This is a genomic window from Pseudoxanthomonas sp. GW835-FHT14C01 (assembly GCF_058793715.1).
Genome location: NZ_JBXAGB010000004.1, coordinates 278,723 through 326,214, shown reverse-complemented (window position 1 = coordinate 326,214; position 47,492 = coordinate 278,723). Strand labels below are relative to the sequence as shown.

34 protein-coding genes and 1 pseudogene (1 of these 35 cut by a window edge) are annotated in these 47,492 nt (G+C 66.0%); 20 read left to right on the top strand and 15 right to left on the bottom strand.

Features of this window, described 5'->3' with window-relative positions; translation table 11 throughout:
• The 9 genes from AC1Q5B_RS19315 to AC1Q5B_RS19275 form a co-directional block, all read right to left on the bottom strand.
• Positions 1 to 77 (bottom strand): serine dehydratase beta chain (locus AC1Q5B_RS19315; RefSeq protein ID WP_492632792.1); only part of this gene is annotated, 77 nt, incomplete at its 3' end.
• Positions 78 to 117: 40 nt separating this feature from the next.
• A complete protein-coding gene (locus AC1Q5B_RS19310) occupies positions 118 to 717 on the bottom strand; it encodes a cytochrome b (protein ID WP_492633062.1) in 600 nt (199 codons plus the stop codon).
• On the bottom strand, positions 717 to 2,057 hold the full coding sequence (locus tag AC1Q5B_RS19305) for a DUF3100 domain-containing protein (protein ID WP_492633061.1): 1,341 nt from the start codon (positions 2,055 to 2,057) through the stop codon (positions 717 to 719). The genes AC1Q5B_RS19310 and AC1Q5B_RS19305 overlap by 1 nt, the downstream gene beginning before the upstream one ends.
• A gap of 63 nt (positions 2,058 to 2,120) precedes the next feature.
• Positions 2,121 to 2,318: a tautomerase family protein gene (locus AC1Q5B_RS19300; RefSeq protein WP_492633060.1), complete on the bottom strand. Its 198-nt coding sequence runs from the start codon at positions 2,316 to 2,318 to the stop codon at positions 2,121 to 2,123.
• A gap of 3 nt (positions 2,319 to 2,321) precedes the next feature.
• Positions 2,322 to 3,089 carry a 2-keto-4-pentenoate hydratase gene (locus AC1Q5B_RS19295; protein ID WP_492633059.1) on the bottom strand — a complete coding sequence of 256 codons (768 nt, stop codon included), beginning with the start codon at positions 3,087 to 3,089 and terminating at the stop codon, positions 2,322 to 2,324.
• Complete coding sequence (gene dmpG, locus AC1Q5B_RS19290) at positions 3,086 to 4,129, bottom strand: 4-hydroxy-2-oxovalerate aldolase (protein WP_492633058.1); 1,044 nt, start codon at positions 4,127 to 4,129, stop codon at positions 3,086 to 3,088. The genes AC1Q5B_RS19295 and dmpG overlap by 4 nt, the downstream gene beginning before the upstream one ends.
• The gene (locus AC1Q5B_RS19285; protein WP_492633057.1) at positions 4,129 to 5,070 is read right to left on the bottom strand and encodes an acetaldehyde dehydrogenase (acetylating); all 942 of its coding nucleotides are present in this window, start codon (positions 5,068 to 5,070) and stop codon (positions 4,129 to 4,131) included. The genes dmpG and AC1Q5B_RS19285 overlap by 1 nt, the downstream gene beginning before the upstream one ends.
• A 4-nt stretch (positions 5,071 to 5,074) precedes the next feature.
• Positions 5,075 to 5,872 carry a 2-keto-4-pentenoate hydratase gene (locus AC1Q5B_RS19280; protein ID WP_492633056.1) on the bottom strand — a complete coding sequence of 266 codons (798 nt, stop codon included), beginning with the start codon at positions 5,870 to 5,872 and terminating at the stop codon, positions 5,075 to 5,077.
• A complete protein-coding gene (locus AC1Q5B_RS19275) occupies positions 5,853 to 7,346 on the bottom strand; it encodes a 2-hydroxymuconic semialdehyde dehydrogenase (protein ID WP_492633055.1) in 1,494 nt (497 codons plus the stop codon). Before AC1Q5B_RS19275 ends, AC1Q5B_RS19280 begins: the two co-directional genes overlap by 20 nt.
• Before the next feature lie 241 nt (positions 7,347 to 7,587).
• Here AC1Q5B_RS19275 and AC1Q5B_RS19270 point away from each other — a divergent pair, with 241 nt between their 5' ends.
• Genes AC1Q5B_RS19270 through AC1Q5B_RS19250 form a run of 5 tightly spaced genes read left to right on the top strand, consistent with a single transcriptional unit; the run spans position 7,588 to position 11,918 of the window.
• The gene (locus AC1Q5B_RS19270; protein ID WP_492633054.1) at positions 7,588 to 8,742 is read left to right on the top strand and encodes an amidohydrolase; all 1,155 of its coding nucleotides are present in this window, start codon (positions 7,588 to 7,590) and stop codon (positions 8,740 to 8,742) included.
• 59 nt (positions 8,743 to 8,801) lie between these two features.
• Positions 8,802 to 9,707, top strand: a complete 906-nt coding sequence (locus AC1Q5B_RS19265; protein WP_492633053.1) for a VOC family protein — start codon at positions 8,802 to 8,804, stop codon at positions 9,705 to 9,707.
• Positions 9,704 to 10,561: a VOC family protein gene (locus tag AC1Q5B_RS19260; protein WP_492633052.1), complete on the top strand. Its 858-nt coding sequence runs from the start codon at positions 9,704 to 9,706 to the stop codon at positions 10,559 to 10,561. Before AC1Q5B_RS19265 ends, AC1Q5B_RS19260 begins: the two co-directional genes overlap by 4 nt.
• On the top strand, positions 10,558 to 11,238 hold the full coding sequence (locus AC1Q5B_RS19255; protein WP_492633051.1) for a class II aldolase/adducin family protein: 681 nt from the start codon (positions 10,558 to 10,560) through the stop codon (positions 11,236 to 11,238). The genes AC1Q5B_RS19260 and AC1Q5B_RS19255 overlap by 4 nt, the downstream gene beginning before the upstream one ends.
• Before the next feature lie 38 nt (positions 11,239 to 11,276).
• Complete coding sequence (locus AC1Q5B_RS19250; RefSeq protein WP_492633050.1) at positions 11,277 to 11,918, top strand: ChuX/HutX family heme-like substrate-binding protein; 642 nt, start codon at positions 11,277 to 11,279, stop codon at positions 11,916 to 11,918.
• A 12-nt stretch (positions 11,919 to 11,930) separates the two neighbouring features.
• Here the strand turns inward: AC1Q5B_RS19250 and AC1Q5B_RS19245 are convergent, their stop codons facing one another.
• Complete coding sequence (locus AC1Q5B_RS19245) at positions 11,931 to 12,635, bottom strand: GntR family transcriptional regulator (protein ID WP_492633049.1); 705 nt, start codon at positions 12,633 to 12,635, stop codon at positions 11,931 to 11,933.
• 435 nt (positions 12,636 to 13,070) lie between these two features.
• Between AC1Q5B_RS19245 and AC1Q5B_RS19240 the strand changes: the two genes are divergently transcribed.
• From AC1Q5B_RS19240 to AC1Q5B_RS19210, 7 genes are all read left to right on the top strand, one after another.
• Positions 13,071 to 15,989: a TonB-dependent receptor plug domain-containing protein gene (locus tag AC1Q5B_RS19240; RefSeq protein ID WP_492633048.1), complete on the top strand. Its 2,919-nt coding sequence runs from the start codon at positions 13,071 to 13,073 to the stop codon at positions 15,987 to 15,989.
• A 64-nt stretch (positions 15,990 to 16,053) separates the two neighbouring features.
• Positions 16,054 to 17,190: an alpha/beta hydrolase gene (locus tag AC1Q5B_RS19235; RefSeq protein WP_492633047.1), complete on the top strand. Its 1,137-nt coding sequence runs from the start codon at positions 16,054 to 16,056 to the stop codon at positions 17,188 to 17,190.
• 295 nt (positions 17,191 to 17,485) lie between these two features.
• Complete coding sequence (locus AC1Q5B_RS19230; protein WP_492633046.1) at positions 17,486 to 18,100, top strand: RNA polymerase sigma factor; 615 nt, start codon at positions 17,486 to 17,488, stop codon at positions 18,098 to 18,100.
• Positions 18,093 to 19,244 (top strand): FecR family protein, encoded by a 1,152-nt coding sequence (locus AC1Q5B_RS19225; RefSeq protein WP_492633045.1) that lies wholly within the window; start codon positions 18,093 to 18,095, stop codon positions 19,242 to 19,244. The genes AC1Q5B_RS19230 and AC1Q5B_RS19225 overlap by 8 nt, the downstream gene beginning before the upstream one ends.
• A gap of 17 nt (positions 19,245 to 19,261) precedes the next feature.
• Entirely contained in the window at positions 19,262 to 21,625 is a 2,364-nt protein-coding gene (locus AC1Q5B_RS19220) for a TonB-dependent receptor (protein WP_492633044.1), read from the top strand.
• A gap of 134 nt (positions 21,626 to 21,759) precedes the next feature.
• On the top strand, positions 21,760 to 23,880 hold the full coding sequence (locus AC1Q5B_RS19215) for a TonB-dependent receptor (RefSeq protein ID WP_492633043.1): 2,121 nt from the start codon (positions 21,760 to 21,762) through the stop codon (positions 23,878 to 23,880).
• A 60-nt stretch (positions 23,881 to 23,940) separates the two neighbouring features.
• On the top strand, positions 23,941 to 26,094 hold the full coding sequence (locus tag AC1Q5B_RS19210; RefSeq protein WP_492633042.1) for a prolyl oligopeptidase family serine peptidase: 2,154 nt from the start codon (positions 23,941 to 23,943) through the stop codon (positions 26,092 to 26,094).
• Positions 26,095 to 26,390: 296 nt separating this feature from the next.
• On the opposite strand, the pseudogene AC1Q5B_RS19205 reads toward AC1Q5B_RS19210, so the two are convergent.
• The 4 genes and pseudogenes from AC1Q5B_RS19205 to AC1Q5B_RS19190 all read right to left on the bottom strand — a co-directional run.
• Positions 26,391 to 26,549: pseudogene (locus AC1Q5B_RS19205) on the bottom strand (IS30 family transposase); the annotation flags it as partial.
• A gap of 288 nt (positions 26,550 to 26,837) precedes the next feature.
• A complete protein-coding gene (locus tag AC1Q5B_RS19200) occupies positions 26,838 to 27,050 on the bottom strand; it encodes a substrate-binding domain-containing protein (RefSeq protein ID WP_492633072.1) in 213 nt (70 codons plus the stop codon).
• Positions 27,051 to 27,559: 509 nt separating this feature from the next.
• Positions 27,560 to 31,348 (bottom strand): S8 family serine peptidase, encoded by a 3,789-nt coding sequence (locus tag AC1Q5B_RS19195; RefSeq protein ID WP_492633041.1) that lies wholly within the window; start codon positions 31,346 to 31,348, stop codon positions 27,560 to 27,562.
• A gap of 577 nt (positions 31,349 to 31,925) precedes the next feature.
• The gene (locus tag AC1Q5B_RS19190) at positions 31,926 to 34,121 is read right to left on the bottom strand and encodes a S9 family peptidase (protein ID WP_492633040.1); all 2,196 of its coding nucleotides are present in this window, start codon (positions 34,119 to 34,121) and stop codon (positions 31,926 to 31,928) included.
• 214 nt (positions 34,122 to 34,335) lie between these two features.
• Here AC1Q5B_RS19190 and AC1Q5B_RS19185 point away from each other — a divergent pair, with 214 nt between their 5' ends.
• The 7 genes from AC1Q5B_RS19185 (at position 34,336) to AC1Q5B_RS19155 (ending at position 46,973) form a co-directional block, all read left to right on the top strand.
• Positions 34,336 to 37,458 (top strand): TonB-dependent receptor domain-containing protein, encoded by a 3,123-nt coding sequence (locus AC1Q5B_RS19185; RefSeq protein WP_492633039.1) that lies wholly within the window; start codon positions 34,336 to 34,338, stop codon positions 37,456 to 37,458.
• 314 nt (positions 37,459 to 37,772) lie between these two features.
• Positions 37,773 to 40,355 carry a S9 family peptidase gene (locus AC1Q5B_RS19180; protein WP_492633038.1) on the top strand — a complete coding sequence of 861 codons (2,583 nt, stop codon included), beginning with the start codon at positions 37,773 to 37,775 and terminating at the stop codon, positions 40,353 to 40,355.
• Between the two features lie 96 nt (positions 40,356 to 40,451).
• Positions 40,452 to 41,024, top strand: coding sequence for an RNA polymerase sigma factor (locus AC1Q5B_RS19175; protein ID WP_492633037.1), 573 nt, complete (start codon positions 40,452 to 40,454; stop codon positions 41,022 to 41,024).
• Positions 41,021 to 42,082 (top strand): FecR family protein, encoded by a 1,062-nt coding sequence (locus AC1Q5B_RS19170; RefSeq protein WP_492633036.1) that lies wholly within the window; start codon positions 41,021 to 41,023, stop codon positions 42,080 to 42,082. Before AC1Q5B_RS19175 ends, AC1Q5B_RS19170 begins: the two co-directional genes overlap by 4 nt.
• Before the next feature lie 238 nt (positions 42,083 to 42,320).
• The gene (locus tag AC1Q5B_RS19165) at positions 42,321 to 42,905 is read left to right on the top strand and encodes an RNA polymerase sigma factor (RefSeq protein WP_492633035.1); all 585 of its coding nucleotides are present in this window, start codon (positions 42,321 to 42,323) and stop codon (positions 42,903 to 42,905) included.
• A gap of 18 nt (positions 42,906 to 42,923) precedes the next feature.
• A complete protein-coding gene (locus tag AC1Q5B_RS19160) occupies positions 42,924 to 43,955 on the top strand; it encodes a FecR family protein (protein WP_492633034.1) in 1,032 nt (343 codons plus the stop codon).
• A gap of 135 nt (positions 43,956 to 44,090) precedes the next feature.
• Positions 44,091 to 46,973, top strand: a complete 2,883-nt coding sequence (locus tag AC1Q5B_RS19155; RefSeq protein WP_492633033.1) for a TonB-dependent receptor domain-containing protein — start codon at positions 44,091 to 44,093, stop codon at positions 46,971 to 46,973.
• A gap of 65 nt (positions 46,974 to 47,038) precedes the next feature.
• Here AC1Q5B_RS19155 and AC1Q5B_RS19150 read toward each other — a convergent pair whose 3' ends face one another.
• The gene (locus AC1Q5B_RS19150; RefSeq protein ID WP_492633032.1) at positions 47,039 to 47,161 is read right to left on the bottom strand and encodes a hypothetical protein; all 123 of its coding nucleotides are present in this window, start codon (positions 47,159 to 47,161) and stop codon (positions 47,039 to 47,041) included.
• 16 nt (positions 47,162 to 47,177) lie between these two features.
• On the opposite strand from AC1Q5B_RS19150, the gene AC1Q5B_RS19145 reads away from it, so the two are divergent.
• Positions 47,178 to 47,492, top strand: the beginning of a protein-coding gene (locus AC1Q5B_RS19145) for a S9 family peptidase (RefSeq protein ID WP_492633031.1). The gene runs 1,770 nt beyond the window's last position; 315 of the gene's 2,085 nt are visible here — the first part of the coding sequence; its start codon is at positions 47,178 to 47,180; its stop codon lies off the right edge, out of view.

The following is a 47,492-nucleotide window of genomic DNA, read 5'->3' as shown; positions in this document are numbered from 1 at the left end:
GCCCGCATCGGTCCGACCGTATGCGAAGAGCTCGGACCGATGCCGATCTTGAACAGGTCGAACGTGCTGACTGCCATTCAACGGATCCGCGTATCGCGCAGCACCGGGGCCGGCAGTCTATGCACGATCACGCGCCTCCGCTTCGCAGAAACGGGCGCGCCGCGACGGCCACATCCTCGACATCAGGCCATCCCGGCGGACGACCTGGTGGTGGATCGTCGCCAGCAGATGCACGACGACCAGCACGACCAGCGTCCAGAACAGCACGACATGGGCGGTGTCGACCGGCTTGCGCAGGTCGGCGTTCTTCGCCGCCAGGGCCGGCAGGTCCACCAGTCCGAACCAGGGCAGCGGCTGTCCTGCAACGGAGTTGAGCAGCCAGCCCGACAGCGGGATCGCGCAGAGCAGCGTGTAGAGCAGGACATGACTGATGCGGGCCGCACGCAGCTGCCAGGCCGGTCCCGCGAGGGGATCCGGCGCACGCGTCATGGCGCGCACGGCGATGCGTACAACGGCGAGCGCGAGGACGGTGATGCCGAGCGACTTGTGCAGTCCGTACATCGTCTTGCGCAGGTCGGTGCCGCGTTCGAGGTCGCCCATCACCAGGCCGATCGACGCTACCGCCACGATCAGCAGCACGCCCAGCCAATGCAGCAGCCGCACCGCGCGCGCCCACTCGGCCGGTGCTGGCGCCGCCGGTGTCCGCATCGACGACATCAGTGGAACAGCTCGGCGATGACGGCCGAGCCGAGGAACGCACCGGTGGCCGCGATCAGCGACACCACCACGATGCGCCACCCGAGCCGGCGGAACATGGGCAGCTTGCGCGCCACGGCGAAGCCGGCGAGGGCGAGCACGGTGGTGGTGATGCTCATGAACTGCACCTGGTTGATCAACTCCGCCGCGCGGCCGGCGAGTGGCCAGCCACCGGGCAGGGTCACCAGCGTCGCGCCGATCGCGAGGAACAGCATCAGCGGCAGCTTGCGCACGACCTGCTTGAGCAGCAGGCCCACCAGCACGATGCCGACCATGATCGCCACGCCTGGCAGCGTCTGCAGTGGCGCCACGCCGTACCCGATCCCGTTGCTGATCGTGATGCCGACGGCCATCAGCGCCAGCGCCAGCAGGCTGTCGCGCAGCGCGGGTCGGTCGTCCTCGCCTTCGAGCGCGGCGGCCACGTCGAGGTCGCTGGTGGACGGCGCGCTGCGTGCGAGCGCGGTGCGCCCGAGTACGGGCTCGAGCCGCGCGTACAGCCAGCTGCAGGCCGGCAGCGTGATGTAGGCGGCGAAGTAGAAACCCACCACGCCCGCGATCAGGTTGGCCGCACCGGCGATGGCGGTCAGCTCGCGCACGAACTCCGGCGACTGTCCGTGCGTGATCGGGCCGAGCGCGGCGGCCATCATGCTGCCGGAGCCGATGCCCGCCGCCATCGCCAGCGAGCGGATGTCGAAGAGGCCGGTCGCGGCGACGACGCTCGCCAGCAGCGACAGGTACACCGCGCCAAGCACGGTGCCGGTGATGTACTCGGCGAGCACGCCGCGTCCTTCGGCCGATTGCAGGCCGTACCGCTGGCCGATGATCACCATCGCGGTTTCGCGGCCGATGGAGAACGTGGCGCCGACCGCCTCGCGCTTGATGCCGAGTAGCAATGCGAGCGGCAGCGCCAGCACCATCGTGCCGAAGGCGTGCCCGAGCTCCTGGAAGGCCAGGGCCCAGCCCACCTTGCGCAGGGCCTCGATGTTGTAGCCGGCCATCAGGCCGAGCTTGACGATGAACAGCAGCAGCGCGGTGCCGAGCAGCTTGTCGGCGTAGTGCTGCAGCGGCAGCCCGAGTTGCAGCGCCGCCGGAAAACGCGCGTGCCACGCGGCGAGCGCGGTGGTCGCGAACAGCGTCATCAGCATCGGCAGGATCACGATGCTGGCCGGGCCGAGCGGGATGTTGATCGCCCCGATCCACTCCGCCACCGCCGTCGCCACCAGGACCACCAGCACCAGCCGCCACAGCTTCGGCGGAAACGCCGTGGGCACAGCGGACGAGGAGGTCGATGCGTCGGACATGGGCGGCGGCTCGTGTTCGGAGAGTCGGAGGATCGCGGAACGTCGTCGATGACGGCTGCAGCGTCAGCCGGCGCCGGGCGGTGGCCCCTTCGGTTCGCCGGCGGTGTACCACTGCGCCGGCGGAATCTCGTGGATCAGCACGCGCACGGCGGTGGCGGGGACGCCGAGATGCGTGGTGGCGGCCTCGGTCACGGCGCGGGCGAAGGCCTGCTGCTGTTCCTGCGTACGGCCGGCGAGGATGTGGGCATGGAGGATGGGCATGGATTACGCCTCGACGTTGAAGCCGCAGCGGCCGAGCGATTCGACCTCCAGCGACACATGGATGCCGGCCAGCAAGGCGCTGGCGGCGGTGGCGCCACCGGCCAGCACGATATCGCCCGGCTGCAGGGTTTCGCCCGCCTCCGCCACCACGCGCGCGGCGGCGACCAGGGAGCGCAGCGGGTGGCCGAGGATGGCGGCGGTGGAACCGAAGGCCTGCGGACGTCCGTCGAAGGCCATCACCAGGCCGAGATTGTCCAGATCCGTCGCGGCCGCATGCCACGGTCCGACGACGAACCCGGACGAAGAACTGTTGTCGGCGACGACATCGGTCAGCGAGAAGCGGAAATCCTGGTAGCGCGAATCGATGATCTCCAGCGCAGGCGCCACCGCGTCCACCGCGGCGAGCGCCTGCGGGGCGGTCACGCGGCCGGACAGCGGGCGACCGATCAGGAAGGCGACCTCCGGTTCGACGCGCGGATGCACGTAGTCGCGCAGGCGGATGCTGCCGCCGTCCTCGACCAGCATGCCCGAGGTCAGCCGGCCCCAGATCATGTCCGAGACGCCCATCTGCACCATTTTCGCGCGGCTGGTGAAGCCCATCTTCATGCCGATCCGGCGTTCGCCACGCTGCAGGCGGCGCTGGATGCTCAGGCGCTGGATGGCGTACGCCTGTTCCAGCGTCAGCGCTTCCTCCAGCTGCGGCGTGGCGGTGGCGGCGTGCGCGGCACCGTCGAGGCGTTCGGCGAGCGAGGCGAGGTCGTACTGCATCATGCGGCTTCCACCCGGGTGTTCTTGCGCGCCAGCAGATCCAGCGCGACGTCGACGATCATGTCTTCCTGCCCACCGACCATGCGGCGTTCGCCCAGTTCGATCAGGATCGAGCGCACGTCCAGTCCGTAGTCGGCCGCGGCTTTTTCCGCATGGCGCAGGAAACTCGAATACACGCCCGCATAACCGAGGCTCAATGTCTCGCGATCGACGCGGACCGGCCGGTCCTGCAGCGGACGTACCAGGTCTTCGGCCGCATCCATCAGCGTGAACAGGTCGCAGCCGTGCTTCCAGCCCATGCGTTCGGCGGTGGCGATGAAGACTTCCAGTGGCGCGTTGCCCGCGCCGGCGCCCATGCCGGCGAGCGACGCGTCGACGCGGGTGACGCCATGCTCGACCGCGACGACCGAATTGGCCACGCCCAGCGAGAGGTTGTGGTGGGCATGGATGCCGAGTTGCGTTTCCGGCTTCAGCGCATCGCGCAACGCCCGCACGCGGTCGCGGGTGGCGTCCATCGTCAACGCGCCGCCGGAGTCGGTCACGTACACGCAGTAAGCGCCGTAGCTCTCCATCTTCTTCGCCTGTTCGGCCAGTGCGTCGGGCGACGTCATGTGGCTCATCATCAGGAAGCCGGCGACGTCGATGTCCAGCCGGCGCGCTTCCTCGATGTGCTGGCGGGCGACATCGGCCTCGGTGCAGTGGGTGGCGACGCGCACCGAGCGCACGCCCGCCTTCACCGCCGCGCGCAGGTCGTGCACCGTGCCGATGCCCGGCAGCAGCAGCGTCGTCAGTCTGGCCTGCTTCACGCTGTCGGCGACGGCTTCGATCCATTCCAGGTCGCTGTGGCGGCCGAACCCGTAGTTGAAGCTGGAGCCGGCCAGGCCATCGCCATGCGCGACTTCGATCGCGGCGACGCCGGCGGCATCCAGTGCGCGCGCGATCGCGCGCACATGGCCCAGGCCGTACTGGTGGCGGATGGCGTGCATGCCGTCGCGCAGGGTGACGTCCTGGATGTACAGGGTCCCGTCATTCGGAGCAGCCATCACGCGACCTCCTGGCAGTGGGCGAGTTCGGCGATGCGCTCGGCTGCGGCCAGCGCGGCCGACGTCATGATGTCGAGGTTGCCGGCGTAGGCGGGCAGGTAGTGGCCGGCACCTTCCACTTCCAGGAAGACGGAAACCTTGAAGCCTGCCGCAGCCGCCGGATGGCGCAGGATCGCGGCACAGGTCGCCGCGTCCAGCCTCTCGAACTGCACGTCCTGCTTGAGCCGGTAGCCCGGCACGTAAGCGGCCACGGCGGCGACCATCGACTGGATGGAATCCCGGATCACCGTCTCGTCACCGCCTTCGGTCAGGCAGTACACGGTGTCGCGCATCATCAGCGGCGGCTCGGCGGGATTGAGCACGATGATGGCCTTGCCCTTGTCCGCGTGGCCGACCGTTTCGATCGCGCGCGAGGTGGTCTCGGTGAACTCGTCGATGTTCGCGCGCGTGCCCGGGCCGGCCGACTTGCTGGCGATGCTGGCGACGATCTCGGCGTAGCGTACCGACGCGACGCGCGACACCGCAGCGACGATCGGGATCGTCGCCTGGCCGCCGCAGGTCACCATGTTGAGGTTGCCGGCGTCGATGTGTTCGTCGAGATTGACCGCCGGCACCGCGTAGGGACCGACGGCTGCGGGCGTCAGGTCGACGGCGCGCTTGCCGTCGGCCTTCAGCCGTTCGGCATGGCGCAGATGCGCGCCGGCCGAGGTGGCATCGAACACCAGCGCGATGTCGCGGTACTCAGGCATCGCGCGCAGTCCTTCCAGTCCTTCGTGCGTGGTGGCGATGCCGAGGCGGCGTGCGCGCGCCAGGCCATCCGATTCCGGATCCACGCCGACCATCGCGACGATCTCCACGTTCCGCCCCTGCCGCAGCAGCTTGATCATCAGGTCGGTGCCGATGTTGCCCGACCCGATGATGGCGACCTTCATCTTGCCCATCGCATCACTCCCGCGAAAAGGTGGCGGACACCCGGCCCAGGCCGGAGATGCGCGCTTCGAAGACATCGCCGGCATTCACCGGCACCATGGGACCCAGTGCGCCGGACAGCACCACGTCGCCGGCGCGCAACGGTCGGCCGGTCCGCGCGGCAGTGCGCGCCAGCCACAGCACGGCGTTGAGCGGATTGCCCAGGCACGCGGCGCCGCAGCCGACCGAGACCGGTTCGCCGGCTTTTTCCAGGCTCATGCCGCACAGGCGCAGGTCGAACGCGTCGACCTTCTTCGGCGTGCCGCCGAGCACGTACAGTCCTGACGACGCGTTGTCGGCGATGGTGTCGAAGATGCTGATCTTCCAGTCGCGCACGCGGCTGTCGACGATCTCGATGGCCGGCAGCACGTAGCCGACGGCGTTGAGCACGTGGCCCAGCGTGGGCTGTTCGACCTCCAGGTCGCGTTCGAACACGAACGCAATCTCGGCTTCGACCTTGGGCTGGATCAGGCGCGACAGCGGCACTTCCTGGCCATCGCCATAGCCCATGTCGTCGAACAGCATGCCGTAATCGGGCTGGTCCACGCCGAGCTGCTTCTGCACGGCGACCGAGGTCAGGCCGACCTTGCGGCCGACGATGCGGCGGCCCGTGGCTTCGGCCGCTCGGGTCAGCAACGCCTGTACGGCGTACGCGGCGTCGATGCCGTCCGCTTCGATCAGCGGCTTCACCGGGTCGCACGGCGTGCGCGCATCGAGCGCGTGGCCGAGCAGGTCCGCCGCCTGGCGGACGGCGTCAGAGCTTGATGCAGACATTGCGCAACTCCGTGTAGAACTCGAGGCCGTGCACGCCGCCTTCGCGGCCGATGCCCGACTGCTTGGCGCCACCGAACGCAGTGCGCAGGTCGCGCAGGAACCAGCTGTTGACCCAGGCGATGCCGACCTCGATCGACGCCGCCACGCGGTGCGCGCGCGACACATCACGCGTCCAGATCGACGTCGCCAGGCCGTACGGCGTGTCGTTGGCCGCGGCGATGGCGTCTTCTTCGCGATCAAACGGGGTGATGTGGCAGCACGGCCCGAAAATCTCTTCGGTCAGCACGGTCGAGTCGGCCGGCAGCCCGGTCCAGATGGTGGGCTCCACCCACCAGCCGCCGGAGAGTGCGGACGGCAGTTGCGGCACGCCGCCGCCGGTCACGACGGTGGCGCCTTCGTTGCGCGCACGCGCGTAGTAGGAGAGCACCTTGTCGCGATGCTGCTGGCTGATCAGCGGACCGAAGCTGGTGTCCTCGTCCCAGGGATCGCCGGGATTCAGTGCCTCGGCCGCCGCTTTCAGCCTGAGGACGAACGCGTCGAAGATCGGGCGTTCGACATAGATGCGCTCGGTGCCCAGGCAGACCTGGCCGGAATTCAGGAAGGCCGAGCGCGTCACGCCCGCGACGGCGGCATCCAGGTCGCAGTCGGCGAACACCAGCGCCGCGTTCTTGCCGCCCAGTTCGAAGGACACTGGACGCACGCCGACCGCGGCCGCCTTCATGATCGCGGTGCCGGTGCGCGTCTCGCCGGTGAAGGTGATGCCGTTCACGCCGGGATGCTCGGTGAGGTACTGGCCCGCGCTGTCGGGGCCGAACCCGTGCACCACGTTGAACACGCCCGGCGGCACGCCGGCCTCGTTCATGACTTCGGCCAGCAAGGTGGTGGTGCTGGGCGTTTCTTCCGACGGTTTCACCACCACGGTGTTGCCGGACGCCAGCGCCGGCGCGACCTTCCAGGTCATCAGCAGCAGCGGGAGGTTCCAGGGACAGATCACCGCGATCACGCCGCGCGGCGTGCGCAGGCCGTAGTTGATCGCGGTGCCGCCATCGGGTGTCGGCGAGCGGAACGCTTCCGTGGCCGACTGCGCGATCTGGTCGGCGAACACGTCGAAGTTGGCGGCGCCGCGCGGAATGTCGAGATGGCTGGCCAGGTCGACCGGCTTGCCGGTGTCGCGGACCTCGGCGGCGAGGAATTCGTCGAAACGCGCGCGGATACCGTCGGCGACCTTGCGCAGCACGGCGGCGCGCTGGCCATCGGTGAATTTGCCCCACGGCCCCCGCAGGGCGGCGCGGGCGGCCTGCACCGCGCGGTCGACGGTGTCGGCATCGGCTTCGTGCACGTGGCTGACGGCCTGGCCGGTGGCCGGGTCGATGTTGGCGAACGGGGGCCGGGACGAGGTCACCGGCTGGCCGCCGATGTAATGCGTCACGACGGGAAGCGTGGCGGAATGAGGCTGTGCGGCAGGGTTGGTCATGGGGGGGCCGTGATGGATTCCATTCGGATTTACGAAATTCCCGAGGTGTGCCACGACGCTGCGTAGCGGCTCTGGGCGGTGAAGCTAAGTCAAAAAGTCGAAATTCGTCAATCGATCGAGGCGGATCATGCACGAATTCTGGACGGTTGTCGCGTAAATATCGAAATTATGTTTGACAAGCCCGGGGAGACTCTGGTCTGATCGCCTCATCCGGACCTTAAGTAGTGGAGTTCCCGCCCGCATGGCCGCCGTGCTCGATCCCCTGATTGCCCTCGCGCCCCGCATGACCGAATGGCGCCACCGCATCCATGCCTGGCCCGAACTGGGCTTCGAGGAGGAGCGGACCTCCGCCCTGGTGGCGGAGGTCCTGACGGGTCTCGGTCTGGACGTGCATACCGGCCTGGGCGGCACCGGCGTTGTCGCGGTCATCGACAGCGGCAAGCCGGGCATGTCGATCGGCCTGCGCGCCGACATGGACGCGCTGCCGATGGACGAACAGAGCGACCTGCCGTTCCGGTCGCAGCGCCCGGGCGTGGCCCACACCTGCGGCCATGACGGCCATACCTCGGCCCTGCTGGGCACGGCGCAGTACCTGGTGGCCCATCCGCCGGCCACGGGCCGCGTGGTGCTGATCTTCCAGCCGGCCGAAGAAGGCGGTCGCGGTGCGATCAAGATGGTCGAGGACGGCCTGTTCACGCGCTGGCCCTGCGACGAGGTCTACGCCTTCCACAACATGCCCGCGCTCAAGGGGGGCGAGGCCAGCGTGCGCACCGGCGCGACGCTGCAGTCGCTGGCGGTGTTCGAGATCGAGATCGAAGGCGTCGGCGGGCATGCCGCCGCCCCGCACCGTGCCAACGATCCACTGCAGGTCGCGGCGCGCCTGGCCGTCGAGATCAGCGCCATCGTCGGGCGCCACATCGACCCGATGGAAGCGGCGCTGATCAACGTCGGCAAGCTGCAGGCGGGCACCACGCACAACATCATTCCGTCCACGGCGTCGCTGAGCGGCACGATGCGCTCGCTGTCCAAGGACGTGCACGAAGAACTGCTCAAGCGCCTGCGCGCCCTGTGCGAAGGCTACGCGCAGATGTCCGGCTGCAGGATCGATCTGCAGATCCCGCATTCCTGTCCGCCCTGCATCAACTCGCCCGAACAGGCGGCGCTGGCGGCCCAGGCGATCGCCGACGTGCTGGGTGCGGACAACGTGAAGACCGACATGCGCGCGTACCCGTTCTCCGACGATTTCTCGTACATGCTGGAACAGTGGCCGGGCGCCTATCTGTTCCTGGGCATGGACAGCGCCATGTGCCACCACCCGACGTTCCGCTTCGACGACCAACTGTTGCCGGTCGCCGCCAGCGTGTTCGCCCGCATCGTGCAGCGCCGCTTGGGTTGATCGCGCCGCCGCGGGCATGATGAGGACTCCACCGGTCAACCTTTCCAGCAGGTAGCGCCATGCCGATCGCCATCGAACAACTGCGTTATGTCGTCCTCGGGACGCGCGATCCGGAGGCGGCGCGTCGTTTCGCCGTCGCCGAGCTGGGACTGCAGGTGGTGAACGAGAGCGCGGACGAGATTGCGCTGCGCTCGGACGAGCGGCAGTACAGCGTGGTGCTTTCGAAGGACGAGGCGCGACGCCAGGCGGTCGGCCTGGAAGTACGCGACGACGCGACGCTGGCCGCTGCGGCCGCCGCACTGGAAGCACGGGGCATCGCGCTGGTACGCGATCCGGCGCTGGCCTCGCGACGCAACGTGCGCGCGCTCGCCGCGTTCACCACACCGGGCGGGGTGCGCATCGAACTGGTCGTGCGTCCACAGAACCAGGCCTGGCGTTTCTTTCCCGCGCGCGATGCGGGCATTACCGGCCTGGTCGCCGCCTCGCTGCGCAGCACCGATGTCGCTGCGGACGAAGCGCTGCTGACCGACGTGTTCGGCCTGCGCGTCGCCGACTGGGTGGGCGACGCGGCCTACCTCGGTTTCGACAGCGCCCATCATCGCCTGGCGCTGCATCCCGCGGCGCGCGCCGGCGTGCTGGCGGTCGAGTTCGGCGTGGAAGGCATCAACCAGGTGATGCAGCAGTTCTACCGGTTGCGGCCGGAACCCGACGCCATCGTGCATGGCCCGGGTCGCCGCCCGGTGTCCGCGCAGGTGTTCCTGACGTTCCAGGGACCGGACGACGTGCTGTACGCCTTCGTCGCCGAGGGCACGCCGGTCGATCCCGCCGCGCCGCCGCGTCCGCGCCAGTTCGCCGACGGTCCCGCGTCGCATTGCGCGTGGGGCAGCGAATGCCGCGTGCCCGAACTCGACGGTCGCGCCGTCGCTCCCGCGCGTCCGGCGCTGCGCGGAGTGCCGCGCCCGTGATCCACCTGCGCGATGTCAGCTACGTCCGGCTGGGCACGCGCGACCTGGAAGGCGCGACGCGCTACGCCACCGCGATCCTCGGCCTGGAAATCAGCGAGCGCAGCCGCGGCGCCGTCTACTTCAAGTCCGACCAGCGCGAACACACGCTGTGCTATTTCGAGGGCGATCCCGCCGATCAGGGGGTGGCCTTCGAAGTCGACAGCCGGGCCGAACTCGATGCGGCCGGCGCCGAACTCGAGCGTCTGGGTCATCCGGTGCACCGCGGCACCGGGGACGAAGCGGCGCAGCGCAAGGTGCGCGACTTCGTCGCGTTCCGCGACCCCACCGGCAACCGCATCGAACTGGTGTGGCGTCCGCAGATGGAATCGCGCCGCTATCACGGCGAGCGCGACGCCGGCATCACCGGTTTCAGCCATGTCGGCCTGTGTACGACGGATGCCGTGCGCGACGAGGCGTTCTGGACCACGGTCTGCAATGCGCGTGTCAGCGACCGCATCGGCGATGCGCCGCTGCTGCGCATCGACGAGGTCCACCACAAGATCGCGCTGTTTCCGACCCATCGTGCCGGCATCCAGCACATCAACCACCAGGTCGAGACGTCCGACGACGTGCAGCGCTCGTTCCACTATCTCCGCGAGCAGGGCATTCCGGTCGTGTTCGGTCCGGGCCGGCATCCGACCTCGTCGGCGCGCTTCCTGTATTTCGAAGGACCGGATGGCATGGTCTACGAGTATTCGTCCGGCGTGCGCTCCATCGCCGACGAACTGATGTACCGCGAGCGGCAGTTCGAGTTCGCGCCGCCCGGTTTCTGCGAGTGGGGCGCCAAGCCCGAAATCAAGGAATTCAAGTCGTGAGCGGATCGCTGGATGCGCTGTCGCGCACCGTCCGCATCGCCTCCCGCGCGTTGGGCCGGCATGGCCTGGTCCATGCCTATGGGCACTGCAGCGCACGCATCGATGCGGACACGTTCCTCGTCGCGCCGTCGGGGCCGCTGGGCCTGGTGACGCCGGAGGATGCGTGCAGCGTGGTGCCGCTCGAGGGGCCGCTGCCCGAGGGCGTGTTGCCGGAGGTGCGGATCCATCGCGAGATCTATCGCCTGCGTCCCGAGGTCGGCGGCGTGGCGCGCGTGCAGCCGCCGAAGACAATGAGCCTCAGCGTGCTCGGTCGCACGCCGGTCGCGCGGCACGGATTCGGCAGCTACTTCCATCCGCAGCCGCCGCTGTGGGACGACCCGCTGCTGTTGCGATCCGACGAACAGGCGGCACGGCTGGCCGCGGAACTTGGCGACGCGCGCGCCATCGTGATGCGCGGCAACGGCGCGGTGACCGCGGGCGAATCGCTGCAGGCGGCCGTGGTGCTTGCGTGGTATCTGGAAGACGCATCGCGCGTCGAACTGGATTGCCTGTCGACGTCGCTGGAACCCACCCGTTTCACCGACACGCAATCGCAGGTGCGCGCCACCTGGAACGGACGCCTGCTCGAACGCATGTGGGATTACCTCACGGCCGGTGATCCCGAATCGACCGACTGACGCCACCCGTCTTCCTCCTCCAACGGAACCGCCACCGCATGAAGAACCTGCTCCTGACGGCGTCGCTGCTCGCGACGCTGGGCCTCGCCGGCCACGCCCACGCCTTCGATACCTGCGCTTCGGCCGACGACGCCAAGGTGATCCAGCACTACTACGCGCAGACGCGCCCGGGCGCGCCGCCGCCGCCGGTCAGCCGCCTGTTCCGCATGAAGGAAGCGACGGTGGTCAGTGCGCTCGACCAGAAGCAGGCCTACGGCATCCGCTCCAACCGCCTGTTCTTCGACCAGGTTTGGAAATCGGTCGACGCCTGGGGTGCCGATACGAAGATCGGCATCGTGTTCACCTCCGGTGGCATGCACGCGTGGAATTTTCCCAGCACCGTGCCGCAGACGCAGGCCAGCAGCAGCCTGATCTGGTACGACATGTACGCCGATGAGGGAGCCGGCGTGCATGGCCACATCACGCCGCAGGAGGTCGACCAGATCTGGGCGATGAAACTGCCGACCAAGGACGCCGACAAGTTCACCCGCATCCTGGCGTTCTACGGCAAGGAGGGCGACCTGATCGTCGGGCTGTACGCCTCCGAGGGCGTCAAGGCATTCGATCCGAAGGCCGTGGCCGGCTTCGAGAAGACCTGGGAACTGCTGGAGACCCAGCCGCGGATCTGCACCGCCGGCTGAGCGGACGTGCGGTCAGGCCGCCTCGAGGGCGGCCACCGCCTTGCGCACCTCGTCGTAGGTACGCATCAGGTGATCCTGGGTCAGCCGGCAGGCGCGCAGCGCGTTTCGGTCGATCGCGGCCTCGAAGATCGCCTGGTGCTCGTCATGCACGAAGCGCTTGCCGCGCGATGCGCTCAGCGAGACGCGGCGATAGCGTTCCGCCTGGTGGTAGAGCAGTTCCTGCAGCTTGATCAGCCACGGCGAGTCGCAGGCGGAGATCAGCGTGGTATGGAACTCGTGGTTGCGCTCTTCCCACGCGTCGAGCGTCTGCTGGGGCAGGGCCGGCGCCAGTTCGGTCACGTCCTTCTCGATGTCGCTCAGGGCCTCGAACGCCGCCCGCAGGCGCTGCTCCCACTCGGCGCCGCCGCGTTCGATCGACAGGCGCAGTGCCTCGGTTTCGATCAGATTGCGCACGCGCGAGATGTCGTCCAGCTCGTCCAGCGACAGCGGCGCGACCCAGAAGCCGCGCTGGTCCTCGGTCTTGACCAACTGGTCGCCGACCAGCCGCGCCAGCGCCTCGCGCAGCGGCGACATGCCGACGTCGTACTGCTGGACCAGAGCCTCCAGCTTGAGCTTGCTGCCGGCCGCCAGCTGGCCATGGACGATGTCGCGGCGCAGGCGCTGGTAGGCGCGGCGGGCCAGGGTGCGCGCGGATGACGGGGCTACTTGGGCATTCATGACGCCAGTGTGCGCGCCGAATTTCGAAAATCAAGCGCGCATCGCCGGCGCAGCGCAGCACCAGGGCGGGGAATTTCGATAACGATCATCGGTCACGAAAAAGCGCTTTTATTCTAAGTCATTGTTTATCCGATAAAGCTTGAGAGTTTCATAGGAAACCATCGTCTTCGCTTGGATGGATATGCAAAAAATATCGTAATTATTCTTGACAGCGCCCTGTCGCTTTGCTGCGATCCGGATGCCGTTCTAACGAAATTTCGTCGGGTTCTAAGCGCGAGCGGATGCCATCGCGTCGCGGGAGGGGCAGGGAAACACCGCCCGGGATACGGAACCGGCACAACCGATCCATCTGTCAGCCAATCAAGCCTCGGGGGAATGATGAGCAGTCGAGCAGGTCGTAAACGTGGGGTCGCCGGCGGGGTGTCGGTGTTGGCGATGTGCATCGCCGGGGCGTTGCATGCCCAGGAGGTCGCACCTGCCGAGGCCAAGGACCTGGATACGGTCGTCGTGACCGGCACCAACATCCGGGGTGCGGAGCCGGCGGGCAACGCGGTGCAGGTGATCAGCGCCGAGCAGATCCGCGACAGCGGCAAGGCGACCATCGGCGACTTCCTGCGCGACCTGCCGGCCAACTTCGCCGGTGGCGTCGGCATGTCCGACAACGTGCAGGGGGGCCAGGATTCCAGCGTGGCCGGTTCCAACATGACGGGCGGGCAGGGCGTGAACCTGCGCGGCCTCGGCGCGCTGTCGACGCTCGTGCTGGTCAACGGGCGCCGCGTGGCGGCCGCCGGCCAGTACGGCGACTTCGTCGACATCTCTTCCATCCCGACCAACGCCGTATCGCACATGGAGGTGCTGCTGGACGGCGCCTCGGCCGTGTACGGCTCGGACGCGGTCGGTGGCGTGGTGAACATCATCCTCAAGCGCAGCGACGACGGCGCGCATACCAGCGTGCGCGTGGGCAGCACCAGCCAGGGCGGCGGCGAGCAGGTGCAGGTCGGCCAGACCTGGGGCATGCAGTGGGACGGCGGCGGTCTTATCGCGGGCTACGAGTACAACCGCCAGGAGAACGTGCTGGCGAACGATCGCGACATCTACAACGGTGGCGACTTCAGCGACCGCGGCGGCATCAACTGGCGGCGCATGACGGCGCGTGCGGGTGCGGCGGCCAACCTGTTCAACGCGACCGCTGCGGGCAACGGCGTGGTCGCGCGTCGTGTTCCCGGTGGCGCCGGCACCGGCCTGACGGCCGGCAACCTGATCGCGGTGACCGACGGCGTGGGCAATACCTACAACGCGTGGGACAGGGTCGACATCCTGCCGGAGATGGAGCGCCACAGCGCGTTCTTCAGCTTCGAGCACGGGGTGGGCGAGGCACTCGAGTTCAATGGCGACCTGCGCTATTCGCAGCGCCGCGGCACCTACAACCAGGGCTACCAGGCGCTGTACGGCACGGTCGGCCCGAACAGCCCGTATTTCATTCCCGGCGTGGCGAACAACTACGGCGTGCTGATCGACGACCGTCCGCTGCAGCGCGAAGTCGAATCCGATGTGTTTGCCGCCTCGTTCGGCGCGCTGTTCGACCTGGCGGGCAGCTGGCGCGGTGAAGCCGCGCTGTCGTACAGCCGCGAAGAGCAGCGCCGCGATTCCGACGTCCAGCGCAACGCCAACATCTACGACTACCTGCCGGGTGCCGGTGGCTCGCAGGTGCAGGCACCCACGTCGATCCAGTGCAGCCAGGGCCTGGCGGCGAACGCCACCGTTGCGGCGCGCAACTACTGCGCCGGCCTGAACTACACCGCCTTCAATCCGTGGACCACGGATGCATTGCCCGACGCGGTGCTGGCGCAGCTGATCGGCTACGAGGACCTGAAGTTCACGTCGTGGCTGGCGCAGGCCAGCTTCAAGGTCGACGGCGACCTGTTCCAGATGCCGGGCGGTACCGCCAAGCTGGCGGCCGGCGTGGACTGGCGTCGCGAGAACATCGGGGGCGAACTGGACTTCAACTGGCGCTCGACCTCCGACCAGCATGAAGCCTTCGGCACGACCGAGCGCGATGTCGGCGCCCTGTTCACCGAACTCGCGTTCCCGCTGATCAGCAAGGACAACGCGATGGCGTTCGCGAAGAAGCTGGACCTGTCGATCGCCGGTCGCTACGAGCGCGGTCGCGGCCTGGGCGACTTCTCCACCTTCAACCCGAAGGTCGGCATCGACTTCAAGCCGACCGACGGCCTGACCTTGCGCGCCAGTTGGGGCACCTCGTTCCATGCGCCGCCGATGCGCTATGCCTACAACGGCGTGCAGCCGATCACCGGCGGCAACGGCGCGTTCATGCGTGCCGACCTGTACAGCGCGCCGTGCACCACGACGCTGGTCCCGCTCAATGGCGTGACCGGCACGCCCGGCGGCGCAGGCAATTGCACGTTCACCGCCATCGTCGTCTCCGGCGGCGCCGGCCCGACGCTGAAACCGGAAGAAGCGAAGACCTGGACGCTGGGCTTCGACTGGAAGCCGGAATGGCTGCCGGGCCTGCACGTGGGTGCCAGCTACTTCAACCTGAAGATCGACGACCGCATCGTCCGCATCCAATCGGGACAGCTGGGCGGCATCCTGGCCGAACTGTTCGCCACCGGCACCACGCCCTACATCAACAGCCTGGAGATCAACCCGGGCACGGCGCGCGTGCAGGACATCATCAGCAACGACCCGCGCTACCTGGGCCAGCTCGGTGCCGGTCCGGTGCAGAGTGCGGCCGATGTGGCGATGATCGTGAATGCGACCCAGCTCAACCTCGCCTCGCTGAAGATGGATGGCGTCGACTTCGATGTCAGTTACCGGTTCGAACCCGATCGCGCTGGCTCGCTGGAGCTGTTCGCGCGCGGCACCTGGCTGAACTCCTACGAAGTGGAAGCGACGCCGGGTTCCGGCTTCGTCGACCAGCTGGGCAAGTACAGTGCCGTCGGCAATCCCGTGCCGCTGCGTTCGATGCAGGGCGTGCGCTGGAACTACGGCAATCTCAATGCGTCGCTGACGATGAACTACGTCGACGACTACGAGTGCGCTTCCGGTTGCTTCCGTGCCAATGCGGCGGGCGTGCCGGTTGCGATCACCAGCCCGGTGAAGATCGACTCGTGGAAGACCTTCGACTTCAACATCGGCTACGATCTTTCCGCGCTGGGTGGACTGTTCACCGACGCGCGGGTGAACTTCACCGCCTTGAACTTCACCGACGCGGCGCCGCCGTTCATCGATGGCGGCACCGCCGCGAACGACGCCCTGGCGGATCCCTACGATCCGACCAACGCCAACGTGATGGGACGCACGCTGGTGCTGTCGTTCGACAAGCGCTGGTGATGGCCGGCAGGGCGTGCGCGACCTGGTCGCGCACGTGCATTGAAACGGGGGATCGGAGCAGATGATGAAAGCATGGGTGAGGGCGGGCTGGCTTGCCCTGGCGCTGGGCATGATGTCCGTGTCGTCGCACGCGTCGGCGGCGCCGCTGGTGGTTCCGGGCGCGCAGCAGTTCGACATCACTTCCACTGCCGGCAAGCGCACGTACCGCATCTTCGTGGGAATGCCTGCGAAGCCCGCGCCCGCCGGCGGTTACGGCGTGCTGTATGTCATGGACGGCAACGCGATGTTCCTGACCGCGCTCGAGTCGGTGCGCGCGCTGGAGCGCCGTCCGGACGTGCCCAAGGACCTCGCGACGGTGGTGGTCGGCATCGGTTATCCCGATGGCGTCGACACCGGCGTCGAACGCACGTTCGATCTGACGCCGCCCGGCAGCGGCAATCCACGTATCCAGGCTCCCAGCGGTGGCGCGGATGGCTTCCTTGCCTTCATCGAGCAGGACCTGAAGCCGAAGATCGCGTCGCTGGCGAAGACGGACCCGGACCGGCAGGGGATCTTCGGGCATTCGTTCGGCGGGCTGTTCGTGCTGCACGCACTGGCGACGAAGCCGGGCGCGTTCCAGTCCTACATGGCGGCGAGTCCGTCGGTGTGGTTCGACCCGCCGATCAGGGAAAGGCTCGGCGCGGCCAAGCCATCGCCGGATGCGTTGCCGCGGCTGCTGGTCACCGCGGGCGAGTACGAGCAGACACCGTCGCCGTCGATGCGCGTGCAACCCGATGCCGAACGCATGATGGCCGTGCTGCGCGAGCGCAGGCAGGTGGACAGCGCGCGTGGCATCGCCGAACAGGTCGGCAAGGCGCATGGCATGGAAACGCGCTTCATCGAGATTCCCGGCGAGGACCACGGCAGCGTGATTCCGTCCGCGATCGGACGGGCGGTCTACTTCATGCTCGCACCGCCGCTGCCGGTACCCGCCGTGCCCACCGCGAAGGCGTATCTGGAGATGACCCCGGAGCAGCGCTACGACCTGCGCCTGCGGGTCCGGGACCTGCCCGACGTCTCCCGCATCCCCTGGCTCAACGGGTTGAAGCAGACCCTGCATTCCGGACTGACGAAGGCCCAGGTCGAGACGCTGCACGCCGAGCGCAACCGGATGGATGCGGAGGGGGGTACCCGACCCCACGAGGTCAACGCGGACAAATGAGCCTGGCTCGACGCTTGTCGTGCGGGCGGGTCGGCGACAGCCCGGCTGGATAGGCCGGCGTATGCCTCGAGGGTGGGTCGGCCCTTCGGTTACAGCCCGGGACGCGTGGGGTGGACAGCGAGCATCGCGGGGCCATTCCGAGGAGGGCTGCCGGGCGCATCCGCGGGACGTCTGATGTCCGGATGGAATTGACGCGCCGCACAAGAGTCTGGCTAACTCGGAGTATCCATTACCTTCGCATCGACGGCAGGGACGAGCCGTTTCACTTTTGGCAGTTCCGTTCGTCTAGTCATTCATGGATCCCGTCCGCCATCCCGTTGAAGAGAGCGTCGAACTGACCAGGTCGGCCGTCCTTGCGGGTGATTCCGTCCCGTTTACGCCAGGGGTGGAGGGCGCGCAGGCCGCCGAGCTCGTCAGGAGCCTCAACACAACGCTCATCCGGTCGCTCCAGCTGAGGCTGGGGTCGTACGAGGATGCCCGCGAGGTCGCGCAGGAGGCTTACGCCCGCCTGCTGAATCTCGGTAACGACCAGGTCGTCAGTTTCCAGCGCGCCTTGCTGTTCAAGATCGCCCAGAACCTGGCCACCGACCTGCTGCGGCGCCGGGCGTATACCGAGCTGCCGGAACCCGATGGGCTGGACCTGTGGCCTGACCCCGGTGCCGATCCCGAACGCTCGGCGAGGGCGCGCTGGGTCGTCGAGCGGTTGCCGACCGTGCTCGCCGAGTTGCCGCCCAAGTGCGCCGAAGCCTTCCGCCTCGTCCGCATGGAGCAATGCAGTTTCAAGGAAGCGGGCGAACGGCTGGACCTGACGGACAGGATGGTACGGATTCATGTCGCACGGGCGCTGGCGCTCTGCCAGATGCGTTTCGATGAACTCAGGGACGACCGGGAAGGCGCCGATCATGAGTGACCAGATCCACACGGCGCGCGGGCAGGCGCTGCAGGAAGCGGCCGAATGGTTGCTGCGCCTGAGCGAGCGCGACCTGCAGGACGCCGACATCGACGCGTGGAACGCGTGGATGGAGGCCTCGCCGCTGCACGCGCAGGCGTTCGAGGACGTCCACCTGCTGTGGGACGCCGCGGCCGACGTCCGTTCCGAGCAGGTCGTGGAGGCACGGCAGGCACGCGTGGCGTCCCGTGGCGAAGCGCCGCGCGATGCGGTCCCCTCGCTGCCCGGCGTCACCGATGCGAGCTTCCGGCCCCGTTCGACGACGGTCCCGTCGCGCCGGCCATCGCCGCGGTCGCGTGCGCGCCGATGGATCGCCCTCGCGGCAAGCGTCGCGGCGGTGGCCGTGATGGCCGGCCTCTGGAAGCACGAAGCAACGCGCACGCCGGCCGAGCTCCATGTGGTGGCCGAGATCGGCGCGCCGCGGAAGACGACGCTGCCCGATGGGTCGCGCCTCGACCTGGACGCTGGCAGCGAAGTCGTCGTCCAGTTCAGCAGTCAGCGCCGCCAGGTGGAACTGGTGCGTGGCCAGGCCTATTTCTCGGTCGCCAAGGATCCCGGCAAGCCGTTCGAGGTGCGCGCCGGCGGCGCGATGGCGCAGGCATTGGGTACGCACTTCAGCGTCGCGCGCCGGAACGAGGGCGTGCGCGTGGTGGTGACGGAGGGGCGCGTGCAGGTGAGCGACCTGCGGGCGAATCGGGGCGGCATCGCCAACCATGTGGTGCAGCTCGTCGCCAACCAGAGCGCCACCCTGGCGGACGACGGTCCGTTGGATGGTCCTGTCGACCTCGACGCCACGTCGACGCTCGCCTGGCTGCAGGGCAAGGTCACCTACCGCAGCGAGACGCTGGGGAATGTCGTGGCCGACCTCAACCGGTACTCGCGGCTGCCGATCGTTCTCGAAGACAAGCAATTGGCGCAGCTGCGGGTGACCGGCCGCTGGAGCACCACCGACCTGGACGTGTGGCTGGACAGCGTGGCCCAGGCGCTGTCGCTGTCGGTGGTGCGCAAACAGGACGAGATCCTGCTGGTGCCGAACGTCCCCCGTTCCCGATTGCCCGGCGGGAAAGGCGCGACGGCGCCGAACCCTCCCACTGTTCGACGATAGGGAGACCATCGGGGATCTTGAGCGCACATGCAGGCCGGGCAGGAGCGAGCGTTCCCCGCGCGCAGCGATCGGGGACGGTCCCGTGCTGGCTGCGCATCGCGCTGCTGGTGGTGATCGGCTCCTTCGGCGCAGCGTCGAACGCGCAGGACCGGTCGCGGCAGGCCTCCACGTTCTCCATCCGCGCGCAGTCCCTCGAAGACGCGCTGATCGCGTTCTCCGAACAGTCCGGCATCCAGTTCGTCGCAATCGGCGACCTGAAGACGGCGCCGCGCGCACCGGCCGTGCGCGGCGTGCTGGCCAATGAAGAAGCGCTTCGCCAACTGCTCGCCCGCAGCGGCTTCGGCTACGCGTTCCGCGCCAATGGCGTGGTCACGATCTCACCCGCCACCGTACCGCCGCGTCCCGCACCGCCGGCGCCACCGGTCGCGCACGTACCGACCGAACTGGCGACCGTGCAGGTCACCGCACGGCGCCGCGTGGAGCGCAGCATCGACGTGCCGCTGGCGGTGACGGCACTGGACGGCGACCAGCTCGACGCCATGGGCGTCGCCAATGCCGCGCAAGCGATCGACTCGGTGCCGGGCGCATCCACGGTGGATGTGGGCGGCGGCTTCACCCAGGTGCAGATCCGCGGTGTCTCCAGTTCGCTGGGCGGCAACGACAATGGCTACTACCTCGACGAGATTCCCTTCACCGGCGTCACCGTGCCCTGGCATCCCGATGCACGCGCCTTCGATCTGGATCGGGTGGAAGTACTCAGGGGGCCGCAAGGCACGTTGTTCGGCGAAGGCTCGATGGGCGGTACCGTACGCATCCTCACCCGCAAGCCGGAGCTGGACCGTTTCGCGCTCCAGGCCCAGGGAGGATGGTCGGTGGCGAGCGGCGGCGGCAGTGGCTGGACGGCGAAGCTGATGCTCAATCTCCCGTTGCGGGAGGATCGCTTCGCCATACGCGCGGTAGCCACCGATGAATCGCTGCCCGGGTGGGTCGATCATGCGACGGACGGCCGTCGCAACATCAACACGCAGCATGTCCGCACCCGTCGGGTCCGCGCGACGTTCCTTCCCTCGGCGCGGTGGCAACTGGACGCGGCGCACTGGTCCTACGACTCCAGCGCACCGGGCGGCGGTTATGCGGCCAACGACGACATGCAGGTCTCCTACTACTACGGGCGTAACGCGGACTGGACCACCTCCAACCTGGTGAGCACGTACGACGCCGGGGACTCCACCCTCACCTATACCTACGCGGAAGCCGACCTCGCCCAGCGGCAGCAAGGCGAGATCCTGCCGCAGACGGTCTACGACAGCGCGATCGACATCGGTGTGCGCACCCATGAACTGCGCTGGAGTTCGACGGGCCCGCGCACGGTGTCGTGGACTTGGGGTGCCTATCGCCGCCAGGCACGCCGTTCCGATGCCAGCGCGATCGGCGATGTCGCGCCGAGCCGGGCACGCCAGGAGAACGAGGGTGGCGCACTGTTCGGCGATCTCACGGTGCTGCTGCCCTGGCCCGACTGGAGCGTCAACCTGGGCCTGCGTTACTTCCAGGACCGGGTATCGGGCGTGTCGCTGACAGGCGACGCGCAGACCACGCTGGACGAACGTTTCCGCAGCTGGAATCCGCGCCTCGGAGTGTCGTGGAAGCCTGCACGCGACGCGACGGTCTACGCGAGTCTTGCCAAGGGCTTCCGCTCCGGCCAACTGCAGCCGATCACTTCGCTGTTGCTGGCCGAACAGGCCGGGATCGCGCTGCCGACCCGCATCGACTCCGACCGCATCCTCACCGCCGAATTCGGCGCGAAGGCGCTGGCCTACGAGGGCCGGCTGCTGATGGAAGGCGCGCTCTTCCACAGCCGCTGGCGCGACGTACCGGTGCGGGTGCCGGTGACGGACGTCTTCAACGGCCTGGTCAATTCCGACGGCGCCGAGATCCAGGGGGCGGAGGTGGGTCTTACCTACCAGCCCGGCGAAAGCCTGTCGTTCCATCTTGAAACCGCATGGATCGATGCGACCTACACGGCGGATGTCGAAGGCACCGCGATTGCCCGCGGCACGCCGGTGTACAACGTGCCCCGCCTGACATGGAGCGCCGCCGGCGAGTATCACCGCACGCTCGGCCGTGGCATGCGGGGCGTGGCACGTGCAGGACTGCGTTATCACAGCGCACGACAGGTCTCCCTGATCCAGGGGACGCCCGGCGACGACATCCTGTCGGCCAACGTGCGGCTGGGCATCGAGACGGCAGCGGGATGGAGCGTCGCGGTCTACGGCGATAACCTGACCAACGAGCAAGGTGCGGACGACGCGCGCACCACGCGCGGGCTCGCGACGCGCCTGCGACCGCGCACGCTCGGCGTGGAGTTCGAAGTCCGTTACTGATGCAACGAAAATGGTGGCAGTGAAAATTTCATTTCTGGTTCACCTGATCGTCACGGCTTTCTGAGAGGGCCAGGCGTCGGCGTCTGGTTCTCGCTCGCGCATACGCGCCCCATCGAGCCACCAGGAGAGCCCCAGTGAATCACATTGCCCGCTTTTCGTCGTTCCCGTCTACGCCGCGTCCCGCACGCGCGGCCTTGTGTCTCGGCATCGCCACCGCGTTGTTGTTCGCAAGCGGTGTGCATGCGCAGGAGAGCAGCGACAACGCCTCCGCCACCCCCACGGAAGATGCGCAGCCGAAGGCGGAGGGCGTCAAGGATCTGGGCTCGGTGACCGTGACCGCACGCAAGCGCACCGAACGCCAGCTCGACGTGCCGATCGCGATGTCGGCCGTTACCGGCGAGCAGATCGATGCATTCGGCATCACCAACGTGGCCGAGATCATCGCCATGACGCCCGGCGCAGGCTCGGTCGACAACGGCGGCGGCTTCACGCAGGTGCAGATCCGTGGCGTCTCCAGCTCGCTGGGCGGCAACGACAACGGCTACTACCTGGACGAAATTCCCTTCACCGGCGTCAGCGTGCCGTGGTATCCCGAAGCCCGCTCGTGGGATATCGATCGTGTCGAGATCCTCAAGGGGCCGCAGGGCACGCTGTTCGGCGAAGGCTCGATGGGCGGTACGGTCCGCATCCTCACGCGCAAGCCCGACTTCAATGTGTTCGAAGGCGCCATCGAGGCCTCGGCCTCCACGACCCAGGGCGGCAGTGATGGCTGGGGCGGCAAGGCCGTGGTGAACATCCCGCTGATCGACGACCGCCTGGCGGCCCGTGTCGCGGTGACCGACGAAAAGCTCTCGGGCTGGACCGACGACAACAACACGGGCGACAAGGACATCAACGAGCAGCGGGTGAAGACCGGTCGCGTGAAGGTCCGCTTCGCCCCGGTCGAGCAGTGGACGATGGACCTGGCGTACTGGAAGTACAAATCTGAAGCGCCCGGTGGCGGCAACGGCGCGCTGGACGACCTGACCACCAATTCGTTCTACAGCAACGACGACGAGTGGCACACCGCCAGCTTCGTCAGCACCTACGACTTCGGCGGATCGGAACTGTTCTACTCGTTCGCCGATGCGGAACTGGACTATGCCAACGACGGCATGCTGAATCCGACGACCACCTACGTCAGCAACATCAACCTGCAGGTCCGCACGCAGGAACTGCGGTGGTCCTCCACCGGCGACCGCACGGTCGACTGGACCGTGGGCTATTACCTGCGCGAAGCCGAGCGCAACGACGCCTCGCAGGTGGGCGGCGCGCCGCCCAGCCGCTCGACCCAGACCAACGATGCGTACGCGGTATTCGGCGAAGTCACCGTCAAGCTGCCCGATCCGCGTTGGGCGGTGACCGGCGGCATCCGCTACTTCAGCGATGACGTGGACGCGATCTCGGTGTCGACCACGCGCACCTCGACGCTCGACGCCAAGTTCGACAGCTGGAACCCGCGCGTCTCGCTGTCGTACAAGCCGCAGGAAGACACCACGCTGTACGCAAGCGCTGCCCGTGGTTTCCGCTCCGGCCAGCTGCAGCCGATCTCGTCGATACTCCTGGCCGAAGCCAATGGCATCGAGCTGCCGTCGACGATCAGTCCGGACTCGATCACCACGTATGAAGTGGGCGCGAAGTCGCTGTTCCTCGACGGCAGCCTGCTGGTGGAAGGTGCCGTGTTCTACAGCGACTGGAAGGACGTCGCGGTGCGCGTACCCATCACCTCCACGATCAACGGCCTGACCAACTCCAAGGGCACCGAGAACAAGGGCGTGGAAGTGAACGTCGTCTACACGCCGACGGCGTCGCTGATGTTGCAGGTGGGCGGTTCGATCATCGATGCCACCTACGTGGCCGACGTGCCCGGTACGCCGTTGAACAAGGGCACCGATGTCTACAACGTGCCGCGCAACAGCTTCACCGCATCGGCGGCCTACAGTTGGGACGTCGCTGCCGACCTGCGCGGCGTGGTGCGCTCGGGGGTCGTGTACGACTCGGCGCGCGAGACGGCACTCACCGCCGGTTCGCCCGGCGATGAGATCACGATGCTCGACGCACGCATCGGTCTGGAATCCGACAATGGATGGTCGGCGTTCCTGTATGGCGAGAACCTGACCAACGAGGACGGCGCACTGAATGCACGCACCACGCTGGGCGTGGCCAACCGCCTGCGTCCGCGCACCTACGGTGTGGTCTTCCGCTACAGCTTCTAACCCGACCGACCTGCCGGCAGCCACGACGGTGGCTGCCGGCCCTTCAACAGGACAGAATCCATGCACCTCGAAATCAGGACGCCGCGCTTGCATGCGCTGGCGCTGGTCGCGCTGGCGGCGGCATCCCCCGCGATGTCGCAGACGCCGGACGATCCCCAATGGCTGGAGCCGCCGCACGACGAGCGGGCGCTGGAGTGGGCGCGCGCCAAGACGGCTGCGTCCCAAGCGGCGCTACGTCGCCTGCCGGCCTATGCGACGGTCAAGGCAGAACTGGCCACGGCGCTGGCCACCGGCGCGGCCGAGCCCGACATCACCCTGCTGGGGCCGCGCGCCGTGCGCTTCCTGCGCGATGCCGAGCATCCCTACGGCCTGCTGCAACTCGCCACGCGGGACAATGAAGGTCTGCCGGGACCGTGGCGCACGGTGCTGGATGTGGGTCAGCTGCGCAAGACCGAAGGCGCGCCGCTGGAACTGCAGGCCTACGACCTGTCGAGCGCCTGCCTGTCTCCGGCATTCAGCCGATGCCTGCTGCGTCTGTCGCCGGCCGGGGGCGACGAAGTCGAGATCCGCGAGTTCGACCTCGACAAGGCCGCGTTCGTCGAAGGAGGCTTCAGGACGCCGAAGGCGCGTGCCTTCGCCGAATGGATGGGTCCCGACCAGATCATCGTCGAGCACACGGCCCAGGGCGCCGCCAGGACCTTGGCCGGCTGGCCGGCATCCGTGCGCCTGTGGAAGCGGGGCGAGCCGCTCGCGAATGCACGCGAGGTTTACGCCGCCGAACCTTCCGACGCCATCGTGCAGCTGTTCGCGGTGGGCGAAGGCGCACAACGGCGCGGCGTCATCGTGCGTGCGATCAACTACTCCACCTTCGAGATCTTCGCGGTAACCGCGGAGGGGCGTCTGGAGAAGGCCGCGCTGCCGCGTTCGCTCAAGCCGATGGCCGTGCAGGCGCTGGTGGGCGACCAGGTCGTGGTCCAGCTGGGTACCGATGAGGTCGTCGAAGGCACCCGCTATCCCGCCGAAACCCTGCTTGCATGGAACAGCGACCCCGCCGTGCCGGCAGGCAGGAAGGTCACGCGCATCTATACGCCGTCCGAAGGCGACTACCTGGGCGGGCGCAGCGATATCGCCAGTGCACAGGGCAAGCTGGCGTTCGTGGTCAATCGCAGGCTGGTACCGCGCGTGCTGTTCGCCAGTCCGTCCGCCGACGGTTGGAACGTCGAGGAAGCGCTGGCCGGGCAGCCGGGCGACAACATCTCGGTGCGCGGCGGCGGCAGTTCCGACGACGACCTGATCGTCGCCACGAACGGCTTCGTCAGTCCGCGCCGGCAGGAAGTGTTCCGTCCTGGCCAGGCGCCGAAGTTGCTGGCGAAGGATCGCTCGTTGTTCGAAGAGGGGCGATACGTCACTGAGATCCGTACGGCGACATCCCGTGACGGCACCGACGTGGACTACTACCTGCTCCGGCCAAGGGCGCCTGCCGCCGGCACGCAGCCGCTCTTCATGACGGGCTACGGCGCCTTCGGCATCTCGTATCGTCCGGGCTACTTCGACTACACCGTGGGCGGACCGGCCTTCAAGCTGTGGCTGGACCGTGGCGGCTCGCTGGCGATCCCTGCGATCCGGGGCGGTGGCGAACGCGGCGAAGCCTGGCACCAGGCGGCGATCCGCAAGGACCGCCAGCGCTCTTACGACGACTTCATCGCCGTGGCCGAGCAGCTCGTGTCGACCGGCTATACCACCCCGAAGCAGATCGGCGTGTTCGGCATGTCGAACGGCGGCCTGCTGTCGGCCACGCTCGGCACGCAGCGGCCGGACCTGTTCGGCGCAGTGGTCAGCGACGTGCCGTTGACCGACCTCATCCGCATGCGCCACATGGGCATGGGGGCGGCCTGGATCAACGAGTACGGCAATCCCGACAAGCCTGACGAGGCCGCGGCGATGCTCGCCTATTCGCCGATGCAGAACGTCCGCAAGGGCGCGACGTATCCGCCGTTCCTGGTGACCATCTCAACCGAAGACAACCGGGTCGGCCCGGGCCACGCACGCAAGCTCGCCGCCCGCCTGTACGACGTGGGCGCGCCCGTCCACTTCCTCGAGGACGAGGAAGGCGGGCACGGCGTGAGCGATGCGTTCCGCAATCCCGAACTCATGGCGCTGCGCATGACCTTCCTGATCGATGCGCTGATCCCGAAGGACGCATCACCACGTTGAGCCTGCAGAAATCCTGAGTGGAAAAGCGGAAACCGGGGCTCGACACGTGAAGTCGGGCCCCGGTATTTTGGAGCCCGCGTTACTGCGGACAGCGGGCAAACCTGACGTCCGCTTCCGACCCTGGATTCAACCGATCAGCGCGCAGGTATGTCGATATCCCGCTGCCGGCGCTTCGTGGCCGAGCGTCCTGCGTGGCGGTTCACCAGAGGTGGCTTGGCTTCCTCATGGCCGTACTGGTCGAGGGGATTGGCATGCTTATCGCGGGTGTGGATGCGTGGCAGCTATCGACCTTGGATTCAACCGATCGACGCAACAGTTTTCCGATATCGCTCTGCCGGTGTTTCGTAGCCCAGCGTCTTGCGTGGCCGTTCGTTGAGCTGGTGTGCCACGGCATCCAGCTTGGCCTGCGAGACGTCTGCCAGGCTGATGCCCTTCGGGAAGTACTGACGCAGTAGAAAAAGGCCTCGGTCTGGATTACGTCCTTACAATTCGTTCAAGCCGAGCCCGCTTCGCGGATCGGCATAACTCAGGCGTTAGCCCCCGCAGGAAGTTTGCATGGATGACCCGGCAACAATTGCACAGCTAGTGGCATTCAGTTCTGCCTGCTAGGCCGGTATCTCTGGTGTTGGGGCATGGAAACGCCAGTTCATTGGTAAGCGCAAGATTGAGCTCGCCGAGCAGGCTCTCGCGCAGTTCTTTGAAGTTCGAGATGGGAGCGGAACTCTGCTTCCAGCCGGATCGAGTTAACGAGCATGCTTCAGTTGCTCAGTGCTCGAACTGCGGACAAGGCAATTGCCACTAAGCACGATCTTGGTGATCGGCAATTTCGGCGCCTTCATGCGCGCCAGCAAGCAGCTGAAGGCCTGGCGGCCGATTTCCTCAGCGGGCTGTTCGATGACGGTAATGCCTGGCTCCGTCAGATGGGCGCGCTTACCGTCCGAGTCACGGGTAGCCATGTGCTCGAGGCCGACTTCAGTGCGCACGATGGGCGGGCAATGGATCGCGTCGGACATCGTGCCCCCGCCACCGCGGGCACGACGTCGCTGCAATGGGCGCAGGGGGCCTGGGCCGCGTCTGCCCATCTCCGGCACTTTTCGGGGTACGCGATCCATGACACTGCCGCCCCGTGTCCAACCGGAAACGTGGCGGCGAGGCATTGCCGCAATCCGTCAATCACGACGGTTGCGATCGGAGCTAGTTACGCCAGTCCATCAGGTTGGCGTGCATCGGCATTTGTCAACAACCTCACCGATCATCAGCCCGTGGACTACGACACGGCGCGATCGGGCTACAACCCGTCCTTGGATGAGCCGATCGGTCGCAGTTATCTTCTCCGGCTGGACTATCCGTTCTGATGTGAAGCCGGGCGAGCGTGAGCATCCCTGCCCACGACCTGGATCGCCGGAAAAAAAGGGCCGTGGCGCACGCCTGACTGGCGCCACGGCCCCAAATCACCCATGCGGGCTTAGAAGCGTGTGGACCACCTCAGATTGACGCCGTGGTCACGCGCCTCATCGGCGAACTGGCCGCGATACCCCAGCTCCAGCAGGCTATTGGGCGTCGGCCGCGCCGTTACCCCCAGATCGATCAGTTTCGCGTCGTCGGCGACGGGTGCACCATGGACGGTGAACGTATCGCCATCAGACAGCGCCGCATCGACCCACGGCACCAGCTCGCCCCCCGTTCGGCGATAGCCGATGCCGCCGCGCAGGCTGAGCCACGTCTGCGCCTGCTGCGAACCACGGAGATTGACGTCGAAGCGCAGCCCGCCCGTGCTCAGGTCGGCGCGTACGTCACGAGTATGTCCTTCGAGGGCCGCCAAGCCGCCAGCCTCGACGAACCTGTCGGAGCTCACGCGAACTTGCGCGAACTGCACATAAGGCTCGATGCCTCCACGCTCGCCCCCGAAACGGTAGCCCGCCTCGACGAAGCCCTGGCGCGTTGTCGCGTCATAGCGGGCATGCAGCGTCTCCTCCAATCCCGGATAGGCGACGGGTCGACGCACGTCCAGTTCGTGGCTTCCGAGGAGCCACCCTGCACGCAGACCAAAGCCGCCATGCCCGTACCCCAGATAGACGCCGCCATAGGTGGTGTCGAGGTCGGTACGCGCGTGCTGACGCGCTGGCGCGACCAGATCCGCCTCCCCGATACCTCCCATGATGCCGAGCACGAGGCCGTTGTCGAAGACGCGATCGATACCGAGCAGGGTATTGTTGCCGTTGTACTCACTGCCAGCGGCATTCCCGTCGCTCCCGATCCGGCCTCCGCTGCGCTGCAGCTCGATCCATGCGCCAGAGCGCTTGTCGGGATCGCCCTGCGAGGACAGGACGTCATTCGCCGCACCTGCGCGTGCGAGGGCGGCAGCCCGGACATGGCGTCCGCTATCGATCAGCACGGATTGTGCCGTCGCGTGGACATCGCCACTGAGCAGATCCACTGCCGGCATGGCTTGTTCGGGAAACAATTGCACCAGCGTGCCCAGCAGTGCGTCACTGTCCGAGAGCGAGTCGACCCCCCCACCGGTTACCCGCTGGTTGTGGGTGGTGCCGAAGGACGCGAAGGATGCGCCACGTGCGACATCCAAGGTGACATCCGAGGCCGTATACAACAATGAGAGCTTGAGGAAGGGCGTGATCTGGGTGGTATCGAGGGCCTCGAACTGCCCACTCAGGCCCCCGGTAGCCGTCAGGAAGCGATAGTCCTGTCCCAGGGTGTAAACGCCTGGCCCGCGCTGCGCTACGACGGTGCCGCCCGCGAGGGTGGCCGTTCCTGTGACAGCGAGCTGATCGACCTGGTCGGGAGGGGTCATCTCCACCTCAAAGAACGAGCCAGCTTCCTGGACATAATTGCCATCCACCGTAAGTGTCCCGATCGAGCGGCCGGGCGCAACGGTGCCACCCGTAGCGATTGTGGTGTTGCCAACGGTACCGATGCCGCCCAGGCGACCCCCACGCCCGACAAGCGTCTGGCCGCCACGCTGGACGCCATCCATATAGGCTCGGGCCTCAAGGCCGTCCGTGCCCCCGATAAAGAGGTTGGTGCCGTTGAGCGAGCCTTCTGTCGTTATCGTCGCGATGCCGCTGTTGACACGCAAGGCGTTGCCTTCCAGTGATCCTGAGAGTGAAAGCGCGCCGCCTTCGATCACGCCGTCATGACCCTCTCCGTAGGCGTTCATACCCGTCAGTGACAGCAGGCCATCGTGCACGACAAAGCCGTCGAACGTATTGTCTCCGCTCAACATCAGGATGCCTTGGCCACGTTTGATCAGTGCGCCACGGTCTGTCTCGCGCCCGGTCATCACTAGCGCGTTAGTGATGTCGTTGGACCAGACGTCTTCGGTCCCTTCTGGCAGCGTCACATCAAAATCGCCAAGAAACGCGCCCGGACCTTGAAGAGCGGCTTCCAGATTGACCCGCCCCCAGCCATAGACGGAATCGGTGCCCGCTTGGCCGAGATCCGTCGCGGTGGTCAGCAACGTGTCCCGAACCTGGGGAGCGGTCATATAGCCAAAGCGCTCAGCGACCAATGCCAACGCGCCGGTCACGTGGGGGGCAGCCATCGAGGTGCCGGTCTTCAAGCCGTAGCCGCCCGTGGTGGATCCCATGCCCGCGATCGCCTCGAGAAACGCGGACTGGAATGCCGTCACCAATCCATCGCTATCGCGGTAGATCGGAAAAAGATTGCCCTGCAAAGCCAAGGCGTCGCTCACTTGGTCGATGAGAAAGAAAGGATCATCCCGGTAAAGCCTTAGGAGGTCCTGCGTGTCGCTGGCGTAGGGAGACATGTCGAAATGATGCAGACTGCCTGCAACGTGCGAAATGCGCCTGAGTACGTCATCGACCAAGGCGGCTACGGTCTCTGCATCCGCCTCCTGCATATCAATCAAGCGCTCATGCAACCCGGACACGCCGTTGCGCAGGCTTCTTACATAGGCCTCAACCGCTATGATCTCAGCGAGGATCTCTCTTTGCGTCGGCGGATCCTGAGCATTCATGGCTTCGATCCGCACAGCTTCGTAGGTATCGGAGAGATGTCGATCGATCACGGTCGAATTGATATCGGTACCTGGCGCGGAAATGCACCAATAGCGCGTCGTCCCACAGTAATTCGAGCTGGCATCTGGTGCGCCTTGCGAAGTGAGGTTCACCACTGACAGCCAGTTGGATTCGATTTCAGGAAACAGCACCGGCGCCGACGCATACGCGCCCGCATGAGGACGGATACCCGTGAAGGTGGTGTTGCCTGCGGCAAATACGTGAACCATGCCGGCTTCAATGGATGCATCGATGCCCGCTTCCTCAATCCAGCCCTCGAGACCACGATATGTACGACGGACCTGCTCTTCAGAGGCGGTATGGGGAAGTGCGTTACTGCTGTATCCCCAGCTATGGTTTACGAATCGAACGCCATTCTCTGTGAATGCGGCGATAGCGGATGGAACGGCATCGAATTGCGTACCTCGAACCCCTGTGAATCCATCTTTCGCCAGGTAATGCGTCGCCGAGTAAAGCGATGCGCCGAAAGCAACGCCATGCATTCCGACGCCGTTCCGGTTGGCGACCATGGTTCCGGCGACGTGGGTGCCATGGTCCGAGTAACCGGAGTAGCCAATCAAGGGGCGCCCGTCAAATGCACCGACTTCTCGGGCGAAGGGATCTTCGGGGAGTTGGATGCCGCCCAACGTAGTGAGCAGGTGCAGCTTGTCGGCGCCAGCAAACTCCGGGTGGCGATCGTCGACACCACTGTCGAGAATGCCAAGGCGAACACCGGCTCCCGTCAGCCCCCGCGCATAGGCATACTCGGCATTCATTTCGTCCAAGCCCCAATCGGCCAGAAATTCGGCATTTTCACGCCACGTGGTCGCTGCCGCTTCAAGGTCATCCGTTCTCGTCCCATCCGCGTTGAGGTAGGCGCCCGCCGACTCTGTGTTCGCCACGTGCACTTGCGAGGGGCTTGGCGTGACGGCAATTCTGCCTTCCGTGCTCTGCCAGACCTTGCGCGTAACAGCCGTCACCTCGCTGGGCAGGGGAGGCAGATCAACGCGCGAAGCGGGAGAAGCAAGACGCCGAGCAGTCGATGACCGGAATGCCGATTCGACTGCAGCGGCCACGTCTTCGACCCGCGATGAACTCGCGTCGGTGGCGGCAGCGGACGTGGCAGCAACACATAAGGCCAAACCGATGGCCAGTGACAATGGCGCGCGCGCCGTGAATGGGGAACGGCTTGAAGAAGAACGAGAGCGGCGTGACGACATGGAATACCTCGCTGGCAGTGAATCGGAGACACGGTCGGTGTCCCAACGAGCCAGCGGTGTTTCCTCCCTACCGCTGAACGACGCGCCGGATCTGGATGCGCTCGTGGTAGGGAAGGGCTACTCCATAACGTTCTTGTCAGATCGCCAGTGAAAACAGTGTCCGTCGTGCCCGGGACATCCGGCCCTACCTGGCCATGACGCGGGGGCGTTGGTGTCCATCCTTTCGGGCTCGCCTTTCATGCGAGTAACTTTCCAAACAGTTCTTCATGGACGCCGGTCAACAACCTCTTATCTGGAGGAGTAGCAGCTACCGCTCCCAATCGCGTCCGTATCCGACCGTGTATTGGTGGCGATAATGTCGCTCAACCGCGAGCAGGTCGATGTGGCGTCGCAGGAGGCTTTGCGATGGGACGGGTACTCGCGGCCCAGGTTCGGAATAGATACCTAACCAAAGCTGCTGTTCGTCTATGTCCGCTTATGAATCCGCGACCCGAAGCTGGCATCGGAGCATAGAAAGCGCGGCTTCATCGAAATGCTATCGCCATGCCAACTGACGCGGCCGCCATCGCTGACAGTGTCATGGAGCGCATGTGTGGGGTTTGTAGGGGAGATCGCCCTTGCCCAGAAGCCAATAGTCGAACCAGGCCAGATCGCGGTCAACGTAATCCTTCAGTGTTTCTCCGTCTCCGATGCCATGCCCTTCCTCGGGGTGGAGGATCATCTCGACGGGCTTGCAGTGGGCATGAAGGTAGGTGAAGTACTCCAGTCCGGACACGAAGAACTGGCTCGGCATCGGCGGTTGGTCCCGGAGCCCGAAGCGCAGTAGCACCGGCGTGTTCACCTTCCTGGGATCCGACGTCGGGAAGGGTGCATCCAGCAGGTGATCTTTCACGAACCCGGCATGGAGCCAGTAATTGGTGAGCAGGTTCCCGCGGTAGGCGACGGCGCTGGATATCCGCGTATCGATGACCGGGTCGTGCGCAGACGCCGCCTTGAACATGTCGGTCTGGGTGACGGCGAACGCGGTCACCCAGCCGCCGTAGCTCGCGCCGGCGATGCCGAGGCGCTCGGGATCGGCATGGCCACGACGGACCATCTCCTGCACGCCGGCGATCAGGTCGTGGCGTGTCGGGTACTCCCATCCCTCCAGCAGCGCTTCCTGGTGAGCCTTCCCGTAACCTGGATCGCCACGCGGATTGACCATGAGCACCAGGTAGCCGCGCGACAGATAGAGCTCCGGCGCGATCTGGTGCGCGCCATCGAAATGCAGCGCATCGAACGTGTTGTGAAAGGCGACGCCCGGGCCGCCATGCACCAGCAATATCAGCGGGTAACGTTTGCCCTCGACGTAGTCCGCGGGCTTGAGCAGCCACCCTCCTATGTCGAAGCGGTCGTCGCCGCTCCGCCACTGCACGGTCTCTACGCTCGATACCGCGAATGCGCCGGTGACGGCGTCGCCGAAATGCGTAAGCCTGGAGGGCTGCGCGGCGGGATCGGCGAGATCGAGCAGATAGACGTCATTCGGCGTGTTGGCATCGCCACGGACCAGCGCCATCGTGCGACCATCGGAGCTGATGCTGAAGGCGGGAACGCTGGTGCCTGCTGGCGTGAGATCCCGCCAGCGCGCATGCCCTTGCTGCGAGGGACGGAATGCCTTGATGCGGTTGGATCCACGATCGAACCACTGGAAGTACAGCGTGCCTCCTGACGTGCTCGATCCCGCATCGGGCGCCCACACGAAAGGCGCCGAGCGGCCCACGTAGATGTCGAGCTCGCCCAGCGGTTTCGGGGCATGCGCACCGGCGCGGATTTCCGAAAGGATCAAGGGTTGGGCTTCCCATGTCTGCCGGAACCGCGACGGCTCGGGGGAGCCGACGCTGCCTTTTGCAGGAACAAGGAATCGTCCTGACCCTGCCGTGAGCAGGGGCATGCGGGATGTCTCGATCTTGATCGATTCGCTATGGAGGCGCTGCGTCTTTCCATCGTACCGATGGATGACGCGGCCGTTCACGAACGCCATGCCGCCGAACGGATTGGGGGGCGTTGCGGTGATCCAGAGATCGCCGGAGGGTTGCCATTGCAGCGCGCCCGCCTCGTCGAGCAGCAACTCGCTGCGCATCAGTTCTTTCCGGCTGCCTTCCGCCAAGTCCAGGACGACGACACGTCGTTGCGCCGACCACGGGCGGGCGAGGGCGTCGTCATAGAGGGAAGAGCGCGTCGCCACGATCCGCTTGTCCTCCAGCGTCTTGGGGGTTGCCGCTTCCTTGTCCTCGCTGGCGGCCGGCACGGCAAGCGGGCTTTGCCCGCTGCAGACGACGACGATCCCGCGTGCGTCGGGCGCCCATATCGCGACGCCGGCCGTTTCGCCATCGGCACACGGCTGCACGCGCTGCGATCGCCAATCCCCCAGGTGCAGGACGGCGAGCGCATTGGTCTTCTCACGGGACACCCGGTAGAGCAGGTGCTTTCCGTCGGGCGACCACGCGGGCTGTTGCACCGACGCGGTGGGGTCATCGCCTTCGACGCGCCGTGGCGCTCCTCCGTTGCGGGGAACGATCCATAGCGAGCCGATGCGGGCGTGGTAAGCCTCCCGTTTCCGCCGCTCGGTCACCACGGCGACGCGTTCGGCATCCGGCGATATCTTCGCGTCGACCACCTGATCCAGGCGGAACAGGTCGTCATAGGCGAAGGCGCGCGGCGGCGCCGCTTGTGCCGGCATGGCTGCCATCGCGATCCATGGCGCGACCAAGAGCCAGCCCTGGATGGTCCGCATCGGAATCCGCATCGTTTCCCCTCGGTGTGTCTGTCCAGACACTAGGGCGCACGTCGGCGACGACACCCTACCGGCGCGATTCGGTGCATCAGCACCTTTGGGGTGCATCGAAAACCTGCTTCCTGCAGCGCGCGGGATGGAGGTAGGGTGTATCCGTGGTTGTGCGCCAGAGGGAGTTGAGCAGCGTCGCTGCGATTCTGGGGAAAGACACGACATGTATGTGAAACGAATCATCGATGGCCGTCGAACGCTGCTCGCCCTCGCGATCGGCTGTTGCATGCAGGCGGCGCTCGCGCAGAGCCTGGACACACAGCGGCAGTACGACCTGCCTGCCGGTCGTCTGGTGGATGCGCTGAACGTACTCAGCGAACAGAGCGGCCTGCAGATCGTCTACGACGACAAGATCCTGTCGAACAAGCAGGCCGATTCCGTGCGCGGCGTCATGACGGCCGAGCAGGCTTTGCGCAGCCTGCTGCGTTCGCGCGGCCTGCTGTTCGAACTGGTGAGTGAGCGCACGGTGCGTATCCGACCGGCCAGTCCCGGACCGAGCAAGACGCGGCCTGCTGAAGCGGCGCCGCCATCGCCCGAGCAGCCGGTCACCATGGCGGAGGTGCTGGTCCAGGGCAGCCGCTCCTTGAATGCCGACATCCAGCGCAGCGTCGACGATCCGCAGCCTTACGTGGTCTTCGACCGATCGGAGATCGAGCGTGCCGGCGCGATCAACCTCAACGATTTCCTGCTCAAGCGACTCAGTGCCAATACCTATGCCACCACGGCCAGCCAGTCGGGCGAGATCATGGGCGACCGCAGCGGCATCAACCTGCGCGGGCTGGGCGAGGGACAAACCCTGGTCCTGGTGGATGGCCGCCGGCTATCTGGCGTCAGCAGCGGATTCAGTACCGGCCAGCCGAATCTCAACGGCATCCCGTTGGCGGCGGTGGAGCGCATCGAAGTGCTGCCGACCACGGCGTCGGCGATCTATGGTGGCTCGGCCACTGGCGGCGTGATCAACGTGGTATTGCGGCGTGGCTACGAGGGGGGCGAGGTCGCGATCAGCCACGACAATAGTTTCGATACCGACTCCTCGATTAACCGCGTCGATCTGAGCTATGGGTTCTCGCTGGCGGGAGGACGCACAAGCGTGATGTTGGGTGGCAGCTTTTCGGAGGCGAATTCACTACGCAACCGCGATCGCGATTTCTATACGCGCGGCATGGAACACATCCTGGCGAACAACCCGGACTTCATCGGCGTATCCGGCATGCGTCCCGGCGCTACGCCGAACTTGCGCAGTACCAATGGCCAGGATCTGGTGCTGGACGATGGTACGCCGCTGGGGGCCACCTTCACCCATCTTCCCGCTGGATACTTGGGTCCGTCCTCTGACGGCGGTGCGGCACTCGTTGCGAACGCGGGCCGGATCAACACGGCGCCCAGTGCCGCGGGTGGCATCACGGGTGGCGCCGGTGAATACGGTGCCGCGCCTCGCAACCAAAGTCTCTCGGCATCGATACGCCACAGCTTCAACGATCGTCTCGATGGCTTCCTGGACCTGTCCTACAACGAGACGAAGTCGCGCAGTACCGGTGGCACGAACGGGTACATCACGCTGGCGGCGAATGACGCACGCAACCCGTTCCTGCAACCGATCCAGATCATCGTGCCGCTCGGCATGTTCAATGCGATCAATGAGCATGAGAACACCACCGATCGCGCGAGTGCCGGCCTGATCGCGCGGTTGGGTGGTGATTGGGCGGGCTCGGTGGATTACACCTGGTCGCGTTCCAGCGTCGGCTACCTGCTGCGCCCGGGCTACTTCAATACGCCTGGCCTGCTGGCCGCCGGTTATAACCCGCTGGTCGATCACGTCACGCTGGGGTCGTTTGATTTCACGCCTTACATGATGGGTGAATTCAATGGCATTGGCGTGCCGATCGAGATTCATAGCCGCAACCCGACGATGCGTGTCGGTGGTCCGCTGTGGACCCTGCCAGCGGGCGCCGTCACGGCCTCGTTCCTGCTGGAGCGGCAGATGACCGATTACAGCGGCGGGGCCCAACGCAACTATCCTGACACCGCGATGGAAGTGACGGCGCTGTTCCCGCCACGCTCGCAGGATGTGCGCAGCGCCTATGCCGAACTCCGTATGCCGCTGTTCGGTGAGCGCAATGGGCGCCCCGGGCTGCGTGGGCTGGAGTTGCAGCTCGCGGCCCGCTACGACGATTACCGCAGCACCAGCGGCAACTACGCCATCTGGTACCCGGGCACCTCTCCGCAGCGGCCCGACTTCGTCCTGGTCGACAATACCGCCTCGGAAACCACCGGCCTGTTCGGTCTGAAGTACGCGCCGTTCGCATCGCTCACCTTCCGTGCCAGCCATGGCACCGGCTTCGTGCCGCCGGACGTGACCCAGCTCGGCGCGCCAGGCACGCAGCAGGAGTATTACTCGCTAACGCCGGACCCGCGACGCGGCAACACCAGCGCGGCGGTACCGGCGATCTATGTCTCGGGCAGCAACCCGAACCTCGATCCAGAGCAGTCCAAGACCACCTCGTTCGGCGTGATCGTCACGCCCACCTCGGTGCCCAACCTGCGGGTGTCGCTGGACTACACCCGGCTGCGGAAGACCGACAACATCACCACGATCAGCGAAGCCCTGCTGCTCCAGTACGAGAACCTGTTCCCCGACCGCATCCAGCGGGGTCCCAACCTGCCGACGGATCAGCCGGGCTGGGCCGGGCCGATCACGTTCATCGATACCAGCCGGATCAACGCCGCCTCGGCGCGCATGGACAACCTCGACATGCAGTTGCAGTACGGCATCGACTTCGACTCCGGCGCGCATCTGCAGATCTGGGGCAACGGCACCTGGACGCTGAAGGCCGAACAGCAACTCTTGCCTGGACGGACGCCGACACAGCTCCGCGACATCAGCGCGTCCTATGGCCGTTCGATCCCGCTCAACTTCCGTGGGTTCTACGGCGTTGACTACGAACGCAATGGTTGGGGCCTCGGCTGGACCGTGCGCCACTACAGCTCTTATCTGGTCGCAAACCCGGCGTTGGCCAGCAGCGCGCCGATGCTTGCCGCACAGGGCAATGGTGGTCGCGTCCCGCGCCAGATGTTCCATGACCTGTCCTTGCGTTGGCGGCCGACCAGCCTGAGCGAGGGCGGGGGCTGGCGCGGCCTCCTCGGCAACCTCGAGATCAATGGTGGAATCCGCAATGTCTTCGACACCGAGCCCGAGGTCGACCTGTCGAGCGATTACACCCACTACAGCTATCTGGGCGATGCCAGGATGAGGAGCTACTACATCCAGCTCAGACACATGTTCTGATAGAGGTGCGCAGGTCTCAGGCCGGGCACGGGTTCGGCCTGACGTGCCGCATGCAGTTGCGGCAAACCACAGCCGAGTCACTGTCGTCCGTGACGAAGCCTGAGTGCTGCATCGCCGGCACGTCCATGCTCCCGCGCCTTTCGAATTGACAAGGTACCTTGCCTGCCGATCAAGCGCTGGCGGGACTGCGTTCCGGGCAGTGGGGGCGGCATCGCCGTTCATTGCATCCGAGCAGGTGAGGCGTGCCATTGGTCATGGTCGGGGAGCGCCCTCCAGATCCGACTTATCTGGAAATCCCCCTGCATGGAGACACCATGAAGCCTCTAGTTCTGATCCTGTGTGCTGCTGCGATGTTGTCTTCCCGCGCGCAGGCGAATGAAGCGCCCAAGCGGATCTTCACGCCCGAGCTGATGTTGCAGAACGAGGATCTCGGTGAGGTGCGCTTCACCGCCGATGGGCGTCACGCCATCTTCGAGAAGCACGCGCCGTATCGCGAGAAGCGCGGCTATGACCGCGAGCGCGACTGGGGGCGCAGTCTGTCGGTCCTGGTCGTCGCCGATCTTGCCAGCGGCAAAGTGCGCGAAATCCGCAATGCGCCCGAGGACCGCACCTGGTACCTGGGGAGTTCGCCACAGGGCACGCGCATCGCCTTCGGTTGGTTCGATGATGGCGTGCAGAAGATCGGCGTCTACGATCTTGAACGGGGCACGGAACGGCGGCTTGACGTGAGTAGCAGCACGCTGTCGTTCCCGGTGATGTGGACCTCGGAGTCGAGTTTCGTGCTGCTGTCGATGTCGCCGGATCTGCAGGATCGGATGATGGCTTTCGATGGCTACTCGCAACGGCGAGTGTCTGCGTTCTCACGCATGACCTGGGACGGTGAGACTTCAGTCAAGGCGGTGGGCAGTGGACGCTATCGCTCGAAACCCAATGAAACCGCGATCGATCTGGTGCGTGTTGATGCGCTCAGCGGTAAGTCAGAACGGATCGACCAGGGCACGATCGACTACAGCCCGACGCCGTCTCCCGTCGGTGGACGCATCGCCTACCTGCGCAAGACTGGCTCGGTCGACCTTGCCGGGGTCAAGGTCGGTGCCGTGTTCGGCCTGGAGGCCATCGAACAACTCACGGTCTACGACCCGGCGGCTGGCCGGCGGGTAATCGCGATGTGCGAGGGGTGCTCGGTCAACGCCGGCTCGATGCGCTGGTCGCCCGATGGAAACCAGTTGTTCTTCAGCACGCGCCGACTGGTCGGCGATACGTTCGAGTACGCGTACTCCATCCATGACATCGCCGCCGACCGTACCACCGCGATCGTGCTCGAAGACGTCGCGCTGACGCCGGAGGAGATGAATGCCCGCCCGTTCACTCCGGTGCTCTGGGTGGATGACGCGCATCTCGCTGTCCGGACCAAAAACACGGCGGCCGGCCAGTTCGATGACCAGGACTACCGTTGGCATCTGTTGACGCGAGAGGGTAAGCGGGTACGCGAACTCACCGCCGGCCTGCCACGCAAGGAGGACAAAGCGGCGTTCAGGTCACCGATCGCGGTGCGCGACGGCAGGCTGCTGTTCGTCAACAAGGGCGATCTGTGGGACGTGCCGTTGCAGGGTGCGGCGCGCAACCTCAGCGAGGCAGCGGGTATGCAGTTCGAGTCCTGGTGTGCGGGCTATGCGCCCTGGCGTGCGGTCAACCCCAGGTGTGACGCGCTGGGTGCCGACAATGTGTTGCCGGCCATTGACCGCAATGCTCTGGCGCAGGGAAAAATCGCGCTGCGGATCATGGTTGGCGAGGTGTTCAGCGGTGAGTTCGCCATGCTGGACCTGGCGACGGGCCAGGTCCAGCGCATCGCCAGACCTGACGCTGACAGTGTCGCACTCGAAGCCACGGCGCTGGGCAACGCGGCGCTGTTCCAGCGCAAGTCGAACGAAGGCGACCAGTTGCTGCTGGTGGCGTCTGGCAAGGCGGCGGTCGAGCTGCACGGCTTCAATCGCCACTTGGCGGGTGTTACCCAGGCCGATCCGGTGTTGCTGACCAGGCGTGAGGCGGGCGAGGACGAGGATCGCAATGACTGGCTGCTGCTGCCGCCGGGTCACGCGCCGGGAAAGCGCTACCCGCTACTGGTGTATTTCTATCCCGACACCCGTTACGGCAAGGAGCTCAAGCGCGACGATCTGCGCGAGATATCGTTCCTCAACAAGAATATCCCCGCTGCCCGCGGCTACGCGGTGCTGATGGCGAGCATGAAGATCTCCGACTACGGCAAGGCCGAAGGCAACCCGATGCGCGAGATGCATGAGCAACTCATCCGCGCGGCGGAGAATGCTGTGGCCCAAGGCTACGTGGATCCGACCCGCTGGGCGATCATGGGCCATTCCTATGGCGGCTATGGCACCAACAGCGTGATTACCCAGACTGACCGCTTCAAGGCGGCGATCTCGCTGGCAGGTCCATCCAACCTGACCAGCGGATACGGTTTCGGGATGAATGCCGACAAGGCCTATGCAGTTCCCGAGGGCCTGCATTTCGGCGCGTTGTGGTCGGAGAAGGGGCAGGGGCGGATGGGCACCACCCCTTGGGAAGATCCTGCCCGTTACGTCGCCAACAGTCCGGTGTTCTCATCCGGCCGGATCACGGTGCCGCTGATGTTGATCCATGGCGATCTCGACTTCGTCAATGTCAATGAGGCCGAACAGCTGTTCTCCGCGTTGCACCGCCAGGGCAAGGATGTCCAGCTCGTCCGTTACTGGGGTGAGGGACACATCATCGCCTCGCCAGGCAACATCGCCGACATGTGGGAGCGCATCTTCACGTTCCTCGAGCAGGCGCCCGGCATGTCCGGCAAGGATCCCGTGGCGGGCCACACCCCTGTCAGCGCGGCGCCTGCGTCTCCCTGACGCCTTCCCGACAGGCGGTCGCCATGGGAAGGTAGGGTGCGCCCTCCCCCTCACGCCTTATCCCCGGGGAGGAGCCGGAATCGGGGATCGACGGGCATGGCGGACGGACAGGTGAACCTGGAGATGTGCGCAGACGGCACGCGCGCCCGACCGGAGGACATCGAGCAGGACATGGAGGCATGGCTGAAACAACTTCGGCCGGCCCTCACGGCTTTCCTGCGCCGGAAGCTGCAGGATCCCGTCGATCTGCACGATGCGCTGCAGGAAACCAGCCTGCGCGCATGGTCGTACGCGGCGCGGTGCGAAGTGCGTGCGCCGGTCTCGATCTGCTTCCGCATCGCTGAGAACGTGGCCATCGATTTCGCGCGGGCGAACCGCCGTTCGCCGCCGGCAGGCCCGCAGGAGGACGTGGAGCTGTTGGCGACCGAGGAGCCCGGCCCGGAGCGTTCCGCGACCGCGACGCAGACGCTGGAACTGGTCAAGCGAGTGATCGGTGGCCTGCCGCCGGGCTGCCGGCACGTGTTCCTGCTCAGCCGCAGCAGCGGCCTGAGCAACCCGGAAATCGCACGGCGCTGCGGCGTGTCGATCAAGCTGGTGGAGAAGCAGATAAGCCGTGCGTTGCGAGAACTGCGGCAGCAGTCGAAGGAATGGGAGGGAGAGTCACCATGATAGGGACAGGTATCGGCGAGCGACAGCGGATCCAGATCGATTCGCAGGCCCGCGAGTGGCAGCTGAAGCTCCAGCGTGGCGACATGCAGGCGGACGAACTGGAGCAGTTCGGCCAATGGATGGCGATCCCCGCTCACTCGCACGCATACGCCGACTGCGAGTGGAGTAGCGCCTGCGTCAGGGCGCTGGACGACCGGCCCGATGCCCAGTGGGCCAGCTGGAAGGATGACGCGATGGAGCGTGCGACGTCCGGCGCACCCAAGGTGGAGCCGCTGGCGAACTGGAGTGATCTGGTCTTCGCCACGACGCCTCGGGATCGCCGCGGTACCACGGAGGGTTATCTCAAGCCGATCGTCGCCGCCGCGGCATGCCTTGCCCTGATGAGTTTCGGGCTCGCATGGCACCGTCCCGCGGTGACCGATGCGATCCACTACCAGGCCGGCGATGCCACGCGCGAAGTCCTGCTTCCGGACGGCACGCGCCTGACCCTGGATGCGGGCACCGGCGTCGACTACGTGCGGCGCGGCGACACGCGTCGCCTGCTGCTGCCCACCGGGCGCGTCTATCTCAACGTCGCCAAGGACCCGGATCATGCGCGCTTCATCGTCCAGAGTGGCAACGTCGAGACAGTGGTGCTGGGCACGCGCTTCCAGGTGAGCCAGGTGGCGGAGCGGACCGAGGTCGTGCTGGAAGAAGGGAAGGTGCGAATGCAGCGGCCGGGTACCTCCCGCTATGCCACGCTCGCACCCGGCGAACGCGGCTGGTGGGCGGAAGATGCCCAGGCGTTCCGCACGGCGGCGGCGACGCCGTCGTCGGCGATGGCATGGACGCGCGGCCGTCTGATGTTCGAGAACACGTTGCTGGCAGATGCCATCAACGAGGTCAATCGTTATTCCCCGCGACTGAAGATCGAAATGGCCGATCCCCGCGCGGCCCGCCTGACGGTCAGCGGCAGTTATGTAGCGGGTGATCCTGAACTGGTCGTGGCGGCCTGGGAGGCCACCCTGCCGGTCAAAGCGCACCACGAAGGCAACAGGATCCTGATCGGTCTCCGCTGACGAAACAGGCATCGATCGGCGGCGCAGCGCGTCGCCGACCAGCGCCAAAGACGCACCAGAGCGCGGGCACCCTACCGCCATCCATACAGATTCATCGTGTCTGCGCGGTGGCGCGAATCCGGTTGGAAATTTCTTTCGTTCGAGCGCGATTTTCCCCTGTCTTCAACTTGTCATCGCCAAGTGGAAGTGAGAAATTTGCGTTAACTCCGCCCCTGCCCGCGAGTTGCGAACAAGCTCCATGACGAACGGCCCCCACATTGCCGGTCAGGAACTTTTGCTCGATCCCCAGGATCCTGTGGATGGCGCCTGCATGGAGCCGGCGCAGAGTTTCGATACGTTCTTCACGGAGCATCGGCGTGCGCTTTCGGCATTCCTGCGCCGCCGCACGCCGACCGAAGATGACGTCCAGGAGATCGTGCAGGAAAGCTACATGCGCATCCTGCATTACGGCTACGACGACTCCAGGCCTGCCGTCGTCTGGAAGTCGCTGCTCTATCGGATCGCGGCGAACCTTGCGGTGAGCCGCCTGCGTTCCGATCTGTCCCGCAACGTGGCAGGACAACACTCGCTGGACGACGTGGAACTGGTGTCGGACGCGCCATCGCAGGAAAGGACGGTGCTGGCGCAGCAGGAGCTGGACCTGATCCGGGAGGTGATCGGCGGACTGTCGCCGAAGTGCCGGAAGGTCTTCCTGCTCAGTCGGACGCACGGCAAGACCTACCCCGAGATCGCCCAGATCTGCGGCATCTCGGTGAAAATGGTCGAAAAGTACATCTCGCAGGTGCTGGCCGCCCTGCGGGTCGCAGTAGGGGAGTGCGCCTGAGGGGCGTCTTACATGGACATGTCTACTCGTAATACAGCCAGGGAACAGGCCGAGGTGTGGTTCGCACGCCTGATGGCACCGGATTGTTCCGCCTTGGAGCGCGCCGACTTCGAAAAGTGGCGCACCGGCGCGCCGCAGCATGCGGAGGCGTTCGCGGCGACCGAATCGTTGTGGCAGAAGCTGGACGGTCTTGAGGACGATGAGGTCATCGGCGCCTACGCCCGCGAGGCGCTGGAACCGGTGAAGGATCCGATGGCCGATTGGACCGCCGCCGTGCAGCATCGGCGCGCCCGTCCGCCCGCCCGCACGCCGTCGCGGAAGCGGGCGTTTCCGTTTGCGATGGTGGCCAGTGTCGTCCTGTGTACGTTCGGCGTGGGTATGGCGATGCGTCTCTGGCCCGATCCGCAGCAGCTCTACGAAACCGGAGCACAACCGCAGACGGTCGTGCTGAAGGACGGTTCGCGCGTGCAGATGGATCTGGCCACGCAGGTAGAGGTCAAGCTGGGCAGCAGCAGGCGCGAACTGCGGTTGCTGCGTGGGCGCGCGATCTTCGAGGTGTCGCACGATGCCAGGCGCCCGTTCGTGGTCGATGCTGCGGGAGGGCGGATCACCGCGCTCGGCACGCGTTTCCAGGTGGACGAGCAGACGCGCGGCAATGTCCTGGTGACGCTGGTGGAAGGGTCGATCGCGCTGCAGAACGTCTCCCGGCGAGCGCCCGATACGGCGGCATTGCGTCTGGTGGCGGGCCAGCAGGCCCGGTATTCATCGACACGCGACGCGTGGATGCGGGAGACCGGCAATGTCATGTCGGCGATCGGATGGTCGGAAGGCTTCCATGTCTTCAGTGCCACGCCGCTCGCGGAGGCCGTGGAGGAAATCAACAAGTATTCCGCGGTGAAGATCCGCCTGGCCGATCCTTCGCTGGATCGATTGGTTCTGAGCGGAAACTTCAAGGTGGGCAACGCGCGAGACATTGCGGTCGCGCTGCCGGTCGTGCTCCCGGTGCAGGTCAGGAATGCGGAGCAGGAAATCGTCGTAGAAAAAAGGTAGGGGTCATCCCGGTTAGGGCGTCTCAGGTTGATGACAGTTCGATGGCAGCTCGCTTCGAACTCACCACAGCCACAAGGATTAACGCCAATGACGGGGATTTCGGGGTGCAACACAGCACTGCGCGTTTTCAAGCGCGTGTGTCTGGCTTCAATGATCACGCTGGCGATCGCCGGCAACGCACTCGCGCAGAGCGGATCCGAGCTGCGCGAATACGACATTCCGTCCGGGAGCCTGGTCGAGGCCGTGAACGGCATCAGCCAGAAGAGTGGCGTGCAGGTCGTCTACGACATCGAGTTGCTGCGGGGCAAGAACGTCGGCACGGTGAAGGGACAACTGTCGACGCGGCAGGCACTGGACAAGGCGCTGGCCGGGACCGGCCTGACCTACGAATTCCTGAATCCGAACACGGTAGTGCTCAAGAAAGGCACGCCGCCGCCCGCGACGCGCACGCGCACCGAACCCGCGCCTGCGAGAGAACCCGCCGGTAGCTCGCGATCGGCTGATCCGGCCACCAATCTGGACACGATGCGCGTCACCGGTTCGCGACTCAAGCGTAGCGAATTCGAAGGCGCATCGCCCGTGGTCCGTATCGATCGCGCGGAGATCGAGCGCACCGGCGTCTCCACCGTGCGCGAACTGATGAATGCGATTCCGCAGGCGGCGGTGGCCATGGACGAATCGGGCAACAACAGCTGGCTGGGTTCGGCCACCGTGCAGCTGCGCGGACTGAGCTACGGCTCGACGCTGATCCTGATCAACGGACGCCGCGTCAACGCTTCCGGTGCTCAGGCCTCGCGCAATTTCTTCGATCTCAATACGATCCCGCTGGAGGCGATCGAGCGCGTCGAGGTTCTCACCGACACGGCATCGGCGATCTATGGCGGCGATGCCATCGGCGGTGCCATCAATTTCATCCTGCGCAGCGACTACGACGGTGCGGTGGCAAGGACGCGCTACGGCACGTCCTACAAGGGCGATGCGACGGAAAAGTCGGCTTCGTTCCTGTTGGGTGGATCAGGGGACAGGTTCGAAGGCACGCTGGTGTTCGAATACTTCACCCGCGATGCCCTGCGCATGCTGGATCGCGATGCGACCTCGACCTGGGACTTCCGTGCGATGGGAGGCTCCGACGGACGTTCCGTCAACAGCTTTCCCGGCAATATCTTCGCGCTGCCCGGCACTGGAAACCTGCCGGGACTCAACAACACCTTCGCGGGCGTTCCCGCCGGCACCAACGGCATCGGCCTGACGCCTGCGGATTTCGCCGCCACCGACGGCGTCCTCAACTACTCCGACGTGTCCCCATGGGGCGTACTGGCGCCCAGCACCACACGGACCGGCGTCATGGGCAGTGGGCGTTACCATCTCGACAACGGCGTCACGTTCTACGGTGAACTGATGCACACCCGCATCAAGCAATTGATCGAAATAGGCGCGGATTCGGTCTATGGCGGCGACTTCGGCTTTGTGGTGGTCCCTGCGACCAATCCGTTCAATCCGTTCGGGGTGGATGTCGGGGTGAACTACCGATTCGTCGACCTGGGGCCGCGTCAGGACGACTCGACCACCAACTTCACCCGTCTGGTCGTCGGTGCGGAAGGGACGGTGGCCGGACTGGACTGGGACGTGAGCCTGCTGTCGGACAAGGACGAGAACACCACCATCGAACGGAACTTCATCGACATCGACCGGGTCCGCGACTATCTGAACATGACCGATCCCGCGGTCGCCCTGAACGTGTTCGCCAGCGTGCCGGGCAGCAACAGCCAGGCGACCCTGGACGCGATCCGCCTGAAGGACACGTATTCGCAGAGCACCGGCGCAACGATGCTGGAAGGTTCGCTGTCCGGCGGCTGGGACGTGTTCGGTACCCGCCTGTTGTACTCGTTCGGTGCGGCGGGCCGGCGCGAGTCGCTCACGTGGGATACGTCGACGACGCTGATCGATGAGCGCCGCGAGATCAATTCGGCCTACTTCGAAGCGTCGCTGCCGTTCACGCGCGAAGGAGGGAAGCGGCTGGAGTTCAACGTGGCCGGCCGCTACGACGATTACAACGACATGGGCTCCTCGTTCAATCCGCAGTTCGGCGCTGTCTGGAAGCCCGCGGACTGGTTGCTGCTGCGGGCATCGGCGGGCACGGCGTTCAAGGCGCCTTCGCTGTACGACATGCACGCGCCCTTGACGATCTATCCGTCCGCATTCCTGACCGATCCGTTGCGTAACGATGAGTCGGTGGAGATCGAGATGCGCTATGGCGGCAACCCGAACGTGAAGCCTGAAGAGGGCGAATCGATCACAGCGGGGTTCATCGTCGAACCGCAATCGATCCCCGGCCTCTCGTTCGGCGCCAGCCTGTTCCGCATGGAGCAGACCGATTTCATCACGCGCTTCTACGACTACGACGTGATTCTTTCCAATCCGGATCTGTTCGGCGATCTCATCCATCGCGCCGCCCCGACCGCCGCGGATACGGCCGCAGGGCTTCCCGGCCGTTTGCTCCGCCTGGATCTGACCACGCTCAACTTCGGCCAGGTGAAGGTGGAAGGTATCGACTTCGAGGCGGCGTACGCCTTCGAGACCCAGGGCTGGGGCAACTTCATCTGGACCCTGAAGGGCAGCTACGTGGACAGCTATGAGGTCCTGCTCAGTCCCGGCGCGTCGCCGACCGAAGAGGTCGGCCATGCGAACCGTGCCGGGTATCCGGTGAAGCTCAAGGGCAATACCGGCCTGCAGTGGGTTAAGGATGGGTGGAGCGCCAGCGTGTTGGCGCGGTACCTGCACGGCTACCTGGACTACGACGCCATCCGGCACATGCCATCGCAATGGTGGTACGACGTGCAGGCGGGCTACGACTTCGGCAGGGCCGGTGGCAGTCTCGATGGCTTGAGCATCAGTGTCGGTGCGATCAATGCATCGAACAACCAGGGAAAGTTCTCCAACAACTTCTCCGGATACGATTTCCAGCAAGCGGATGTGCGCGGTCGCTATTTCTACGCGAGCGTGAAGTACAAGTTCTGACGTCCTGTCCGCCGCGCGGTTCAAGCGCGGGCAGACGATCCCAACGACCTGAGGCTTCCCTGCTTTCATCGGCGGGCCGCCATCGGCTTGACTGAAACATGCGACTGCGAGGCAAGAATGTCTTGTTCGATACGTTCATTGGTGTTGTTCTCGTTGTTTGCACTGGCATCGCCGTTGGCGTCGGCCACGGCATCGCCGCCAGCATTGGCCGCCGAATCGGACGTGCTTGTTATCGCTCAGGCGCCGGGATTCTTCAGCCCGGTGCTGTCGGCGGATGGAAGGTGGTTGGCTTATCTGCGGCGCAGTACCACGCTCACGGAAAACGGTTATCGGTATGCCGCTGTCGTCCGGCGCTCGGACGGCAGCGGTGCCGAGCGCGTCCTTGAAGAAGGAAAGGTTGTCAGCAGTCCATTCGGAGGCGGCTTCCTGGCGTGGTCGCCGGTTCGAGAGGAACTCGCCTTCAGCGTCCCAGGGGGCGGGGAGACGTCGATCTACTCGCCCGCGACGCAGGCAAGCAGA

Excerpts from the sequence above, each read along its gene's own strand:
- AC1Q5B_RS19190 (WP_492633040.1), bottom strand. The coding sequence starts at position 34,121 with ATGCGGACCATCCAGGGCTGGCTCTTGGTCGCGCCATGGATCGCGATG.
- AC1Q5B_RS19265 (WP_492633053.1), top strand. The coding sequence starts at position 8,802 with ATGCCGATCGCCATCGAACAACTGCGTTATGTCGTCCTCGGGACGCGC.
- AC1Q5B_RS19200 (WP_492633072.1), bottom strand. The coding sequence starts at position 27,050 with ATGGCTACCCGTGACTCGGACGGTAAGCGCGCCCATCTGACGGAGCCA.
- AC1Q5B_RS19160 (WP_492633034.1), top strand. The coding sequence starts at position 42,924 with ATGTCTACTCGTAATACAGCCAGGGAACAGGCCGAGGTGTGGTTCGCA.
- AC1Q5B_RS19285 (WP_492633057.1), bottom strand. The coding sequence starts at position 5,070 with ATGGGCAAGATGAAGGTCGCCATCATCGGGTCGGGCAACATCGGCACC.
- AC1Q5B_RS19210 (WP_492633042.1), top strand. The coding sequence starts at position 23,941 with ATGCACCTCGAAATCAGGACGCCGCGCTTGCATGCGCTGGCGCTGGTC.
- AC1Q5B_RS19170 (WP_492633036.1), top strand. The coding sequence starts at position 41,021 with ATGATAGGGACAGGTATCGGCGAGCGACAGCGGATCCAGATCGATTCG.
- AC1Q5B_RS19245 (WP_492633049.1), bottom strand. The coding sequence starts at position 12,635 with ATGAATGCCCAAGTAGCCCCGTCATCCGCGCGCACCCTGGCCCGCCGC.
- AC1Q5B_RS19250 (WP_492633050.1), top strand. The coding sequence starts at position 11,277 with ATGAAGAACCTGCTCCTGACGGCGTCGCTGCTCGCGACGCTGGGCCTC.
- AC1Q5B_RS19225 (WP_492633045.1), top strand. The coding sequence starts at position 18,093 with ATGAGTGACCAGATCCACACGGCGCGCGGGCAGGCGCTGCAGGAAGCG.
- AC1Q5B_RS19235 (WP_492633047.1), top strand. The coding sequence starts at position 16,054 with ATGAAAGCATGGGTGAGGGCGGGCTGGCTTGCCCTGGCGCTGGGCATG.
- AC1Q5B_RS19275 (WP_492633055.1), bottom strand. The coding sequence starts at position 7,346 with ATGACCAACCCTGCCGCACAGCCTCATTCCGCCACGCTTCCCGTCGTG.
- AC1Q5B_RS19185 (WP_492633039.1), top strand. The coding sequence starts at position 34,336 with ATGTATGTGAAACGAATCATCGATGGCCGTCGAACGCTGCTCGCCCTC.
- AC1Q5B_RS19305 (WP_492633061.1), bottom strand. The coding sequence starts at position 2,057 with ATGTCCGACGCATCGACCTCCTCGTCCGCTGTGCCCACGGCGTTTCCG.
- AC1Q5B_RS19175 (WP_492633037.1), top strand. The coding sequence starts at position 40,452 with ATGGCGGACGGACAGGTGAACCTGGAGATGTGCGCAGACGGCACGCGC.
- AC1Q5B_RS19300 (WP_492633060.1), bottom strand. The coding sequence starts at position 2,318 with ATGCCCATCCTCCATGCCCACATCCTCGCCGGCCGTACGCAGGAACAG.
- dmpG (WP_492633058.1), bottom strand. The coding sequence starts at position 4,129 with ATGGCTGCTCCGAATGACGGGACCCTGTACATCCAGGACGTCACCCTG.
- AC1Q5B_RS19270 (WP_492633054.1), top strand. The coding sequence starts at position 7,588 with ATGGCCGCCGTGCTCGATCCCCTGATTGCCCTCGCGCCCCGCATGACC.
- AC1Q5B_RS19280 (WP_492633056.1), bottom strand. The coding sequence starts at position 5,872 with ATGTCTGCATCAAGCTCTGACGCCGTCCGCCAGGCGGCGGACCTGCTC.
- AC1Q5B_RS19180 (WP_492633038.1), top strand. The coding sequence starts at position 37,773 with ATGAAGCCTCTAGTTCTGATCCTGTGTGCTGCTGCGATGTTGTCTTCC.
- AC1Q5B_RS19230 (WP_492633046.1), top strand. The coding sequence starts at position 17,486 with ATGGATCCCGTCCGCCATCCCGTTGAAGAGAGCGTCGAACTGACCAGG.
- AC1Q5B_RS19195 (WP_492633041.1), bottom strand. The coding sequence starts at position 31,348 with ATGTCGTCACGCCGCTCTCGTTCTTCTTCAAGCCGTTCCCCATTCACG.
- AC1Q5B_RS19295 (WP_492633059.1), bottom strand. The coding sequence starts at position 3,089 with ATGATGCAGTACGACCTCGCCTCGCTCGCCGAACGCCTCGACGGTGCC.
- AC1Q5B_RS19240 (WP_492633048.1), top strand. The coding sequence starts at position 13,071 with ATGTGCATCGCCGGGGCGTTGCATGCCCAGGAGGTCGCACCTGCCGAG.
- AC1Q5B_RS19310 (WP_492633062.1), bottom strand. The coding sequence starts at position 717 with ATGTCGTCGATGCGGACACCGGCGGCGCCAGCACCGGCCGAGTGGGCG.
- AC1Q5B_RS19165 (WP_492633035.1), top strand. The coding sequence starts at position 42,321 with ATGACGAACGGCCCCCACATTGCCGGTCAGGAACTTTTGCTCGATCCC.